We start from the raw sequence: 52,980 nt of genomic DNA, 5'->3' as shown, positions 1-52,980 counted from the left end.
CATGGAATCTACGCTTCTTGTTTTCCTTGGCCGCATGACCTAGTTTCTCTTGGAGTTGTTGAACGTTTTCCTTTGGTGTTGTTAGCCTCTCGGCATTCACTGACTCGTACCTCCTTAAGAAGCATGAACAAAGCAGGACCCCTTCCCTCCCGCAGGTTGTGTTGTCCTGCGTTCCTCGGTAGTATGAGCCCCTCGGACTCCCTTCCTGCAGACCGTTCATTTCACCTGCTGAGCTTATAGAACGTCTCGTTACGAAAAAAAAAAATTTCGTGCAGGGGAGGGTCTCCCCAGTTCACTGCATCTTCTTTCATACCATACCGATCCCCATACGCCGGAGGATTCTTCGCTGCCGCTCCAAGTTCCCAGCAGCTTCCTTGGTCTTCACCCATATTCACGAGGTTCGACTTCCTCTCTCCCCTCTTGCGAGGCCTTTTTGACGACGCGGCAGGATTCACTTCATGTTACGGCCTGGTATCTTGCTCGCCCTATCTCTGACAGGTACTTTCGTCGACGCGCTTCTACGCACAGATTTCGCCGTACGCAGGCATCCTAGCTACGCGGGGGCTTGGCCCCTCCCGCGACCGGATTTTCACCGGCTAGAAGATGCGTGCCTCTGGGCACGCTGAACGACAAAAAAACGTCCGGCATAAAACACCGGACGGCTGAGTTTATTCGAATGCTATTTCCCCAGTTTCGATATGACTCCCGAAATTTCCAGAATGAGCGCCACCTTGCCGTCGCCCAAGATCGTTGCCCCAGCAATGCAGTCCATTTTCCCTACATAAGAGCCCATAGACTTGATGACGACCTCTTGATTGCCGATCAACTCGTCGACCGCCAAAGCAAGCCGCTTGTCCGCTGATCCGACTATGACTAACGGAATATGCTTCTTCCCGTTATGCTTAATCGGTATCTGGAAGTGATCGTGCAGCCAAGCGACCGGTATGACCTGGTTGCGCAAGGAGATGACCGATTGCCCGCGAACGGTTGTAATATCGTCAGGCGTCACCCTAATGATTTCCGTTATGTTGCTCATCGGAATAATGAAGGTTTGCTCATGCAGCCGGATGAGCAATCCGGTAATAATCGCCAGCGTGAGCGGCAGCTTAATGATAAACCGCGTCCCGACGCCCAGCTTCGTCTCGATATCGATCAAGCCGTTCAGCTTCTCGATATGGCTGCGCACGATATCCATCCCGACCCCGCGTCCCGATATATCGCTTACGGTCTGCGCCGTCGAGAAGCCCGGACGGAATATGAGCCCGATTGCCTCCCGATCGGAGAGCAGTTCCGCTTCCGCCTGCGAAAGCATGCCTTTTTGGATCGCCGACTTTTTCATTTTACCCGGATCGATCCCGGCGCCGTCGTCCTCGACATAGACAACGACCTGGTTATCCTCGTGTGCGGCGCGAATGCGCAGCGTGCCTTTGGCCGCTTTTCCCGCCTGTCGCCTTGTATCCGGAAGCTCAATACCGTGATCTAAAGCGTTTCGAATCAAATGGATGAGGGGATCGGCGATTTCTTCAATCAAGGTCCGGTCCAGCTCGGTATCTTTGCCTTCGATGATCAACTCAATTTCTTTACCCAAATCGCGGGAAACATCGCGGATCATGCGTGGAAAGCGGTTGAACAACTGCTCGATGGGAAGCATTCGGGCCTTCATCACGCTTTCCTGCAAATCACCGATGATCCGCGTCAAATGGTCCGCCACTTGCCCGAGCTCGCTCACTGCTTCAGCCGAATACCGGCGGGCGATCATTCGCTTCACTTGATGAATCCGAGTCTGGTCGATCACGAGTTCGCCCACCAGATTCATCAAGTGCTCCAATCGCTCTACACTAACCCGAATCGTTTGGGATTGCGGCTTGGACATGCTCCGATGATCAAGAGGCGATTCGGATGACGGCTGTTCCGTCGGCTCATGATTGGATGCGGCCGGCTTGCCGGATATATTCGGTTCGATATTCACTTGAACTTCTTCACGTACGGAAGCCGGATCGATCTGCACTTCGGTCACATCGGTCAATCCCATAACGAGACGTTGAAGCTCATCCGCGCTTTGACCTCCTGCATACAAGAAAGCGAGCGGGAGCGGCCCCTGGCATTGCTCGTCCACTGCATCCAGCTCCGGGTCGCTGAACAGCACTTCTCCCCATTCGCTCAGATTGGAATGAACAACATACATTCTTGCCCCTTTAATAATACAATCCGCAGCGATCTTCAGGCGTACCCAGTACACGGCAGCCCCCTTAGCCAGCGCTTCTTCGATCTTCAGCCCGGTATGCAAAGCCATAGCGGATTCGACACCCGAAGCTGCCTCCGGAGGGGTCTGGCTTGGCGGCATCACGGTAAACGATTGGAGCTCTCGTATCGTTCCCGAAATATCCGTCGCCCCATAGCTGCCCCCCTCAAATTCGGATTTCAACCGCTTCAAACAATCCAGCGCTTTGAACAGCATGTCGATGAGCGGGCCGCTTACGCCCAGCTTCTTGTTTCGAACCTGGTCGAGCAAATGCTCCATCTCATGCGTGACTTGCTTCATTTCCTCAAAGCCCATGGCCGCAGATGAGCCTTTGAGCGTATGCGCCGCCCGAAACAGACTCTGAATGACTTGATCGGAGGCTCCGTGCTGCTCGAGCTTCAATATTTCGTCATCCATCAGCTGAAGCTGATCATGAAGCTCCTCCAAAAAAAGCTCTTTGTATTCGGATAGCACGGACGTCACTCCTGTTCGTGAAGTAAAACTTCATCCAATTGTAAGATGCCGACCAGTCCGCTTTGCGTCAGCCCGATCCCCGTAAACATGTGGCCTTCATTTCCCCCTACGCGTTCAGGCGGGGGTTGAATGTCCGAGAAGGTCGTCACTTTATTGACGCGATCGACAACGATGCCAATCTTTTCATCCTTATGATGGACGACGATAATGCGGGTTTGCTTGGAATACGATTGATCTTCCATTCTGAATAAGCTCCTTAAGCTGATGACCGGCACAATTTTCCCCCGGAGATTGATGACGCCCCGGACATAAGGCAATACATTCGGAATTTCAGTTATATCTTGCAGCTTTATAATTTCGTGTATGTCCTGTATGCGAATCGCATATTGTTCGTTTGCGATGCCAAATTCGATATATTGATCGAAACCCGTTCCCTGCATACGTCCCCCTCCTGCTCCTACATCTTGAACCGTAATACGGAAGCTTGCAGTTTATCCGCCATTTGCGCGAGCGACTGGGACGTATTCGCTGTTTCCTCCGACGCCGCCGCCGCTTCTTCGCTTGCTGCCGCAATCGACTCCACCGATTGCATGACTTCAGAGGCTTGAGCGGTTTCTTCTTCGCAGGCTGCGGCGATCTCCCCTACTTTGCCTGTGGAGTTGCTGACCATTTGAATGATGCCGTTAAACGCTTCCCCGGTCTGGGTCGATTGCTTCATGCTCTCCATAACGGCTGCCACGCTTTGTTTCGTGTTCTCTTGCATGACTTTAATGATTGACGTAATTTCTTTCGTCGCCTCGCTGCTGCGCTCGGCAAGCTTCCTCACTTCATCGGCAACGACGGCGAATCCTCTGCCTTGTTCTCCTGCACGAGCCGCCTCAATCGCCGCATTTAATGCCAGCAAATTCGTTTGCTCGGCAATATCGTCAATCACCTCAATAATATCGCCGATCTTGTTCGAATCTTCCTCGAGACGGGACATCGTATGATTCACGCCCTGCATCGCTTCGATGGATGCTTTAACGACTTTATCGCCTTGGCTGGCGGTTTTCATCGTATCATTCGCAAGCTCCGCCGCCTCTTCTGCACTTATGGCAACGGTATTAATAGCAACGGATAACTCCTTGAACAGCTCGGCGATCATGGAAGCCGACTGAGCCTGACTGGTGCTGCCGCTTGCGATCTCCTCTGTACTGGCAGATATTTGTTCGGAGGCGGCGGCTACGCTTTGAGCGGATTCTGCGATATCGCCAACCACGACACGCAGCTGGTCGACCATCCGGTTAATCGATTCGGAAAGAATGCCGACCTCGTCCTTCGTATCGATATCCGATTTTTCCCGCAAATCGCCTTCCGCCACTTTCGCTACAACAGCGACCAGTTTACCGAGCGGGCGAGCGATCGATTGGGCAATCGCATACCCTAGCAAAATGCTGAACAGTACCGCAATGATAACGATGGTAATAGTCGTTGAGCGAGCCGATTTATATGTATTGAAAGAGTGTTCGTTTTGTTCTCCAGCAAGCTTTACATTGATCTGTATCAGTTTGACGAGGCTGTCCTTGTATTTGTTCTCCGTTTCCGTCAGCGGCCCTTCCTCGAACTTGACGAACTCGCTTGAATTCGTTTGGTAAGAGTAAGCAAGCTGTACAGCCGTGTCGTAGAGTTTCTGATACGCAGGCCATTCCATATCGTAAACTTTAAGCTGATCCTGCTCCTCTTTCGATATGGTCGTATTACGGTACGTATTCATCTTGTCCGCCATCTCTTGACGCAATGCCGGAATTTCTTTGGCAATCGCGTCCTTTTCCTCTTTGTTAGGAACAATAGCCATATCCCGCAGCCGCACCTTCAGTTTTTCGTAATTGATTTGAACGGCCGACAAGTCCCTGACGGATATAAGATTATTGTTATACATTTCTTTGGAATTGTCGTTGATGGCATTCAGATTCTGCAGTGCATAAATCCCGACTCCCGCCAATATAAGCGAGACGAGTAAGAAAGCGGAGATCAATTTAGCAGAAGTTTTCAGGTTCAAAAACCATTTCATCTTGGTAATCCTCCCTTGGAGATACATAGTGGAAATTCATAAATTGTGCCGCTATTGTTCGGTCTTTGATTGTACGCCTTCGAGCAAATTCTCCAGTTCCAAGGAACATACCCCTGCAAAAAAATCTCTCGGCTGCTTTCCTACCCCCTTTACTTTTGAAACCGCGCCGCTAAACATGCTCAGGACAGTTCAGCATCTATATATTTCTCCATGAAGCAAGCCGCCAATCTATCTCCAAGGTAGAGAAGCGGATGCCAGCTTCAGGAGATCGGTGCCATCTTCAACAGCTTCAAATATTGATCCGTTTTCTCGGGGTGCTTGATGACGACGAACGCGACAAGCGTGTAAATGCTTAAAAATTTCATCGTTATGTACGGTTCGATTTCCGTATTCGCCCATCCGCACGAACGGAGATACGGCGAGTACCTAGTCGTAAAAAAGCGCAGCAATCCTTCGTTCTCGAGCACGGGCACGTGGAACTCCCGCGACCGCGCGATAAGCTTAAGCAGCTCTGTCTTGTCTTTAAAATACGAAAAAGCGGTTTCCGCGATGAAAGCGATTTCGGATTCGGGGTCGGGCATAACGGCCGAAGGATCCATCTGCCTTGCGATTTCGTCCAGTACGTCCGTTATCGTTCTTGAAAGAATTCGATTCAGCAAATCATCCTTGTTATCAAAGTACAAATAGAACGTTCCTCTGGCGATGCCGCATGCCTGGTTAATATCCTGAATACTGATCTGCTCATAACCATGCCTTGTAAACAGACGCGTTGCGGCATCCAATATTTGTTTCCGCCGACCCATCCAATAACCGCCTTCCATCCATACTGACCTTTGATATCGTTAATTTCGACATTATTCGATATTTTTCAACATCATTCTACCATGACACTTTGTCATATGTAAAGAATAATAAATGCCATAAGAACTATGATTTTAGGTATATAGTCTTACTCTTTTTTAGAGCCGAGAATAAGAAAAACGGCCCGCCGCATGGTGCGTGGACCGCCTTCACTTTCGCTTTCTTCGATTTTACATTCGACTTATTCCCGCGCTGCCGCAGCGCCAATCGCTGTTACGGCCGCTTTCCTCCGATCGTTACGATCTCCGCAGGACGTACCGGAATCGGTTCGCCGAGCCGGACGCCGCCCCCCTCCTCTTCCAAGACGTTGCTTCGATAGAGCATCCTCTCTATCCCGTGTATCTGCTCCACTCGAAGCTCCGCCGGCCGCTTCGTCATGTTAAACCAGCGCAGCATCAAGTCTTCGGACGATCCGCACCGTTTAACGGCGGACAATGCCAGCCCGTCGCCCGACCAGCGCACGAATTGATGGTCGGGCGGCAAGCTTCCCGGCTGCACCTGCCCCTGTACCGCCGTCCACGGGATTTGCGCCTGATAGGCGGCGACATACGATTGTTCCGTATCTTGATCCGGGCCGTGGGGAATCAGCACATATTCGAGCGTATGGTCACCCGGACACTGCGCCTCCGGCGTATGGAACACCCCCCAGTCGCCGAGCTCCCGCACCGCCCGCAGCAGCGTCACGGCAATCGTCCCTTGTCCGTCTCGCAATAGTTCGTACTCGTTCAGCCCGAGCGTTCCGACGGTCAGTCCGCGGGCCGTGTCCCTCACATTGACGAAAGCTTGCATATGCTGACAGTGGCTCGGATTCGTCCACGTCGGCGCAGGAACCGTCTCCCGCTCCGCCGCTTCGAAGACGGAATCCGCATAATGAACCTTCGCATCAATCTGCGTCGGAAACAATACACGCAGCCGGTGATCTTTCGCCTCGTTTCTAAAGCTCGTTTGCACGTGAAGCTGCGGAACGCCCTGCTCCAAGGTGAGGCGCGTCGTGATCGCAAGCGGAACGGTCCGCTCGCTCCGCTGCGCTTTCCTTTCAAGAAACGGCACGAATTCGGCGACTTCCCGGTCCAACACGTCATCGGCGCTCGCCGGAACGTTCCAGCGATGAACGATCGCGATAACGGTGCGAAACGAAGTTTGTTCCTCGACGCAAATGTCCGCGGGCAGCCCGCGCGTCGTCAGCGACACATCGCTGTCAGGCGCCCGGAATATATACTCGTTGCCCACATCGCCGACATTCTCATATGCGCCTAAGCCGGTAAATACGCTGCCGTTTCGTTTATCCTCGATCCCGTACGTCCCGTCCTCCGCGACCGTAACCGTCAAAAACTCGTTTTCCATTCGGCGTCCTTCCGCCTGCCGAATCGCGGGCACGGCGCTTCCGCTTTCGTCCCGGCATAGGGCGAATGTCCGATAGCCTAGTCCCGGTACGTGCTGCGCCAGAAATCGCACACGGACGGAACGCGCCATGTACGGCTGGCGGAACCGGTCCTTGGGCAGCTCATATCCGAAGGTTACGCCTAAATCTTCCACAGCGGCGTCAAGCCGGTTGCCGCTTGCATCCTTGACCACGAAGCGATTCAGAGACAGTTCCTTTAGCTCGCTGATGATCCGTTCCCGCTTCCCGCCGGCAAACGGCAAGCGCTTGATTTCGAGATCGACGCTGACGACGCCGGTCCGCACCCATCCCGACGTATTAAATACAGTGAAAGGGATCGATGACTCGGCAAATACCGCTTCCGTCCCGATTTGAGAAACGATCGCTTGCAAACTGTCCGAAGCCACCTGCTCGGCAACTTGAAAGCTTTTATCGAACCGGACCTGCATTTCGCGATGCACTTCGTCCACGCTGCAGCCGCAAATGCTGTCGTGCGGATGATTCTGCATCAACGTCTTCCATGCATAGGCAAGCAGATGCTGGGGATATGCATGGCCTGCCAGCATCGCGAACACGGCGAGCGGCTCGGCCACCTTCTCCAGCTGCGTCTGAACCCGCTGATTCGCCTGCTTCAAATACACCCGGGCGGAGGCGGTATTGGCCAGCGTCCACCAGCCGTTCGTCCGCTGGCTCCGCAGTTCGCCGTGAATCGTCGAAAGATTCGAAGGCAGAGCCGCCTTCACGTTCGCAACGTAATCGTCGAAGCTAGAATGAACGAACCGCACGTCCGGGTACAGGCTTCTCGCTGTACGAAGCGCCTCCGATAAATTCGTCTGGACCGGCTGATGGTCGCATCCGTTCATAAACAGAAGATGCGGCGTGGACGCATATTTCTCTGCATCCGTCATTTTCCGAGCCCAGTAAGCTGCCGCTTCATCCGCATTGTCCGGAATTTCCATGCCGTTGTGGTACCAGTTCGCGAACAATATGCCGAGCACCGAGGAACCGTCGGGGGACTGCCAGTTCATTTCCGAGAACGCAGACTCGTACGCTCCTTTCACCTCGTTGTTCAGTCCGACGGGCTTCACTCCCCTGCCGAACACCGCCGTATCGATGCCCGCCTGCATTAAAATTTGCGGGGCCTGCCCCATATTGCCGAACGAATCGGGAAAATATCCGATTTTGCTGACGGCGCCGAACTTTCGCGCGTCGGCATGACCGGCCAGCAGGTTGCGGATGTTCGCTTCGCTGCTCGTCAAAAATTCATCCTGCAATATGTACCACGGTCCGATGTGGAGCTTGCCCTCGCGAACCATCCGCGCGACGATCTCTTGCTTGTCGGGCCTGATCTGCAAATAATCTTCCAGCACGATCGTCTGGCCGTCGAGATGGAAGCTTCGAAAGTCTGGGTCGCTCTCGAACAATTCGATGAGCGCATCCATCAATTCAACGAGCCGTATTCGATGCTTCTCAAAAGGTAAATACCATTCCCGATCCCAATGCGAATGCGATATGACATGCGCTGTTTTTTGTACCGTCATGATTACCACTCCTTTTGTGTGCCGTACTTTACGAAAACGAGTTTAAGTTGTATATTTGTTATAAATCAAAATACAAGGAGAAAACGACCATGTCCCAAGCCCCAAAAAGGGTTCCCATGTACATCCAATTAAAAAACTACATATTGGACCAGATGAACAAGGGAATTTGGAAACCGGGAGATAAGCTTCCTTCGGAGAACGAACTCGCGGAGCAGTTCCAGGTGAGCCGCATTACGGTCAAAAACGCGATGGCCGATATCGTGGAGCAAGGTCTGATCTACCGAATTCAGGGCCGGGGTTCGTTTATTGCCGACGATGCGTCGGAGCAGCGGATCGCATACGAGCAGCCGGAGACCGGCCGTTCTTTTGTCGCCTTCCTGATGCCGCGCCTGAACAACTTGTTCACCGCCAACCTGGCGTCCGGTATTGAGGAGGAGCTGGCCCACCACGGCTATCACCTTGTATTCCGGCTTACCCATGACTCGCAGCCGCTCGAGAATAAAATATTGAAGGAGCTTACCCGGCTCGGCGTCAAAGGCATTATTATTTACCCGGTAGAAGGCGAGACGTTCAACGACGAAATATTGAAGCTGACATTGGGTCATTTCCCGCTTGTCATTGTGGACCGGTATTTGCGCGGACTCGATACGAACTGCGTAAGCTCGGACAATTACACCGGAGCGTATGAAGCAACGAAGCATTTGACCGGTCTCGGCCATACGAAAATCAGCTTTATCAGCACGGCCGTTACCGGCACGACGAGCATCGAGGACCGCTTGCACGGATACGAACGGGCGCTCAGCGATGCCGGGCTGTACATCGACTACCGGCTGCGCCTCAGCTTGAATACAGACAACCCGGTGGAACAGGTCAAAGCGTATTTGGCCGACAATCCGGATGTGCAAGCGATCGTCGCGACGAACGCAACGATCGGCCAGATCGCAAAAAAAGCGGCCGATTGCTTGAAGATCCGCGTTCCGGATCAGCTGTCTATCGTCTGCTTTGACAATTACGAGCAATCCGACTTGTTTGATGTTCCGCTTACGTACGTAAACCAGAACGAAAAAGCGATGGGCAAAGAGGCGGCCAAGCTCGTGCTGTCGCTCATTCAGGACCCGGCGCAGGACCGCCGCAACGTCGTGCTTCCCACCAAGCTCGTTATCCGAAGCTCGACGGTGAGCGCGAGCAGCGCTGACCCCTTAACGTCCTCTGCCGCATCCGGCACACAAGCGCAATAACCCGGCCGACAGCAGCTGTTTGCGCGCTGCCGGCCTTTGCTCTCATACAGGATGGAGCGCCGTTGTGACGAGAACATGGACAAGCAGCTCTCCGCAGAAGCTTATTTTTTCTTCTTGGCCAGTTCCTGCTCGATCGCCTTATCCGCTTCCTCCTGCGTTTCCCGGAGAACCGTATTGATATCCTTGGCCCCTGTGGCGAACGTTTCGGCCGCCGCATTGACTTTGCCCGCCACAATGACGTGGTACGGATTCGGCGGCGCCATTTTGGCCGATTTCACTTTTAACGCGCCTTGAATGTTCTTCCCCTTGGTCACTTCCACATCGGCCAAAAATTGCTTTGTGAGGGATTCATCGGCCAGCACGGTCAAGCGGCTTTTTCGGTTCATTATATTTTGCACCGCCGGCGATGCAAACAGCTGAATGGCCTGAAACGCTTCTTCCTTATGTTGGGACGACTTCGAAACGACCATCATCTGGGCGCCATGATCGATCGTGAGCCCCGGTTTGTCCTTGAACGCCGGCGCGCCGACAAGATCGAAATTCATCGAGGAGGCCGACTGCTGAATGAAGCCGACGGTATCCGGTATCCAGTTCAAATACATCGCCATTTGTAAATCTTTTACGAAATGATTGCTCCCCGCAGGCAGCTTTTGGCCGTCCTGCACCATCCCGGGGATTTGATAAAAGGCCTGCACGAGATCCATCACGTTTCTGAACGCGTCATTGTTGACCAGCGCTTTATTCGTTTTCGCATCCACCAGCGACATCGATTTCATCCGGGAGATGAACTCCGGATTCGGCGGAAGGCTGCCGCGATACTGCACGCCCCCATCGTTGTAGGTCAGCTTCTTGGTCAGCTCGAAGTATTCGTCCCAGGTGATGCCGTCTTTCGGATACGCGACTCCCCGCTTGTCGAACAAATCTTTGTTGTAGAACAAGGCCATTTGATTGAGGCCGAACGGAACTCCGTATATTTCGCCTTTCGTGCCGAGCTCCTTGATCCAATCGATGTTCGGGCTGGAAAATTGGTTTAAATCCATGTTGTACGTTTTCACAAAGGCGCTCAAATCATACGGAATGTCCAGCTCTTGCAGCACGGAAAATCTGGAGTTGGCGGAGTATACGATATCGGGAGTCTGACCTGCCGAAACCAGCTTCGTAATATCGTCGCGAACGACTTTCAGGCTGATGTGAGGGTACTTTGCCTGCAACGGCTTGATCAGAACCTCTTCAAATTCCGCATCGGTCATGTTGAGAAAGTACGGTGCAAGGGTAAGCTCGATAGGTTCTTTAGGCTTCATGTCCGGCAGCGCTGCAGCCGGTTTGTCCGGTTCGCCGCAGCCCGCAAGCGCACCGGCACAAAGAGAACCGATCATCAGTACGAAGGATGCCTTCCGAATCGATAAAAAATAATTACATTTCATCATCGATATACGCCCCTTATTCGCATTTTTTCCACGCCATTACCCGCCAAGCACCATCATGAGCCGGCTTCGCGCCGCCCAAAACTGGCTGCTCCCGGTTCCCCTTCTTCCCGCAGCGGATCATTCGGATTTGCCTTGCACGATTGCTGCGTCGGAACAGGTTCGTTCGCCACGTTCACCTGCCTCTCATTAAAAGCCATAAGATAGAGCGCTTACATTTCCAGTTATCACCTTTGACAGAACAAATCATATCATCGAACCTCAACCTTGTAAATATGTTGTATGTTCATTTATAACAAATATATAATTTTATAACCAACTTCAGATCATGAGGCGCCTCGCTCCGTCGCGAACGCTGTCGCCTTATCCGCAGCCGTATATGTGTTCGAATCGGATCTGGCGCTATTTTGTTAAATTTGCGGGTTGTAAAATGACGGTAAAATCTTTAGGATAAAGGATATACGATTTCCCGATATCAAGTATGAAGGAGAAGAACAACCTTGAGCATGAACAAAGCATTGACTATCGCCGGCTCGGATACGAGCGGCGGCGCCGGCATACAAGCCGATCTGAAAACGTTCCAGGAGCGGGACGTCTACGGCATGACGGTGCTTACGACAATCGTGACGATGGACCCGGACAACGGCTGGTCGCACGGCGTGCATCCGGTACCGTTATCTACAATAGAGACGCAGCTTAAGACCGTTCTCGACGGTATCGGCATCGACGCGCTCAAAACCGGCATGCTCGGTTCGGTGGAAGTCATCGAGCTGGTGGCGCAAACGATCCGTTCCAGGTCGCTGAGCCGCATCGTCATCGATCCGGTCATGGTGTGCAAAGGCAACGACGAAGCGCTCCATCCGGAATCGACGGTCGCCTTGCGCGAGCTGCTTGTCCCGCTGGCCGATGTCGTCACGCCGAATTTGTTCGAAGCGGCTCAGTTGGCGGATCGCCCGCCGATCAAGACGCTCGATGATATGAAGGAAGCGGCGCAAATCATCCACGCCTCCGGCGCGAAATACGTCCTGATCAAGGGCGGCGCCAAGCTGGATCATCCGCAGGCGGTTGACCTGCTTTTCGACGGAACGAGCTTCGAGCTGTTCGAATCGGAGAAACTCGGGACGAGCTACACGCACGGCGCCGGCTGCACCTACTCTGCAGCTGTAACGGCCGAGCTCGCCAAAGGCAGCGGCATTCGCGAAGCGGTCACGACCGCCAAAGCGTTCATCTCCGAAGCGATCCGTCACGGCTTCCCGATCAACTCGTACGTCGGTCCGACGATGCACTCCGCTTACCGCAAATACCACGCGTAACCGGTTTGCGCAAGCAGCCCGAAAACGCGCATGAAAAAAGCTTATTCGCCCCCTAGGGAACCGAATAAGCTTTTTTTTACTTTCGCACCGCACCGGACTTGTCTTGTGTGTACCTGCGAATTCAGCCGAAGACCGGCAGCACGGTACGCAGAGGCTAGTATTTCAGCACCCGGTCCGATATTTTCGCAGTCACCACATGACCGCCGCAAAAGTTCCGATGCCCGCATTCCACAGGGGACGGGCCGACGAAACTCGACGTTCTGCCCGTTAACGTCAGCTGACCTTCCTCGAGCGTTACCTTCGTGTACAACGGCTCCATGTATGGAGCGGAACGGGTCAGTATCGGATATCGGGCCGATACTTGCTCATCGTACCTGACTTTTTCGTAATCTTTGCCCATATAGAAATAGGACATGCTGTTGATATGAATAAAGTATATATCGTCGATCACTTTCACGCCGTCCAAATGGTTGTGGCCGTTCATGCAGGCGATTACCTTGCGGAATCCGGCGGACCGGTTCGCTTCTCTCAGCACGGCAAGCAAATCGTCGCTGTTCTTGATGCCATAGTTGAAATCGTTGTACGGCGATTCCAGGTTATGATGGCTGAAGATGATCGTCGTCTTGTCCGTTGCGGCCAAATCGTCGCGCAGCCACACAAGCTGCTCCGGCGTCAAATTGCTGATAGCGGCCGGATGCTTATGATAATTGCCGAATTCGTAATCGACGTATTGTCCGTCAAGCAGCAAATGATTCGCGTCCAATACAACGAAATGATAATCCCCTTGATCGAAAGAATAATAATTGCGCTCCATCCCGATGTAATCCATGATCGTCTTCTTATTGCATTTGTCCATGTCATGATTGCCAAGCACGTGATACTTCGGGCCTTGAAATCGCTCCCACACATTCACGAACGAACGGTTTTCCGGCAGCGGAAAACAGAAATCTCCGAGCTGAACAATAAAATCAACCTGCTCCCGGTTCATCTCGTCAATGAACTGTGAGAGCCGCTCCTCCGCTTGATACATAAAATCGTGATGAATGTCGGCCGCAATGCCGAACGTCAGCTTAGACTTTCCCATCCTCTTCTCCCTCTCCATGATCATTTCTGCCCAGGCATGTCTTTTTCCAGGGTGACCTGCAGCTGCTTATCATCCGATGCGATCAAAATATTATTATTAATGCCAGTATTATAAGCTTTCGTTCCGCTTCTTTCCAGTCTTTCCAGGAGGGCATGTTCACCCATATATTGCTGCTCAGCACAGCGGACCGAACAGCCCTACTTTGACGTCGTTCCCCAGCATAAAGTCGGCGCCTTCCTCCAAATATTCGTACGGAATCTTTTTCTGTCTTGTCCAGCAGTCCCCCCCGTTAACGATGAGAATCACTTCATTAGCAAAACATGACGTCATAATTACAAAACGACAAATGCAACCCATTACATTAAATGTGTCAAAAAATCCAACAAAACTATAAAATCAATCTAATATATGCCGACTTTATAAAAACAAATACAAGCCTTAATGTAACCCATTACACGAGTCATTATATACCATTGCTTATTTTTCAACAATACGGTTCCATTGCATCTGCCAAATATATACCACGACTCGTGCCCCGTCTTGATTAGCATACTTTTACTATATTCGATCACAGGCTGCCGCAAATCGCGGCAATTGAAAACAAATCGGCCGTACGATATAATCGAATGTAATGGGTTTCTTAATATTGCATCGTCGTCATATCATTAAATCGATGAAGGGAATTTTCTAGTGAGCAAAAAAAACGCAAGCATATACGATATCGCCAAAGAAGCCGGCGTGTCAACTGCTACCGTATCCCGAACGATCAACACCCCCGATAAAGTAAGCAGCGAAACCCGGAGGAAAATCCATTCCATTATGGAACGTTTGAATTACTCGCCTAACGCGCTGGCTCAAAGTCTTGTATCCAGGTCTACGAGGACGATCGGCGTATTTATCGCAACGGTGAACAATCCTTACTATGCGGAAATGGTGCATGTGATCGAAAAGCATGCCTTTCACAACAACTATTCAATTTTGCTCGGAAACACGGGGAATTGGATTGAAAAAGAGGAAAAATACGTCGAAATTTTCGTGAAGAAGCAGGTGGACGGGATTATATTCGTCGGCGGGCGCAACGTGACCGACCCCCACAGCCATCATATTATGAAGACGTCCGAACGCATACCGGTCGTACTCACGAATCATGCGCTGGTCGGGAAAAACATTTATTGCGTGCTTTCCGACGAAGCCGAAGGGGCTTGCATGGCCGTTCAACATCTCATCGATACCGGGCGCGACCGGATCGCTTACATTAATGGCTTCAACTTCTCCTACCCCAGCGTCGTGAAGAAAGACAGCTATATTAAAACATTGAGCCGCAACCAAATCTCGGTAAATGAGGATTTGATCGTCAACGCTCCCAAAGACAACATGGAGGGCGGATATGCTGCTTGCGAAGCGCTGCTTGAGAAAGGGAGCGAGTTTAACGGCATTTTTGTCGCGAACGATATGATGGCGGTCGGCGTCATGAAAAAACTGACCGAGGCGGGATACGCTATCCCCGGGGACGTCTCCGTAGTCGGCTACGACGATATTCAATTATGCCATTACTTGACGCCCAGCTTGAGCAGCGTAACCCAAAACATATCCAAGCTCGGCAGTATGGCCGTGCAGCTCGTAAACGACGTCCTCGAGGGAAAAGAAGTGGGTAAAATCACTTACTTGCATCCGGAACTGAAGATCAGAGAATCCAGCCTGCCGCACTAGCTGCGCACCGGCCGGACCAGCCATACAAAAGAAGCAGCCGGCCGCTTATCCGTGCGGCCGGCTGCTTCGCTCAGGTCAAACTGTTATTCGTTTCATTTCATCATGGAAATTAAGCCTTCGAACCCGTAACCCTTGTATGCCCTCCGCAGCTCCGTAACCGACTGGCCAAGCACCCACGCGCCTGCCGTGATCGAAACCAGAAAGCTGACGATTGCGACGACCTGTAGCGCCGACCATTCCAGAACGGAATGACCGTTCCACGTCAATACGCCGATCGCGATAAGTCCAAGCACATATGCAATACCCGTAATATGAACCATGGTCCTGCGAACCGTGCTCTTAAGCGAGGTATACTCCGTTAACCAGGCGACGATCGGTACGGCTTGAAGCGCATGGAACCCGAGACCGTGCAGCCATATGATGTTTCCTTCCAAGCCGGTGAACCGACCTTGATTGACCGAAATCCACACGCCTGCCGCGAACGAAATGACGGTGGCCGCCATGGCGTAACGAATCCCTACCACGATTTCCGGGCGCCGCACGTATGCTTTTCGGCGAAAATAATGTACTGCCAGGAATAGATAACTCAATACGAGCATCAACGCGACAAAAGCGAAGATGTTGCCGACCGTCTTATCAAAGATCGTACCGTTATGTACGAATCTCGGGTTGACGCCGCGGAAATTTTGCACCGTTTCTGCACCGTAAGAATAAAGCACGAGGATGATGTACGTTATGCGAAAAAAAACTTTGCTCCTCTTCCCCATTGCGGCAAACGGCATAATGGCAGCCGTCGAGAGCAAAAATATGCCGAGTGCCGCATTGAAGGAGATCGCTTTCGAGACATCGCCTCGGGGAGCAACCTCCCCTCCGAACAACAACACCCAAACCGCGCATATTCCGGCTAGCAGAAAACCGAATAATCCTGTGAGATAAAGCCATCTCTCCTCCTCGAAGTGGTGGACCCATGATTTCTTTCCTGCAATCGCTCGACTTCTCATCTTATTCCCGCCTGTTCTGCAATTTGTTACTTTAACTATACAGAAAGGAAAAGATACCCAAATCAGTCGCAGGACCAGAACTCCTCCGGTCCCCGGGCGGGAATTGGAACTCGACTTAAGTCTGGCACGGTTCCGATTTGCACCGCTTGCAGCCGGTTACTGTGCTCCAAAATCCGAGCAACTCAACCTAATCGGTAAAAAATGGATTGACATTGACAGGGGGCATAGCCTCGGGACCAATTTTTTCAGGTAGATCAGCCGCAATTCAATTTCGTCTATTACTTCACACCCGTAAATCCAGACAAAACCAAAAGCCGCACATATGAACCCCATGTCCGGCTTTTGTTCCTGCAGCATTACGCTTTAGGAGACTCAGAATCGCTTTGCCGGTCAGCTTTTCCATATAGTTGTTGTAAATCTTGTGATCGTTGCCGTAAATCCGGATGCCGTCTTGCGCCAAAAATGTAAACATCGTATGTAAATTCGCAACTTGCCGCGTTTGGATGAGAACATGACTTCTGTTTATGGCTCAGATCGCACCGGTCCGGGAACGAAAAGCGGCCAAACAGTATAAGTCTCTGCCTGGCCGTCTTCTCTCTAACTTATTTCTTCGCTGCGGCTTCGATTTCTTTGGCCGCTTGCTCCTCGCCTTTACGGAACGCAGTGTTGGCATCGCTCACGCCTTGCGCCAATTCACGGAACGCCGTGACCGCCTGCTTCTCCACCAAATCGTCGTATGCGGATTTCGGACTGATGGCTGCGGGCTTCGCCGGATAGAACGCCTTGATGTTTTTCCCTTTCAGCTGCGGTATGTCCTCGCCGAACGCTTCCATCAGCTTCGGATTGTTGACGACCGGTAGGCCGGTTCCTTCTTTGGCGAACTTGAGCTGCATTTCATCGGAGGTCAAATACGCCAAGATTTCGAAGGCCACCTCCTTATTCTTGCTCGTGCTCGACACGCTGGCGAACGTCGGGTACATCTGCGAGCCCGTACCCGGCGCTTCCTTGAACGATGGCAGCGAGACGGCGTCTACGTTCATGCCCGCAGTGGCCGCGCCGACCACGGCACTGTTCAGGTAGCCGTACATCGCAAGCGTGCGGTCCTTCAGGAACAGATCGCCTTCCTTCCCCTGCTTTTCCTTCGGCAGCTCGGCTCCCGGTATGCGGTAAAAGCGCGTAAAGTTTTCCGCCATTTGCTTGAACTTTTCCGTCCCGATCGCCGGCTGGTTCGCCTTCGCATCAACGAACGGCAGCGACAGCTGGTTCATCCGCAGCATATGCGAGACCGACGTCAGGAACCCGTAATAGGGAACGCCGCCATCCGTGCGGCTCAGCTTCTTCGCCGTGTCGTACAATTCGTCCCAGGTCATGCCTTCCTTCGGGTAAGGTACGCCGAACTTATCGAACAAATCTTTGTTGTATGCCAGCACCTGCGCTGTCGTAAAGATCGGAAGCGAGTAGATTTTACCGCCGCCGTATTGCTTGATGAAATCAAAGGTCGTCGATTCGAGACGCTTCGTATCGTACGTAAATTTCTTGATGTAATCGCTCAAATCGGTTTGCAAATTATAGTTTTGCGTTTGCGGCACGAAGCCGATGGAGAAGATGATGATGTCCAGGTCGACGCCGGAGGTGACGACTTCATTGACATTCGTGCCTTGGCCGTACGGAATGAACTTCGGCGTGACGAACGGGAATTTTTCCTTGATTCGCTTGCCCATCAGATCCATGAACTGTTCTTCGGTTGTGGCCGTATTCGGCCGGTAAAACGTAATTTCTACGGGCTTACGGTCCGCATCCTTCGTTACCGCAGCTTCTCCCGGCTTGCTGCCGGCTCCGCTGCCGCCGCATGCGGACATGATCAATAATACGCCGATGGCAGAAGACAGCAGCGCTCGGTTTGGTTTTATCATATCGGTTGGCCCCTTTATAGCTGAATGAATGATCGTTTCTCGTCTCTAACCTTTGATCGCGCCGATCAGCGCGCCTTTTACGAAATATTTTTGCAGGAACGGATACACGAGCAGGATCGGCACAGTCGCGACAATGATCGTCGCATATTTCAACGTAACCGACAGCAGCACCGCATCCGTATCGGAAGCGCCGACAGCCATCGAGCTCGCTTCGCCCTGCAGCAATATTTCCCGCAGGACAAGCTGAAGCGGGTACATCGACCGGTCCTGCAAAAAGATCAGCGCGTGAAACCACGAATTCCAGTGGCTGACGCCGTAGTACAGCAGCATGACGGCCACGACGGGCATCGATAGCGGCAGGACAATCCGGTACAGGATGACCAAATCGTTCGCGCCGTCCATCTTGGCTGATTCCTCCAGCGCATCCGGAATCGATTCGAAGGCCGTCTTCATCAGAATCAAATTAAACGTATTGATCGCCTGCGGTATGATGAGCGCCCACAGCGTGTTCGCCAGGCCGACGCCCTTGACGACCAAATAAAACGGGATCAAGCCGCCGCTAAAAAACATCGTGAATACGATCAGCAGCATGATGGGTTTGCGGTATTTCAGCCCTTTGCGCGAAAGCGCGTACGCCCCGAGCGACGTCAGACCGATGTTGAACACCAACCCCACAGTCACGACGAAGAACGTATTGGCATATCCTTTCAAAATCATCGGATTGGCGAAGACGCCGGCGTACGCATCGAGCGAAAATCCCAGCGGCTTCCACAGCAGTCCGCTGAACGCCATCAACTGGCCGGCATCGCTCACAGAAGCGAACGCGACATAAATAAGCGGATAGATCGTTACGATCATGAGCAGCGTCAGTACAAGCAGGTTGCCGAAGTCAAAGCATCGTTCCGATACCGTCGGACGGTTCATTTTGCAGGCTCTCCTTTCCTACCATAAGCTTGTGTCATTCCATTTGCGGCTCAGCCAATTGGACAATACAAGCAGCGTGAAATTGACGGCTGAGTTGAACAAGCCGACGGCGGAACTGAAGCTGTAATTAAAGTCCTGCAAGCCGACCCGGTATACGTAGGACGAGACGACATCGGCCGTTTCATACGTGCCCGGATTGTACAGCAAAATGATTTTTTCAAAGCCTACGTTCATCATTCGCCCGATATCAAGAATGAGCAGGATGACAATCGTCGGCATAATCCCGGGGATCGTCACGTTCACCATCTGCTTCCATCTTCCGGCTCCGTCGATGCGGGCCGCCTCGTACTGCTCCGGATCGATGCCCGTCAGCGCCGCCAAATAAATGATCGTCCCCCAGCCGATATGCTGCCAAATGCCGGACGAAACGTATACGGAGCGGAATAGCTCCGGCTCCAGCAAAAAGGTGGTCCGCTGCCCGCCGAAAAACGCAATCACATCGTTAATGACGCCTTCGCTCGACGTAAAATCTTTCACGATCCCGCAGATGACGACAAGCGAGATGAAGTGCGGCATGTACGTAACCGTTTGCACCGTCCGTTTGAAGGCGGCGTTCTTCACCTCATTGAGCAATAAAGCCAGCATAATCGGCGCGGGAAACCCGAATATCAGTTCGTATAAGCTGATCAGGATCGTATTTTTGATCGTCCGCCAAAAATAAGCGCCCGTGAAAAACGTCTCGAAATGCTCGAAGCCGACCCACTCGCTGCCCCAAATGCCAAGTCGCGGAGAAAAATCCTTGAAGGCGATCATCGCGCCATACATCGGGGCATAATGAAATACGGCGTAATACAGCAGTACCGGCAGCAGCATCGCATACAGCAGCTTGTTCCTGCGGATGTCCAGCAGGATCCCCCCTGCTGTCCGCTTCGCTTCCGTGCTTGCGGCAATTCGTCGTTGATTGATCTCGGCCATCGCCGTTCCCACTCCATCCTCCCGCCGCTCTCCGGCAGGAAGCGCCCCCGGACATGTCGGGCTCGCCCCCTGCTAACGAACGCGGGCAGTATCTCATTATCTCTTGTTATAACGGTCGTACGCGTCCTGATAAATTTTCGTCACCTTGTCGCTGCCCATCTCTTTGATCCGCTTCACGTAATCGTCGAATTTGTCGATCGGCTCCTTGCCCATGACGAATTTCACGAACATTTCTTCCTTGTAGCTGGCGATGGCCGTATTGATCTTCGCCACTTCCTTGCTCTCTTCGACCGTCGGCGTAATGAATAACGGCAGGACATGCTTCGCGGCATCGGTTTGCTCCCAAATCTTGATCGCCTCGTCCTGCTCCGGGAACGTGTTGAAGTTTTTCCGCGGATCGCCGGGGAACGGTCCGTTCGGCTTCGTGTACTGGGTAACCATCTGCTGCAGATTGTACTTCGGATCCTTGGTGATCTTATCCGTAAAGGCCGGGGTTCCGTTTGAGATCGTGTAGCTTTCCCCTTCAATGCCGAAGTTGAACAGCATTTTTCCTTTTTCGCTGTACGCGAAGTCAAGCCACTTCACGGCGAGCTCCGGATTTTTGGCGGCGGCGGTCACCGCTTTGCTGGCGGCCGGGTTGTACTTGAAATCGCGCTGCCCGATAAAAGCGCGCTCTCCTTTTTTCAACGTCGGATACGGCGCGGCGACCAGCCGGTATTTGGGGTCTTTCTTCTTACCCGCTTCCATCCAGCGACCCATCCCGCCGCTCAGGAGGCCGACCGTCGCGCCCGAAGCGTCACTCACCATCTTGTTATCGAGCCCCTTCGAATCGGTGTTCAGCGCAAAGTCCTTATCGATCAGCCCTTCCGCATACCATTTGCGGAGCAGGGCGAGCGCGTCCTTGAACTGCGGATCGATCGGGCCGTATTTAACCTTGCCCTGATCGTCGATATAGTAGCGGTTTGCGGTGCGGAACGCGCCGATAAACGCGTCCTGAATGTTCAATTCATTACTGTATTGCGCCGTGAACGGGGCGGTCGCCCCCTTCTTCTCCTTGAACGCCTTGAGCACCGTGTACCATTCGTCGATCGTCGTCGGTAGGGGCAGATTCAACTCGTCGAGCCAGTCTTTGCGGATCATCGGGCCGCGAAACACAAGGCCGTTGTCCGGACGAATCATCGGAAACACATAATATTTCCCGCTGTCCGTTTTCAGCATTTTGTCCAGCTCTTTGTCCTGCTGCAATATTTTTTTCAAATTCGGCGCCTGCTTGTCGATCAAATCGTTGAGCGGCACAATGACCTTATCGGCCATCGCCTTCTCCGGGCCGCCGGGATAGGCGTTGTTCCAGTCGTATTCGATCACGTCCGGCAAGTTGTTCGAGCCGATCAGCAGATTGAACTGCTCCTTCGATTGCCCGTCGGCTGGGTGCGCGTATTTCACCTTCACGCCCGTTTCTTTCTCAAGCTGCTTGCCGAACGGCGAATCGGCCAAATTCGTGACGAACGTCGTCAAATTATTATTGATTTGCTCCCACGATGTGATCGTCTCCTGCGTGTTGACGGGATATTTTCCCGCCTCGGATAACGGCGTAGCCGACGACTTCGCCGCGTTGCCCGCCGTATTGTCTTTGGAGCATGCGGCCAGCAAGCTGGCAGAAGCCAGCGCGACGGACACCGCGATGCCGATCGTCCTGTTCCTGGAATGGTTCCCCATGGATTCGAATCCCCCTCTATTGATTGGCATTGATTGGCACTGATTGGCACACCTTTCCGTCCGTGCACCTTACCGTTATTATGCAGCGAATCGAGGCCGGCCCGATATCATCAAAACCGGAAATCGATCTGTAAAATCGAAAGCGCACCTACGCAAATTCGGCACTGGGCCTGCAAAAACGGGAAAAGCCGCTCATGGCGGCTTTCTTCGGCTGCTGACTGCAGACGACGACTATGGATCGCGGACGACTGGTCACGGATTACCGGCTACGGACTGGCGATTTCTTTGAATTTGCCCGGCGTAATACCTTCGTATTTTTTGAAAACGCGGTTAAACGTATTGATGTCCGCATATCCTACGCTCCTGGCAATCTCGGCAATCGCCATCGGCTGGCCGGCCAGCAGCTTCTTGGCTTCCTCCAGCCGCATCTTGTTGATAAATTCCAGTAGTGCTTCGCCGGTATGCGCTTTGAATTGCTTGGACACATACGATGGCGTCAGCCCGAACGCTTCGCCGATCATCGTAATGTTCAAATTCTCCGAGCTGTAATGCCGCTTCACGTAATCGATCACCTGCTGGCCCAGTTGGTTCTGGCCCTGATTGCGGTCTTCGAGAATCGAGCGGCATACTTGCTCCAGTACGTCGCCGAGCTGGATCTTCATCTCCTTGATCGTTTTGCAGCCAATCAGCCGGTCCGCCGGATTCACCCGGTTGACGAACTCGCGCTTGTTGCTCATGCCGAGCTCATCCATCGTTTTCAGCATCGTGCTGATCAGATCGAACATGAGGCACTTGGCGAGCGGGACGGATACGGAAGCGGACGTCACATTCACCTCGATAATTTCGTCAATCATCGCTTTGGATTTGGCGTAATCGCCCGTTTTCACAAAATTAACCAGCTGCTGCTCTACATGCAGCGGATAATAATAACCCGCAGAGCCGCCGTCCGGCGCCGCGCTCGGCAGCTCCGCATACCGGATAATTTCCCCGCTCCCCATGACCAGACGGTACTCGAGTGCCGCCATCGCCTCCTGGTAAGCGCGAGAGATCCCTTCGACTTCCCGGTGTATGCCGCTGATGGCCACAGTCAGGCGAATGTGGAAATGATCGAGCAAAAACCGTCTCGCTTCTTCGGCGATCCAATCCAGTTCGGACGCTTCGGGCCGAGCTTCATCCAAGTTGACGATACAGGCCAGCACCCCTTCCAGCTCGGTGGCAAACGCTTGATGGCGCTGCCCCGCCACTTCTTCCGCCACGTTCATCAGGATGAAATGCGCCAGCTTCTCTTTTTGCGGCTGCGCGTCATCGGTCGAGGCGAATTTGCCGTAATGATCGACATGCAGCAGCAGCACTGCAAAGTGGGGCGACATAAGCCGGATGTTATGGGCTGCAAGCGATTCGTGCACGGGCACGTTGGGCTCCAGCCGTCCCTTCAGCAAGCCCTGCAGCATATGCGACCGGATCGCGTTGCGGTGCCGCTCAAGCCGCTGCCCGATCTTCTCCTTCTCGGCGAACGTATTGTTCAGCGCTTCATGCAAATAGCCGTATTCATTGGACCCTTCCTCAAAGGAGATGCCCGACTGGGACGAGAGACGGCGGATCAGCGCGCTGATCGGGTTGTAGTTTTTTTTCAGAAACAAATACGTCACAAGCCCGCCGATCGCCAAACTTAGCCCGATGCTCCAATAAATAAGGTTTTTGACATATTTCATTTTCTCGTCGAACAGCTCGGCCGGAATCATCGATACGTACTTCCATCCGGTACTGTCGGACGTGATATAGGAGACGGCTGTTTGCTCCCCGGCAACGTCGCCGTACAACAGCCCGTTCTTGCCCGGCAGCCTGCTGTGAGCCAAGAGCGAGGGCCGCATATCGAAGCCGGTTGAAGCGACCATGCGGTCATGCTGATCCAATACGGCTACGGCGGCGTTATTCGGCGTGCGAATGTTTTCGAGCAGCTTCGCGTCTTTGATAATGAACAAAATGACGGCGCCCGGGAGATCGGGATTGTCGAGAATGACCGATTTGGCGTACATGACCGCTTTGGCCGGAGGCCCGTCCTCCAACGAAGTAACCGGCACATATTCCTGAATGTACCGTTTGCCGAAGAAGGACTTCCATTCCTCCAAGCCTCGGTCGTCCTTGGCGCCAAGCCTCTCGAATAAAGCGCGGCTGTCGATATGCTCGCGCGTCGACAAGACCGTATCGCTGTTCTTGTAATAAACGTATATTTGCTCGATGTAGTCGTTGGCCATCTTGTAGACACGCAAATCGCTCGCAATGCTGAACAGCTCATAATAATCGTTGTCCGTGAGCGGCTTGTTCACATTCATGAAAGCGCCAAGACGCTTGCTCAACGCCATCTCCATACTTAACCGCTCGATTCCTCCGAGGTTGCTGTCGATCGCCTGCTCCATCTTCTGAAGCACCGATTCGTTGGCCCGGTTCACTTCCGATTCAACCACATGCCACGTCGCGGCATAGATCATGCCGCTGATCATAATCGGAACGAGCAACACGGAGAGATACGAGATGAGCCAGTTGACGATGACGCTGCGCTTGTAGAACCGGATCCGTTGAAGCCTCACATCCGTTACCTCCGTATCCGTGCGTTGTAAGTGCTTTCTTTCTATTATACACGAAAGGGATATAACGCAAAGCGCTTTCCTCCGCCGCGGATAAGCGCAGACGCTGCCACGAAAAAAAGTCCCGATCCGCCGTTCGCGGTGATCGGGACTTGCAGCTGCGAGAGCTATGCCAGTGCTTGCTCCAACAAGGAACGATGCCGCAGCATCCAGCCCGCGGCTCGAATGCGCCATGCCATTCCCCATTGCGGGCCGATGCTATCGGAAGTAATACGCGCTTCGATCGCTTCTTCGGCCGCTTCGCGCACAGCGACCTCTATGATAAGGTCCAGAAGCTGCCGCCGCTCCTTGGCCGGCAGCCCGTATGCGTCGACGAGCAGCCTTAGCTGCCTCGCGCGGACATCCGCCGGAGGCAGTCCGACCTTCGCCGCCACATCGTCATCATGCAGCTGAGGGAAGAGCCAGCATACCCTCGCCAGCTCGGCCATCGGATCAACCGGGCCGGCGAACTCCCAGTCGATGAGCGCGATCGGCATCCCGCCTTGCGTCACCATGTTCCACGGCGCAATATCGCCGTGGCTGACGATGCGATGCGGCCCGCCTACGCCGCGCAAAAACCAGGGCTGCCATGCCGCGTCCCCGTCCGGCGCATGCGACGCCGCAGCGTCGTGCAGCCGCCGCAGCATGCGGCCGACTTCTGCAAGCGCCTCGTCGCTCCACGGTCCGGGATGGACGAACTCCCCTTCCACGTACCCGAGCATTTCGCGCCCGTCCTCGCTTAGGCCGGACCCGACGATATCCGGAACACCCGTTACGCCGTCCCGCTTCAGATGCCTCAGCAGCTGATGAATGTGCGGCGTCCATGGACCGGCGGGACGAAGCACGACATTCCCTTCGCGGCTGACGGACTTTTCGGCGGAAAGCACCTGCGGCTGGGACCGCCTCGGTTCTTCTCCTTGACGCGAATCATGCAATTCATTTGTACTCATATTTTCCGCAAACCCCTTTCATGGCAGGGGAATCACGCAGTTCTCCGGGTTACGTATGCGCTACCCCTGATAGGATTAACCCAAGCATGTATACATCGCTTGTCATAGACAACGCCTCCTAACTGATAGATGAAGTGTAGCATTCAGCGGCACATGTTCCCAGGGAAAAAATGATTGTAACGATTTGGCAGTGGTGCCGCCGCGGGCTGGGGCTGGGCGGCTTTTCCAATAAAATTCGGCTTGTACATTCGCTTCCGGTTATGTCAATATGGAGGGTATCAAGTGTCAGAAAGGGCTAGGACGCATGTATTTCCAACAGCTTGCCGCCATCATTCCCGTCTTCGAATCCATCGAAACAATCCGCTCCTCCTTAACCGTTGCCAGCCTGCCGCACACCCACATTCTTATCGTCGTGCTCCGCGGCCACGTGGTCATCTCCTCCCGCGGACAGGAGCCTGTCGTCTTCACGCAAGGCTATGCCTGCCATCCGGCGCGCGGCCCTTATGCCGTGCAGGTGCCCAAGACCAAAGAAGCGGAATATGCCGTCATTACGTATCGCGTGCATCCGGAAGACAATGAATGGACGCTGCACGGTCCGCTGCGCACCGTCAGCGAAGTGAAAATTAAATATATGCTGGACGAGCTGCTCCGCACGATCCGGGACATCGAAGTCCGTTCGCCCCAGGAGGAAGCCGCCCAATCGGTTCGCAAACGGCTCATTATGGAACGCATTTTGTTCATTTATTTATACGAAACATATTTGAAGCAATCGGAGAAGTCCTCCGCCTTGACCATGGAAGAATCGCTCTCTTATTTAAACGAGCATTACATGCTGAAGCTGACGCTGCCCATGCTGGCCCAGCGCGCGGGAATGAGCGTCGGCCATTATACCGTGCTGTTCAAAAAACATACCGGGGTCACGATGACCCACTACTTGCGCCGGGTCCGGATCGAAAAAGCGAAGCAAATGTTCGAGCAGACACATTTGCCGGCCAAAGAAATTGCGCAACGGGTCGGATTCGTCGATTATTTCCATTTCAGCCGCATTTTCAAGCAGGAGGTCGGCTGTTCGCCTACGGCGTTCCAAAAAAAACTACAGTCTAACATCTAAAAATATAACATGTCCAATCTCCATATTAGATATGGTCTGGATCGTAATCTCAGGCTAAAATCAATTGAGAATAATTATTATTATCAATCAGGAGGAACGGACATGCATCTTTGGATTCGACGTGCGCTTTGGACCACGTTACTGCTTGTATTCACCCTTAGCTTAGCCGCTTGCGGCAAAAGCGCCGCAACAACGCAAACTTCCGACAACAACGCTGGCAGCCGGCCAGCCGCTTCGGCAGGAAGTCAAATTACCGTCGAGGACGCGCAAGGAACCGTCACGCTCCCCAAGAAGCCGGAACGCATCGTGACGATGGATTTCAGCTTCACGGATATGCTGGTCACCCTGGGCGTACAGCCTGTGGGCATTGCCGACGACGGCAGCCCGGACTTGTTCATGGATTCGGTCAAAAGCCAGCTGAAAAGCTATACGTCCGTTGGTTCCCGCTACGAGCCGAATATCGAGCTGATCAGCTCCTTGAAGCCGGATTTGATTATCGTCGATATCAATAAGCATAAAAACGCGCTGCCTCAGATCAAAGCCATCGCCCCGATCCTGGTTCTGAACGACTACCAGGCGGATTACGACCAAATGCTCAAAAACTACATCATCGTCGCCAAAGCCGTCGGCAAGGATGCGGAAGGCAAGAAGCGGCTGGAGGAGCATCAAGCCAAAATCAGCGAGGCCAAGAAAAAAATTAAAAGCGCCGGCTTGAACGTGCTTCCGGCCGTTGTGAACCCGACCGGCTTCTTCGGCCACTCGGACCATTCCTACTCCGGGTCGATGCTCAAAGTTCTCGGCTTCACCGATCCTGTCAAAAATGAAAATGCGTATCCGCAGTTGTCGCTGGAGCAGCTGGTCGAAACGAATCCGCAGGCGCTGTTCCTGATGCCGACGGATAAAGTGACAATCGTCAATGAATGGCAGAAAAATCCGCTATGGAAAAAAATCGATGCGGTAGCGAATAACCGCGTGTATACCGTAGAGCGGCGCGACTGGTCATTATCCCGCGGCATGCTCGGGTCGGAAAAAATCGCCGATGATCTCGTGAAACAATTAGGAGTCAAATAACGATGGCTAATATGCCGCTGGAAAAGCAGAATCGCACTTGGTTTCTGCTCTTCTTGTTTTCTGCCTCAACCCTCGCGCTGGCCGCAGGGATGCTGCTCAGCTTGAAGTGGGGGCCGGCCAAAGTCAGCTGGACCGCCCTGTTCGAAGCTTTGTCGTACCGGAATCAAGGCAACATCGACTTATATATTCAGACGCTGCGCCTGCCTCGCACCTTAGCGGCCTGCATTGTCGGCATTCAGCTCGCGCTCGCCGGCCTGCTCACGCAGCTCGCGACCAAAAATCCGCTCGCCTCGCCGCATGTGTTCGGCATTAATGCCGGGGCTTCGCTGGCTGTCGTATTCGGCTTGGTCACCTTTACCGGCATGCCGCTGCTCGGCTCCATGGCGCTCGCCTTTTGCGGAGCTGCAGGCGGAGCCTTGCTCGTCTGGCTGCTCAGCGGATCGGAGCATAAGCAGTACATTCGGCTCGCACTGGGCGGCATTGCGGTGCATTTTCTACTGTCGTCCTTCACGGAATGCATGATCATATTCAACCAATATTCGACGGACAGCATGATGTTCTGGCTCGTTGGCTCCGTCAGTCAGGCAGGTTGGTCGCAAGTACAGGCCGTGCTCCCCTTCTTCCTCGGCGGGCTGCTCCTGCTGCTGATCATGCTGCCCGCCTTCCGCCTGCTGCTGCTCGAAGACGATGTCGCGGCGGGGCTGGGCCAGCGCATCGGCATGGTCAGAGCGGCGGGACTGATCTTCGTGATCGTGATGGCCGGCTCGGCTGTCGCCATCTGCGGGCCGATCGGCTTCGTATGCCTGATCGTGCCGCATATCGCCCGGGCACTCGTCGGCAGCAGGCTGACGCTGCTTGTTCCGCTGACCGGATTGCTCGGCGGCGCCCTGCTGGTTTACGCCGATGTCCTCAGCCGAATGATCGCCTTTCCGTTCGAGTCTCCCGTCGGAATCGTCACCTCCGCGATCGGCGGCCCGTTCTTCATCTACTTGGCCCGCAAGAAAGGAGGAGCCGGCCGATGAGCAAAGGACTTGTGCTGATCACCGCGCTGTTCACACTGCTCGTGCTGTCCGTCGTATCCGTCAGCGCAGGCACCGTGCCTATCCCGCTTCGCAGTATGGGAGAAAGCTTGTGGAACCCGGACAGCCCGACCTATTATATCGTTCACGAAGTCCGCTTGCCTCGGGTTGTCGTCGGCATCCTCGCCGGATTCGGACTGGCGGCCGGAGGCGTTATTCTGCAAAGCCTCATCCGCAATCCGCTGGCCAGCCCCGACGTCATCGGCATTACGAAAGGGGCGGGGCTCGTGGCCGCCGCCGTCATCTTCCTGTTCCCGAAGGCGCCGGGCTACATGCTTCCCGCCGCCGCCTTGGCCGGAGCCTTAGCGGCGTTTGCGCTGCTGCTTCTGCTCAGCAAGCGATTGACCTTGTCGCCCGCTGCCCTGGCGCTCGTCGGCGTCGCGATCGGCGCCGTACTCCAGGCGGGAACGCAGTATTTGATCGTCACGCATCCGACGAACATCAACACGGTGCTGCTCTGGCTGTCAGGCAGCTTATGGGGCCGGGGATGGAGGGAAGCTCTCTCCCTCCTGCCCTGGATCGCCCTGCTGCTTCCGGCTGCATGGCTAAGCTCGGGCAAGCTGAACGTGTTCCTGCTGGGCGACGAAACGAGTATCTCCCTGGGTCTGGATACGATTCGCCAGCGATTCTGGCTTCTATTGCTGGCCGTCGCGCTGGCCGGGATCTCCGTTGCCGCAGTAGGCGCGATCGGCTTCGTCGGACTGATCGCCCCGCATATGGCCCGAAGCTTAATAGGCTCAAGAAACCAATGGCTCATCCCGCTCTCTGCGCTGATCGGCGCGAATCTGATGCTGCTCGGAGACTGCATCGGGCGCATCGTGATCACCCCAAGGGAAGTTCCCGTCGGGATCATGACCGCGATCATCGGCGCTCCTTATTTCGTCTACTTGCTGCGGCGGGAGCGGCTACGACGCATAAAGTAGGCCGTCGATGATGTTCTCCATCGAGCAACGCGCTCACATGAAAAAGACTCATGTTTCCTTCTCATCTGAGGGGTGACATGAGTCTTTGGGCTTTCATCTGTATCCTTGCCGCGTCCTACTGCTGTTGATTGGAATCCGAGTTCGAATCCGAACCCGGCTCTGCATTCGAATTTGGATTTGAATTCTGATTTGAATTCGAACCCGAATCCGATTGCTGGAGCTCTTGTTGAAGCTGCTGCAGTTGCTGGGAGTTTTGCTCTACCTGCTGTTGGATTTGTTCCAGCTTCATGGCACTCACATCTTGCGCCAGCTGCTCCGTTTGCTCCGAGACTTGCTGGGCTTGCTTCGCAGCCTGCTCTATTTTTTCTTCTAGCTGCTGCTGGCCATTGTCTTGTTGCTGGTTATTGTCTTGTTGTTGGTTATTGTCTTGTTGCTGCATAGGTCACAACCTCCTATCCTAACTTTTTCTTAATCTTTTGCGAATAAATGTAAAATTATACACGCGATATTAACGACTTTCGGCTAATGCATTGATTTCAGGATGGTTTTTGGAGACAATCAGGAAGCTTACATAAGACGAAAAGACCGCTCGCTGTCGGCTAACGAGACAACCGCCTGGCGAACATGACCCGCTGGCCTCCACGCCCGTCATAGTTTAAGCATACGGGAACGCCTTCCAGCTCCTGCTGCTGCGGTTCGATACGGAACCCTAGCTTCGTGTGAAATGCGATGGAATCTTTCTTCCAGGGAGCCGTGACGCATCGTACGGTCGTCCGGCCCGATGCGATCGCCTGTTCAAACAGCTTCTCGTACAGCGCTCGTCCGATCCCTTGTCCCCGAGCCGCCGGATCGACCATCACGATGCGGATATACGCCTCGTCCGGCAACGTCTGCGACCAGAACCCCATCAGAAATCCGACCATACGCCCTTCCTCTTCAGCCACAAGGCACGTGTCCCGAAAATGACGAATATACCAGCTCGAAAACATATCGCTCGTATAGCTGCTCCCCCACCAGTGAGCCGCCACCGCTATAATCGCTCCGCAGTCCTCCGGTTCCATGTGCCGTATTATCATTTGATTTCCTCCTTCGCCATCCCTCGATATTTCATCAAATCATCCTTAACTTTTCTTACCAATTATCATAATTCACGCATATACATGTAGGGAAGCTAAATAAAGTTTGGAGGTGCCGTATGAAAACAAGATGCCTCTTAACAGCTCTATTCGGTCTCTGGTTTCTGGCTGCTCCCTGGGTGATCGGCTTCGCCGACCATCCCGTCGCGCTCTGGATATGCGTAGGGCTCGGTGCGGTGCAAATCGTGTGCTCGCTATGGGCATATACCCAAAGCAAAGGAGACGCACTGCCGAATCTATTGACCTTGCTTGCAGGCCTTGTGTTTGCCATTATGCCGTTTACTTTTCTGCCTGTGTCCAGAGGATTATATATTACCGTGTTCGGTATGCTGACCATCGTATTCAGCTTTCAAAATCTCGGATCGAAATAAGATGAACAACGGACTTGCCCCCTAAAGGACAAGTCCGTTGTTGTTGTTATCCCCTGTTCGAACGTCAGCGCTTACCGGTTGGAAGCAGTCTTATTTCTTGTACAAGATCGGCTCGGTGACGACCCGGTTCTTCACATACCGGTCCATGAACGCCCACGCTTCCTCCGTTGACAAGGCGGCGGCATCCCCTTTAAAGCCGTGCCCCTGGCCGGGAACGATCTTAAAATCAACGACCGGCACCCCCGCTTCCTTCAACTGCTTGGCAAATTTCTCGCTATTGGCGTGCGGAATCGTCGTGTCCGCATCCCCGTGCCGTATCCAGAACGGAGGCGTGCTCGCAGAAGCATACGTCCCCGGCATCGCCAGCCTTGCCAGATCGGGGACGGAAAGCGCGCTCTTCTTGCCAAGCAGCGCGGTGAGCGACTTATATTTGTCCGCTTCCGGCGTTGTGAAATCCGCCGGTCCGTACCAATCGGCCACCGCCTGAACCTGATCGGAATATGGCTGCCAGCCGCCGGTCCCCCCGAGATCGAGACTCTTCACTTGGTGGCCGTTGTCCAGCGTTACTTCTTGATTCGGCGGTAAGTCGCCCGTCGTTCCGAGCAGGGAAGCAAGGTGCCCTCCGGCCGAAACGCCCCACACGCCAATGCGGCTCGGATCGAGATGGTACTGCTCGGCATGCGCCCTCAGGAAGCGGATAGCCAGCTTCACGTCTTGAATCTGTGCCGGAAACGGCGCTTCAGGCGTAAGCCGATATTCCACCGATACGCCGACATACCCTCGCTTGGTCACGTATCCGCTGATCGAACGGAGCGCGTCCTTCCTGTTGCCGTGATTCCAGCCGCCGCCGTGAATATAGACCATGACGGGGAGCGGGCTCTCGGGCGGCGTATCCGGAATGGCGATCGATGTGTGCAGCTTGCGGTTTCCGGCGGTCCCGATCTCCACATCCTCGAACAATTTTACTCCCTTCGGGGCGACAAACGATGCCGGCTGTGCCGAAGCAGGCGCCTCGCCGGACACGTCACCTTCCTCCGAGGGCACCGGCGCAGACTGAACATTCGGCTGCGCTTTCTCACCGGAACTGCAGCCCGTCACGTTCACTACGGCCGCAAGCAGCATAAGCATACCCATCGATGCGACGACTCCTTTTTTTCGAAATAAATGGCGCACATTCATCCCACCATCCATTGACTCGTATCTGACTCACACAATAACTATAAATGACGGAAAATATGCTGTCAATCGTTTTATTAAAGCGCTTGCAGCTGGCTTTTATTGGGTAACGCCGTCTAGCTTTTCTCCGATTTGCGGAATGGCGCAGACAAGTGACATGCCTCCATCGACTGTTTCCGGTTGTCGAAAATGATGAGAATGACAAGATTAACGATCGCGTCGCTTTTACAGAGGAACCATCTACGCGTGCTGCCAACCATGCGAAAAGCCGGCCGTCCGGGCACCATCGCCCGTACAGCCGGCTTTCTTAACAAGATCAGACTATGATGATTCGATTGCGGCCAGCAGCAAGATGACGGAGACGACCGCCAGCAGCCAAGTCGTCCGGCGCTGCAGCGGCCGGTTGCGGGGACTTCGGTACCATCCTCCGAACTGCAGCTTGTTGCGGTACATCACGAACACGATGAGCAGATTGGCTGCCAGCGCGAGGCCGGCACGCTCGTCGTTCCATTGGGCGTCAACCAGCGAAAGCAGCAGCAGCTCCGCCATATTCATCAGCGGCAAGCCTATGACGAGAATAAGCAGGATGCGAAGCCATTCCGCCGTCATCCATCCGAGTTGTTTCATTCGCCCCTCCTCTGATGCCGCATCGCCGCCACCGCCCGTGCGGGCGCGCATCACGACGACGGCCGGTCGAACGTATGCGCCTGGGTCCAATGGCGACCACCATCGAATGTGGTGTACATCACCGGCGGCTGATCATGATCGTTGCTGATGAGCCATCCGTGCTCGGCATCGCTGATCGCAAGCAGCGCGCCGCCGTAGCCTGGTAGTTCTTCGCTGCCGTTGTTCCATGTCTTGCCTCCGTCCGTCGTCCATCCGACTGTGTTCGGACGATCGCAAGCAGGACAGAACCCTCCCATGAAGGCCACCTTCGGGCTGACGACATAGAGCGCTCCCGGCTTGGAGCCGTTGTTCTTGTGGCCGCTGTTGTCGTTTGGCGGGAAACCCGGCGCCGGTCCTGCCCCTGCCGTCGCATTGGCGATAACCGTCGTCCAGCTCGTTCCCCCGTCAGACGTATGGAATAACGAATACGACGTTTGCGACATGCCTGAGCCGCCGATCAACTCTACCCACGCATCGTCCGTTCCTGCGGAGCGAATCACCGCGCCGGTCAGCGAATCGGTCAAATCCCGCGACATGACCGGTTTCCATGTCGTGCCGCCATCGACGGTGCGCTGCACCGCGACTTTTTTGTTGTCCGTGGTCACAGCCCAGCCATTGTTACGATCGTGAAAGTAAGCGTCGCCGACCATACGGTCCGGCACCTTCAGCGTGCTCCAGCTTTTCCCTCCGTTGGACGAGTACGCATTCCCGGCAAACGCCTCCTGCGGCGAGACAAAATGAAGAAACGCGCCGCTCGGCAGCGTACCGTCTTCGGACCACCGCGCTCCGCCGTCACTTGTATGCAGCAGACGGCGTTCCTTCGAATCGGCGGAATTCGGACTCAACACGGCCCACGCCTGCTCGCCGTTCAAGGCAAACAACTGCTCCACCGCCTGTTTCCCCTCATACTGGACCTTCCACTGCTTCCCGCTGTCATCCGTGCGTGCGATCCAGCCGCTGCCGCCAATCCAGCCGGATTGCGGATTAATGAGCCGAACCGCGGTAATATGGTCCATCGACACTTGCTGCTCGGACGGCTTCGACGGGTTCGCGGTTCCGCCCGCCTGATTATTTTGCGCTGGCGTTGGTGTCGTCGCAGCCCCGCTGCCCGGCGGAGCGGGAGTTTCGACATGCGAATCCGGCGCTCCTCCGCCCGTACCTGTATTGGCATTCGCGTCTCCCGCTTGGCCCGGGGCAGCTTGGCTCCCACAGCCTGCAGCCGCGGTCAAGGCCAAAGTTAGGAGAACGACTCCGGTCATCTTATTCAGCTTCTTCATCCGCCCTCACTCCTCTTGTTGTTATATATACAAGACGGTGCCGGGTGCCAATAAGTTGCAAACTACTGCCGGATTACGGAAACTCGTCAGCCGTTTGGTTCACAGCCCGACCCATCCGTGCGTTGTTTGTTTTCACGCGGGAGGGCGATATCCGGATGCTTTTGCAGCAAGGTGTGAAGCATCCGAACTTGCGGGAAAGGTTCAAGCGGGAGATGCATCGGAATGTCTTGTTTGATGAGAGCTTTTCCTCCCGACGCGATAAATTGCTCAAGCGTCTGCGGTCGGTCGATCAGAGCCGCGATATCGGCAGGACTCAACAGCAGCAGTGCTTTGGCCTCCGCAGACGGAACGGGCGTATCTTCCGTATAGGCCAAATAGATCGGAGCGAGCAGACGGCTCGACTCGCGAATGCCGACCAGGATCGGCACAGCGTCGTCAACCAGCAGCCAGTCGCGCGGCGCTAGTTCCGGCTCAGCGGACGCATCATACCAATACGTCGCCGGCGGCGTGACCGGCAGCGCCTGTACGGCCGCTTCCTCCAGCGCTTCGCGCGCGGCGCATTGCCAGCCGGTTTCCCCGTCTTCCCTGTGCCCTCCGATGCGGACAACGCCTAGCGTAGTTCCTTGTTTCGTCGGACCAACCTGAAACGGGAAAAGACCGCGGCAGTTCAGGAACACCCCCGCGGTTACGATCGAATCGCTTGCAATCATGACACCGCCCCCTTTGTATTGCCCGCTTCCTTGCCGGAACCGTCCCGGTCCGCCCTCATGCTAATGAAGACGATGCACGCTGAGCACAACACCGCAATCCAGCCGTTGTAGTAAAACACGGTGCGCATGCCGAACGCTTCGCTGGCGAATCCGCCGGCAAAGCTGCCAATAATGCGCGCGACGCCCAGACTGAGAAGCCCGTTCAACGTTTGTCCGCTCGCTTTCAGCTCCTTCGGCACTTCCCGGTTGATGTACATTGCCATCGTGACGGAGAGCACGATGAAGATCAGCCCGTGAAGCACCTGCGCCGGAAGCATCCACGCCGGTTGATCGGTGAACGAGAACAGAAACCAGCGCAGCGCGGCAGCAACGCTCGAAACGAGCAATATATGCGTCATCCGAACGCGTTGGAACAGCCGGTTGGCGAACAGCAAAAACGGAATTTCGCTCAGCGACGAGATGACCATGGACCAGCCCAGCAGCACATTGTCTCCGCCCATGTCCCGAAAGTAAACGGGAAAGAACGAGTAATAGTAGCCAAGCGTAATTTGCAAAAGCAGATTGATTCCCATATAGGTCATCAGCTTGCGATTTTTGAATAAAACCGACATCTGCATCTTGCTGCCTCCCGACTGATAACCGGCAATCCGCGGGAAGCGGGAAAGCAGCACGAGGGACGCCAGCATCACCGCCGCGTAGACGGGAAACAAGTAATTGATGTCAGACTTGGCCAGAAAGCCGAAGGTGATGGACATCGCGGCGAATCCGAACGTGCCGCCCATGCGAATCGAGCCGAACGACCATGTTTTATGCTTTTCCAGCTCCTCCAGCGTTATCGCATCGCTGATGGCGAAGATGGATGTCTGGAAAAAAGTGAACAAGCACACCATCAACAGCAAGTAGTAAAACATATGGGATAAAGGAAACAGCAAAATGGCTGCCCCGCTGCCGATCAGCAGGATGGCCAGTATGGCATTTTTCGTCTTCGCCCGGTCCGAGACGGTTCCCCATATCGGCTGCGCCAGCACGGCGACCAGCGGCCCCAGGCTCAACAGCGTTCCGATTTGCGATGGAGTCGCGCCAATGGATTGAAAATAAACGGGAATATACGTGCCGTAAACGGCGTTTCCCATATATACGATGGCGTAAAACAGCAGAAAATAGATCATAGCCCGTACCCGCTCTCTCCCGTGTGGTATCGTCCGTCCGAATACGAAGCCTATTATCTCACCGGGCGTCCGGAAAGACAATCCATTTTCCAATCGCCGCCAAAAAGAAAAACATCCTTCGGAGTTTTCTAAAGCAGGGCGAACTACGGGATTGCGTGGCAGACCTGCTTTGTAAGCAGGTGATTTTCTGGCGTTAAGATCAGCTTTGGGCCAGAGTCAACCTTATGCCCCTGATCCTATAAGACAAGCCGGCTGCCACGTAGGCAACCGGCTTGTTCATTGGATATACGACCGAACGTCACTCTCCGGGGTCGGCCGGTTCATTCGGCTCGTTCGGTTCGCCGGCGCCGCCGGACGAAGCCGGAACGGTGAACCGGACATTGTACCTGACCGAATGGGCCGGATGTTTTTTCTCGCGAATGATGAGCACTGACGTTCCGTACACAGTAGACGCATCGATGATTTCGGCGTCGTGACGCATATCATGCGGCCTGATGGATGGCACGCTCGTAGAGCCGGCCGGCAGCTGTACGGTGTAATCGAACACTTCCGGCGTGAATCCGTCCAATTGTTTGTTGTTTATTTTGATTCCTTTGAGCAGCGGCAAATTTTGCGGCAGCTGAGGCACGTTCCACGCTCCGCCGCCAAGCGGGGTTTGCGCGATGTTTTGCACCGCCTGCGTTCCAAGCCGGTCCTGCAGCTGCTGCAAGTAGAGGCTTCTCGGGCTCACATGGCTGCCCAGATGCTCCCAATAAGCGTCGTTGCGCGGCCGTTTGTCATCGGCATTGGGCAAATACGGCTTTTTCTTGGCGCCGACATGACCGATCGCATAGTTTTGCGCAGTGATCGGCTGCTGGGACACCAAGCCTCCTTCGGTATTCCAAGTAACGTAATTGGCGCCGGACCAGCCGTGGCCGCTGCCGAGCAATCCGCGATCCTGAATGGCGATTTCGGCGGAAATGTTGTCGTACAAGCCGCCGACGGACCAGCGGTGATGCGGTTCGCTCGTCGCGTATTCGTTCACCGACTGGCTGTCGAGGAATACGTTCGGCCCCTGTACGCGGCTGTCGACGACAAACGCGTGTCTCGCCGTTTCGGCGTAGTTCCGCTGCATAAGCGTGAGCTCGCCGCTCATCTTGTACGGGTACCGGTTGCCGCCGGTAATGACGCTCACCATATCGAGCGACTTGTTATCCTGCACCGTGACCCACTTGGAGCCGCGGCTGACATGCGCCAGCGCATGGTTCAAATGCAGTCCGGTTACTTCGCGCATCCATGCGTTTTTCACGTTGGTGAAAATGGCGAAGCTGACAGCGTGATTTTCGTCGGAATAATACGTTTTCCCGCTCTGGGTCGCCGTAACGCTCGGATCGAATGCCGAATCGACACGCAGATTTTCCACGCCGATCTGCTCAATGCGGTCCGGGTCTTCATATTGGATCACTTCACCTCCGCCCCAGCGGCGCTCAATCGAGTTGGCCAGCGGCGCATCGATCGCGATCCGGTTCCGGGTCAGATCGACAGCCGTAATGACACGGTCGAAGTCCAGGTTGAACGGGGTCCATTGCACCGTACCGTCTCTTTCAAAAATCGTATCCATATGAATTTCATGAATCCACCGGGAATTGCCGTACCGGCGTACTTTTACTTTGTCGCCAACCTTGAATTTCGCTGCATCTTCCACGTTAAACGATTTCGCTCCCGAAGGGACGAACAGGTCCGATATTTTCGTGGCATGATCCGTCAGCAGCTTCGGCGCTTTTCCTTGAATCTCGAGAATGTTTCGCTTCGCCGTACCTGTCGCGTACAGGATCGTGCCGTCTTCGCCTTGACCTTCACCGCGAAGCACGACGCCGCTGGCGCGAATATATAGCGTCCCGCCGACACGATACGTTCCTTTTTTCAACAAGACAGCCCCGCGGAACCCTTCCGCCGACTGCGGCATTTGCGACACTTGATCGATTGCGGCCTGAATCCGCGCCGTATCGTCGGCGTCTCCAGCCACCGGCTCGAGCGCGATTCTTGCCTGCACATCGGGAAGCTTCACGCCGCCGCCCATATATCCGACGTTGGAGAAATCGATGATGCGGTTGCCGCGGTAATCCGGAACGTACATCATCTTCCCGTCCGCTCCGGTGTATGCGATAGAGCTTTCGTCCGGACCGACGTCAGTCGGATTTTGCGCGGTGAAGTACAGCGTGTCGTACACTGGCTTTTTGCCAGGGAACTGGAACTGCAGCCGAATTTCATACGATCCGAATTTCGGTACCGTTCCAGAGAAGGACAACGTCTTGCCCGTTCCCGCGGACAAAGCCGCTGCCGGCAGCGACTGAATGACTTGCCCGTCCGGGGTTGACACGAGGGAAGCCAGCGCCGTGCCGCCGGCATAAGGCAGAAGACGTACCGAAGGATACGCATCCCCGATATTCAGCAGCGCCGGCTGGCCGATCTCGCGGACCATCGAAGGATGGTCGAGCCCGACATCCACGAGCAGCGTACCGGGATCGTATACGTCGACCCAGACGCTCGCTTCCTTCGATAAGTTACTCAACGTCGCCTGGCCGGTAATTTTGACCGCGCCCTCATTGACAGCGATTACATTGCCGCTCGCGTCAACCGTCGCGACATCCGCCTTGGCGCTAGTCCAGCTTACGGTTGCAGCGGACAAATCCGCAGTTGTTCCATCGGTCATCGTTCCGCCGATCGTGAACGCATGGGACGCTCCTCTGCTCAACGTCGTCGTATCGTATTCGCCAAGCTTCTGGCCCTGCCCGTTCATAATGTATACGCTGTCAATTACAGCCGGAGGCGGGGTCCAGTTCGTGCTGTATATTCCGATTTCGTTTAATTGAAAATTGGTGTTGGATAGCGTGACGAGCAATCGGGCATAACGGGTGTTCACGGCCGGAAAGTTGACCGTCACCACTTTACCGGAAATCGACCCGGTCACGTTCTTCACAATCGCATCATGCCAATCGGATTGATCCGTTGACGTTTGAATCGCATAGCTGCTGACGCTGCCCGTTCGAAAATCAAGCTTCACCTCGTCCACATCGTAGGAAGCGCCCAAGTCTACGGCAATCCATACCGTACCGTCCGCCCGGTCGGCGGCCAGCGGCTGCCAGAAGGTCGCCTGATCGCCGTCGACGGCTTCCGTCGCGCGTCCGCAGGAGCAATCCGAGCTTTTCGTTACTTTCTGATTCAACGCCAAGTTTGCGAGTTCATTCGCCGCGTGCGAGGGCAGGACCCCTCCCGGCAGCGCAGGCAGCAGCACTGACAGCAGCAGGAAGCAGGCCATCCAGCGGCTGATCGATTTTTTCCATGAAATCAATCCGTTTTCCACCTTTCCTTATTCCATATTTTTATGTAATTTACGCTTCAGTCTCTTCCCCCTTCCTTGCTACGAACTAAAATCCAATTCAAGTATATAATTTCCATCGCTTGTCTTACATAGCGAATCTTCTCATCTATTTGGCGAAAGCTCATCCCGTGTGTCGAGAACCAGACCTCGAGACGAGCTGGATTCATCCGGCCTCGTCCGCTGGACGAGTTCCAACAGACAAAAAAACCAACCGCTATGTCGCAAGCGATTGGTGATGGGTGCATTCGGATTACAGCGCGTTGAACGTATCGGTCAGCACAGGAACGATTTGCGACTTGCGCGAGACGACGCCTTTCAACACGGCTTTATTATTTTCCAGCTTCACGTTGTATGCTTTCTCGACGGCATGCGCGCCACGGCCCAAGGCCAATCCGATGGAGTCGTTGTTCAAAATGTCCGTTACAACGAAAAGGAATAAGTCCAGACCTTTTTCGGAAATGATGCCGTTCAGCGCATCTTCCAATTCCGCTTGACGCGCAAGGACGTCGTTCGTATCGACCGCGTTAACCTGCGCGATTTCTACTTTGGCGCTGCCCATCTGGAATTCTTTGGCGTCGAGGCTGATCAGTTGGGTGATCGTTTTGTCGCTCAGGTCGGCGCCTGCTTTGAGCATCTCAAGACCGTATGTTTCTGCGTTCACGCCGGCGATTTCCGCAAGCTCGCGAGCCGCAGCCACATCTTCGTCCGTGCAAGTCGGCGATTTGAACAGCAGCGTGTCGGAAATGATCGCGGACAGCATCAGACCTGCGATTTGCTGCGGGATGGCGACGCCCTTTTCCTTGTACAGCTTGTTCAGAATCGTCGCTGTGCAGCCTACAGGCTCGGCGCGGTAATACAGCGGGCCGCTCGTTTCGAAGTTCGCGATGCGGTGGTGGTCGATAACTTCCGCTACGCGCACTTGGTCGATGTCGGATACGCTTTGCTGACGCTCGTTATGGTCGACCAGGATGACGCTTTTCACTTCGCCTGCCACCGATTCGACAAGACGCGGTGCTTCCGCCTTAAACTGATCCAACGCATATTGCGTTTCGCCGTTGACGCTTCCCAGACGCACCGGCTCGGCATCGAAGCCAAGGCTTGTCTTCAGGTGAGCGTAAGCGATCGCAGAACAAATCGTATCCGTGTCCGGATTTTTGTGTCCAAAAATAAGTACTTTTTCCATCATCATGCTCCTATTCGTCTTTTGTGAGAAAATTATAACCCAGTTCGTAAGGTACAATCAAGATTATACCGTAATGGCTAAAATTATTCCTATGCATTTAATAGGAATAACGATGAATCTCCCGCAGCATATACCGGACGAAATCCATCAATTCCGAATCTCCGATATCGCATTGCTCCGTTTGTCCGCTATATTCATCCAGACAAGAGCGAATGATCCTGCTGTACCGCTGCGGCAGCTCGCCGAGCCCCCACTGGCCACCCTCCCGTTTGGACGATATAGCCCCTTCTTTCATAAAATAAAGAACGCGGCATAGGTTAAGCACAACGTAGACGGGCGTTAAACCCGGCGGTAGTCCGCCATTCATGATTTGCCCGAACCCCTCCACATCGTGAAGAATGGAGGCGGCGTACAAGCGCTTGTCGATCGGCGGACACAGCTCACGTAGCGGCTGCCCATACAGCGTCAGCCCTCTCTCGTACGCAACCGTGAGCTGCGAAGCCAGATCGGCGTCCGCGAATCCGCCGCATACATAATTCGCGTCCGCCCGGTACTTCTCTCTGTGATGCGCCGAATAGTGGTATTCGAAGGGCGTCGGATATACGAACGGGTCCAGATGCTCCGCCAGGATGATGCTGAATTCCAGCCCTCGGGCAGCGGGCAGCGCTTCTTCCAGCCGGAGCGCCATCCTGGTCACGCGCTTCATCGTCTGTGACGACAGCTTATTCTTGACGATAACCATCAGATCGATATCGCTTTTGTCCGGGTGAAAGCATCCCATCGCTAGCGACCCGTGTACATAGAGCCCCAGCAGGTTGCCCTTGAGCGTTTCCGCAAAATGGACCGCAATCTTATTCAAGGCGCTGCTCATGTGCAAAATAAATCCTTCCTTTACAGAGGGTCGATACAATATAAATACCGTTTCGCGCTAAACGCTGCATATTCCTTAATCATCGGTGACAATTCCAGAACATCCGCGATACTCCCTGCCACGACCGTGCAGATCCCTCCCTTGTAGCATCCATACTTGTCATCTTGCCAAACGATATCGGTCGTAAATCGATCCAACTCTCTCTCGACCGTGTCTGCGGTGACGTCGTACCAGCGAATGGAATGCTCGATACCGGACAAGTATCGGGTGCACAGCTTCGACAGCACCGCATCATCATGCTCCGCCCATATGCCCATGAGTCGATGCATGACCTCATCGTTTAATTGCATGTATTGCTCCACGGTCCATGTCATCCCGCCAAACCATGCGACAAGCCATTCCGGGAGATGTGGCAGTTCTCCGTTCCCGAACAAGTATTTTGCCCTCCGGAACGCAAGCTTGAACAGCACGTCTTTGCCAATCACGTCCGGATGAGAAAACCGCCGTTCGAACAACGCTCTCTTGATGGCCGCATATTGTTCGATTTCCTGCAAAGCATCGGGAGCAATGACCAGTCTGTCATTATGTATGCGAAGTGCGTCAATAAGGTTATTCAAATTAAACATTTTCACTTCGGTTAACGCGGAGTAGTGCAGATCCCTTAACTGATAGTCCAGCTTATCCGCGCCGATCTGCGAGAATAACAGCTCTTCGATCAGCCCGTGCTCTCCGGTGCGCTCCATAACAGCCAGTACCGCTTCGGTCAAACCCGGCGTTCGCGCAAGAATACTGCGTATTTCCTCGCATTCCTTGACAATCCTTGTCGTCCATCGCTCGTGATGCATACCGGTGACGGTCTCGAAGCAATGCGAAAACGGGCCATGGCCGATATCGTGCAGCAAAGCCGATACCAGAGCGATTTTTCGTTGCCTTTTTATGAACGCAGCGCCTTGATTCCCCATCAGCCGATCCGTCATTTTGCGCATATTTTCATACACGCCAAGCGAGTGCGAGTAACGGTTATGCGTAGAGCCCGGGGACAAGAAATACGTATTCCCTTGCTGCTTCATCCCCTGTAATCTTTGAAATGCTGCCGTACGCGTCAAATCGTAAATATCGTGGTCGGTAATCTTGATCTGCTTATGAATCGGGTCGGTAAAAATCATGCAGGCTCCTTGAAGGGGAATTTTCACATCATAATCCAAATATTTCATGCCGGCCGTCTTTTCTCTTTCCTTTCGGACAAACCACGAGGCTTCTAAGCGGTCTGCTCCACGCCGGGCTCGCTTTCTCCGGCCTCCTTGCTGACCTGGACGAACAGCATGCCGTTCTCGTGAAAATACGTTTGCGCGAAGCGCTTCACCTCGTCCGCCCCAACCTCAAGAATGCGTTCCACAAATTCGACGGGTTCCAGCGACGCGCCGAATATATGCTCCGATGCCAGCCTTGCGTTGACCGACTCGCGCTGGTCTTCCGCGATCAGATGCCTGCCGGTTATCGACTTCTTTGCCCGAAACAGCTCATCTTCCGGCACGATTTCGTTTTTTAACCGAAGGCATTCGTCAATAATGATGCGCTTGACTTCATCGATGCGATCGAGGGCAGCTGCCGCATAGCCCGCAATCGTTCCTTCGCTGTACAAGGTGCTTATTTCGGCCGCGACGGCATAGGCGAGTCCCCGCTCGATACGAATTTCTTTGGTGAGCCGGGATTGAAGCAGCCGCACTGCCACGTATCCGGCAAACCGGTCGTCAGATTCCCTGTCCGGCCCGTACATCCCCCAGTGCAGCTGCGCTTGACGAATGTCGCGTTCGATATAGACGGTTCGTCCGTCCAGCTTGCTGTGCTTCAGTTTTTCCAGTGGGGACGGCCTCAAGGAATGTTCGGCGGGCGGGACGAGCGCTTCCAAATAAGCGGTAAGCTTGTCGTGGCCGATATGCCCTGTGACTACAAGGACGATATTGTGGGGCTGGTAATATTCACGGTTAAATCGGATCAGGTCCTCCCGCGTAATCGAGGTAACGGAAGACTCGGTCCCGAGATTTCCCGCGCGTTCGGGATGCATTCCGCGAAGCATGCGCAGCAGCTCCCTGCTTCCGTACATTTGGGGATGATCTTCGGCTCGTTTGATCTCTTCGATCACGACCGATTTCTCAATCGTAATTTCCTGCTCCGGGAACATCGAGCCAAATACGATATCCGTCAAAAATTCCGCTCCGTGCTGCCATTCATCGTATGGGGTATACAGGTAATAACGCGTCCACTCCGAGGAAGTCGAAGCATTCAGGCGGCCGCCGATCTCCGACACTTCTTCCATGATTCGTTCTTTGGAACGCAAACCCGTACCCTTGAACTTCATGTGCTCCAGGAAATGGGCAATGCCGTGCGGATAATTCGATTCGTAGTGCCCGCCTGCTTTCACCCAGTAGCAGATCATCGTGGATACCGCTTTTTCCTGATGCTCGGTAATAACGGTTAAACCATTGCTTAAAACCGTTTTGTTCACATGCAGTCCCCCATTCGAATGGTTTCGTATCCATACAACAACTTTACCATTTTTATGTATACTGGGAGAAACATTTTTTTAGTGCATCGAAATGGCGGTCTGCACGGAATGACCCAAGCTATAACACCTCGAACTCTACCGGCCATAACACGGAACCGGGCGTTAGCGCCCCGGACTCTACTTCATCGCAATATGTATGTATGGCTGGATGATCGGATAAAATTTTGATCATGCACGCGTCCCCGGCATGGCTCTCGCATTCGTGCGGAAGCGCGATCAGCTCTCTGATCGCCCTGGCTTGCGGATGCAGGGGCAGCAGGAGCTCACGCACGTCCTGCTTCAATCGGAGCTTCATCTCATTCAAGATGGCAATAGCGCTATCATTACCGTCGGCCAGCAAAAACATCATCTTCTCCGGCGCATCCACCGCATATCGGATATATCCGGACAATTTGCCGTCTATCGTCATCGCCGATGCTCTCACGCCGCTTCCGTAGCTGATCCAGTCCGTTATCGAACTTCCCGGGACTAGCGCAAGACAGCTGTCTGCATGCATTTGCTCCCACATCGAGCATAGCGAAGCAATATCCCCCCGCTCCACTCTCCGCTCTGAAACGGAAAGCGCGGAAGCAGGGATATCTTCAACTTGTACTCGGATATGCGACGCCCCGAACGTACGCGTTCGATAGCCGAACCGCGGGTAATACGAGGAATGCCCGATCAGCATGGCAAAATGAAATCCTCGCTGCGCAGCACGTTGGTGGCCCTCCTCCATCAACATTGATCCGACGCCGAGCCTTTGAAATTCCGGATGCACGGCAATGGGAGCCAATATGACCGCTTGTAGCGTTTCGCCTTTCACCCGAACCGATTGTGGCGTAAACATGGCATGCCCGATCACTTCTCCCCGGTATTCGGCTACCAATGATAGATCCGGATCGAACGTTATCCGGTTTCGGAGCACGCTGATTAACGGCACTTCGCCCATGCCGAAACTGTAGTTGAACGTAGCGGCGTTAACGACGGCAATCGAATGATAATCACCAGGCCGTTCCGAACGAATGATTACATCGTTCATAAGATAACCTCCTCCTCTTCATTCCGTTTCGTCTTGTTTCGTACTCCCCTCTCTCACTGTCAACGCTTCTAGCTGAAATCGCTAATTTATTGCATTTGTAAACTGCCTTTCAATGATTTCAATGGCAGTAGAACCTACTATCCGGTTCATTTCCTTACCATGCTTATTCAGGAAAATTAATGTCGGAAAGCCAGGTGCCCTATACTTACGATATAGATTTCCCCCGTCGTCCAGCAGTACAGGATAATCAATATTATATTTTTTAATGTACTCCCTTACATCGTCTGGATCGTTTTCTCTATTTATAAGATTAATTCCATAAATATTAATATCAGATTTATATTTTTGATACATTGAAACTATCTTCGGGGCATCTTCATTGCAATACGGGCACCAAGAGGTGAAAAATAGCAATACGGAGGGCTTGTCGTTTAAAGCAATGGTTTGCATATTCCCCTCTAAATCCTTCAATTCAATCTCCTGAGGATTGTTGGCATTTTTTAAGTTAGTTTGGGTTACTGCAGCTAATAAGCATACAAGTAGCACTATAATCGCAACAGTCGTTATTTTTGCTGATTTTTTCATGTTTCTCCCCTTTTCTGCAGAACTCGCGCAGCCGGAACAACACTTCTACACCGTAATAGGGTCATCGCGAACCTCCTCAATCCTATACAGCCTCTCGCCATTGGCTGACGCAGATGGGACAAGGGTTTCCTTGAACCATTAATCTTGCTTCACTCCTACTTTTATGGATGGATTTTTATTTCCACCCTATCTCGAAATGGAAAAACCCTCCCCCCATTTTGGTCAAAAAGAACTACTGCGACAGCTCTTTTATCTTCGGATGTAATGGAAATTCACGCTTTGAATGGATATGACAGCAAAAAGACACTGATCTGCAAAGTCAGTGCCTTCATACTGCATGTGGAATTTACTATGTACCTGCGACCGTCCGGAACCGCTTCTTGAACTTGCTGCAATAGTCTTCCAGTTCGCGAAAAAGAACCTGATGACACGCCAGACCATTCACGAGAAACCGTTTTGAACCCGGTAAGCCGATAAATTTAGAGAAGAGCTTATCCTCCTCCGATTGGCCCTCTGTTACCCAAAACTGAACGATCTCAACCTCCGGACCACCCGATTGTATCTCGCCTAGAAGCTTCAGCAGACCTTGCATAAATAAGGTCGTACGTCGATATTCCGGACGCAGATACGCAACCTCCACTTGACAGATATGCCGGTCCTCATAGCCGTTAGGACCGGTTCCATAGACGAAACCGGCAGCTCCAACTACATCGTAATCCTCTTCCGAAAGAATTAACATGGCCTTACCGAAAAGGAGTGGACTGCTAATGAAGCTAAGCTTTACGGCAAAATCATAGGGCAGGTTCAGATCGGTGTAGTGCCGGAGCAGAAATTTCACATAACCCTCGGAGTCCAGTTCCGTAGTACAAGGTCTACATAAATACAACATTACTTCGCGGGTTGCGGCTGTGTTTGCGGGATTGCTCTCAAGGTGTCATTGAGAATAGTGAATCTCCCCAATTTACCTCCCGTTTTCTTGTCAATGTTCGGTGGTGGCAAAAACATGTGATTTCCTCCATTTCGAATTAAGAATATGACTACATTTCCTAATTATACCTTGATATATCGAGTTAAGGAAGCCCTTAATTGGTGAATTTTTGCACAAAATACGGTTTCTTCTCCTAGGTTGCTCTCCTGAGTATAACGGGCGATTGCAAATTTGGAATAAAGTCTGCATAAGTATGTATTTTCCGATAAAGCGTTGAATCTGAGCTCCTGTACATCCGGATGTGCTTCGATGATCAGCTCAACCATATAATACAGCCCTTTAACAAAGAGCCGTGTCCCACGGTATGCCCTGGCCATAATGGCAAAGTTGACGAAGGCGATATCCTTATCCTCAAATTGTTTTTCGGGTGTACCATGATAGTAAGTCATCATCCCGAGCACCCGATTGTCACTATTCGTGATATAAATCAGATGGCCTTCCGTAATATGAGAACATAACAGGGAGACCATGTCCAAGGTGCCAAAAGAAGGATGCAATTCGCGTCTGTTCTCAATGGCGAACAGACTAACAGCAGCCAATGCCTCGTCGCTAACGCAACGTTTGCAATAGGTTGTCATCGGGAAGCCCCTTTCTCCAATTCGACTTTCACATGCAGCTCGCTATTTCGAATGCTATGCAGCGGCAATTTCAATTCATGAGACTTGTTTGCCATCATACAGCAAGAGCGCAAGAGCATAACCATATCTTATCATAGCTGTCTACCAAATGCCTGACAATAGCCTCACGGCATTCGCCGAGGTAAAATGGACATGAATGCTTTGACGACCGCCGGCGATGGAGCACGTATCGCAGCGGCCGCCTATCCCCGAAGCATTCGCTTATATAGCTCCCAATTCCGAGAGTCTATCTAATTATAGCGGAGAGTACACCGCATCGTGTTTTGTCGTACCGCCGTCTTCCTCCGGTCCGCGGTACCATGCCGCTTGCGCACGGAACATGGCGGCATACGCGCCGTCTGCTGCCAGCAGCGTCTCGTGCGTGCCTTCCTCGGCAATCCGGCCGCCCTGCAGCACGACGATCCGGTCGGCAAAGCGCGCCCAGCCGAGGCGATGCGAGACGAACAGCGCCGTCCTGCCTTGCGCGAGCGCGCGGAACGACCGGTACAGCTCCGTCTCGTGCTGCGGGTCCAGCGCCGCCGTCGGCTCGTCGAGCACGAGAAGCTGCGCGTCGCGCAGCGCCGCTCTTGCGATCGCGAGCCGCTGCCACTGGCCGCCGCTCAGCTCGCGGCCGCCCTCCGAGACGAGCCCAAGCCGGGCGTCGAGTCCTCCGGCGGCCGCTTCCATCCCGGCCGCGCCGCTTCGCTCCAACGCACGGCGGATCGCCTGATCCGCTGCGCGTGCCTCCGGACGGCCGAATCCGACGTTGTCGCGCAGCGTTGTCTCGAACCGGACGAAATCCTGGAACGCCGCCGATATGCAATCGCGCAGCCGTGCCGGGTCGAGTTCCGCGTAGTCCACGCCGTCCCACGTCACTCGGCCGGCCGACGGCCGATACAAGCCGAGCAAAATATTGACGAGCGTCGACTTGCCGGCTCCGTTCTCACCGACCAGCGCCACCGTTTCACCGGGCTCGAGCGTCAGCCGGATATCCCGCAGCACCGGTTCGCTGGCCCCGCCATAAGTATACGAAACGCCTTCAAGCCCGATCCGTCCAGCCGTTCCCGGCTGTTGCCGCACAAGGGCCGATTCGGCGGGAGATATCGACGTCCCGGCAGGATGCCGTCTCTCTCCGGCTCTGGCCCCCACCTCAACTTCGGTTTCGGATTCAACCCCATCCAAAGGCTCTTGTAAAAATTCGACCAAGTCGTGGATTTTGGCGCTTTGAATATACATTTTGCCGACCGGCCATGCCATCCGGCCGGATATGCTGTGCGCCCGGCGCATCGCCTGAAACACGACGACCATCGTTCCGGCCGTCATGCCGCCGGACTGGAGCTGCAGCGCCATCCACATCATCGCCGCCAGCAGCCCGGCGATTTGCACCGCCGATACGATCATGCCGTGACGAATTTCCCTGCGGTTCGCATTCATCCTCAGCGACAGCGAGCGGCCCATCACTTCGCTCCATTTGCCGATCAAATAATCGGTTGAGCCGGAAAGACGCATATCCCGAACCGTTCTCGGCTCCAGTACCGTATCGCGCAAATAATCGGATTGCCGTCCCGATGCGGTCAAATCCCGGTTCAACCGCCGTTTCACCAGATCCGACTCCAGCCGAATAGCGAACGACACGGCAAACACGACGGCCAGTATGGCGCCGATCGCCGGATGGGCGAAGGTGACGACCGCCACAAGTCCGCCCAGCTCGCACAGCAGCCGCACGCAGGCAATCGCATTTTGCAGCACGCCGAGCAATTCCTCCCCGGCCACACTTTCGGCCCGCTGCAGCCGGTCGTAGTACGCCGGATCGTCCATCCGTGCCAGCGGTACGCTGACCGCTCTTTGATGCACCTCGGTCTGGATATGAATGGACGCCCGGTCGCGAAGCTTCGTATCCCATATATTTTGCCATGCGGCGAGCGCAGCGCGCAGCAGGGCGACGCCCGTAAACATGGCAAGCGCAGGAAGCGCGAGGCCGGCCAGCTCCCCCCATGCGCGACCGGCCGCTCCTTCCACAAACAAGTCGACCAATTGTTTTTGCGCGCCGTATGCGGGGATGACCAGCGCTCCGAGCAGCAGCGGTATACCCAGCCAGCCCGTTGTCAGCATCGGCATCGCTTGCCATATGCGGAATATCAATCTTGCGACATGCTTCAATTTGCTCAAGGAATGATTGCTCATCCTTCACCTCGTTCCCATCATAACAAACGCATAGAACCTTTGTCCGTTTCTTCCGCTGCTACGCATACCACGATGCCTGCAATCGGAACATCCGGCTGTACTCGCCGCCGCAATGCAGCAATTCCTGATGCGTTCCCTGCTCTATGAGCCGCCCCTGCTTCAGCACATAAATCACATCAGCCAGCTTGGCGGCTCCGAGCCGGTGGGTGACCAGCAGCGCTGAACGGCCTTCGGTCACCTGCAAGAACATGTCGAAGGCGTCTTTCTCCGCTTGCGGATCGAGCGCAGCCGTCGGCTCGTCGAAGAAGACGAATCTTGCATCGCGCAGCAGCGTCCGCGCGGTCACGATCTTCTGCCACTCGCCGCCCGACGGCTCCATTCCGCCGAACGCGGCGCCGAGCTGCGTATCCAGCTCGAGCAGCCTGCTGCCCGACGACTGCAGCTTCTGGCGGAGAATCGCGTCTTCGCCCCGCAGCGCCATATTGCCGAGCGCGACGTTATCCCGAAGCGTCAAGTACAGCCGCATAAAATCCTGAAACACCGCAGACTGCTTCATCCGTACCGCTTCGGCGGACAACCGCTCCCCTTGGCCGTCGCTCCATTCGATCACGCCGCCTGTCGGCTCGTACAGCCCGGCCAGCAGCTTGACAAGCGTCGATTTCCCCGAGCCGTTCTCACCGACGAGCGCGACCCGGCAGCCGGGGGGAATCGCCAGATCGAGCCCGTTCAGCGTATCGCAAGCCGCTCCCGGATAGCGGAACCGCAAGCCGCTCACTTGCAGCCGCATGCTGCCAAGCGCTCCGTTGACAGCGTTTCCCGTTTCAGAGACAGCGCCCCGTACACCGCCGTCTTCCGCAGAAGCGCCGATGCGTCCGCTCAGGATTTGCGCGCGCGGGAAACCCGCGCTCCCCCGATCCTCTGACCCGGTAAAAGGCCTTTCCTCGCGGAGAGCAGCTTCTCCACCTTGCTTCTCTGCAGCCACAGATGCACGGAGACGCTGGCGATCCGTCTCTTCTTCCAGCTTCATATAAGCGCGAAAGTCTCCCCAGCGCATATAATGCCGTCGCAGCGACACTGCTTGACCGGACCAGCCGTTTAATTCGGATAACAGCATCGTGATCGTCAAGAACAGCAATGTAAAGTCCCCGGCGGACCATGCGCTTGCCCCGGGCAGCAGCACGAGCAGCGACAGCAGCAAGCCGCCCAGCAGCGCGAACAGCAGCTCCGGGCCGAGCTTGCGCAGCTCGGCGGCGCGCACGGCATCCTCCGTTTCCAGCGCTTGCCGCGCGGACAAGTCGCTCCACCGCTCCGACAATAGACGTCCCAGACCGAACAGCCGTATTTCCTTGGCGGCCGTTCGCTTCGTCAGCAGATCGGCGTAATGCCGCAGAAGCCGGCGGTTCGGCGCCTGCTTGCGCGACAGTCCTTCCAGCTTCCCTGCCGTTTGGCCGGAAACAACCGTCAGCAGCAGCGCAGAGATGTACACAGCGATTAACGGTATCCACTGTCCATAGGCCAGCAATACCGCGCTTAACACCACAAGCTGGATGGTCGACCGCAGCAGACCCACACCGGTATGGCATATCTCATACAGCGATATTTGCATTGCCCGTACACGCATGTCTTTGACGCCTGGCGCTTCCACATCTTTCAGTGGGAGGCGGGAAGTCTTGCCGATGATCAGCCGCTGCTCCTCCAATGTGCCGATCTCCATCAGCCGCGTCTGCGCCATCGGAATCGGCACGCCGAACACGATGTTGTTCATTACCATAAGCAGCGCCAGCCCGACAGCTACCTTCATCATCGGCCCCAGCGGCATGAGCGGCGTCCACGCCTGAATGCGGTCGATTAGCGATTTGACGAGCCATAGCTCCACCGGGGTGAACGGAACGGACAGCAGCATGAAGGCTGCCATGACGATGACCGGCCTTCGCTCCAGCCGGAGCAAGATGCCCGTGGCTTCGCGGAAACAACGTACGTATTTCGTAATGCGATATCATCCTCCATTTTTTGGAATCGGATTTATAATTATAGCTTTGCTGGATGGCATCCGCTACGGAAAGAACCGTTATCAAACGATCTTTCCGCCGGCTACGCTTTGTGCTTGTATTTTTCCCGGTTCAGCGCTTCTTTCAAATGCATGCATGTTTCCAGATCGATGTCGTACACGTTCGCAAGCGCCGCTACATAATAAAGCACGTCATACAGCTCCTCCTCAACCGTCCCTTTGATAGCGCTGCCCTGCATACGGCTGTCCTTGCGAAGCGCTTCGGACAGCTCACCGACTTCCTCGATCAATTTTTGAAAATACACATGCTTGCGCTCCGGATTGTGATCCTTGTCTTTGATATATTGCTGCAGCCCTTGAAGCGTTATGTTATGGTCCATGTCGTCGGTTCTCCCTTTCGTAAACAATGCGGATAGGTACAATGCTCTCATCTATATACTGCTTCGGATCGAAGCGGCCGGCGGCGAAGACGGAACAAAAATAGCATGCCAAGTTGTTCTTCTTTGGCATGCCATTCGATTACTATATACGATAATCTCCGTTTAGCTGTGCACGACCGTCAACGTTAAATCCGCGTCCTCGCCGAGCGCTCCTGCCTTCGGCTTGAAATGCTTCATATTTTGACCGATATGGGCTGCAAGCTCGAGAAGCTTCGGATCCTCGATATGTATCGTTTCGACCGATACTTGGCCCTCGCTGACCTCGATCAAGCGAAAGGCAGGAATATCGAGGCAGGCCGCCGTTTGCACGAGATGCCAGTGATCCTTTTGCACGATGGAGTTCATATGATTATGTCCGCAGAAGTAATAGCCGCGTCCGCTTTTCTTCGCCATTAACGGCCAAATGTCATATTCCGGGTGAATATGAAGCATCGGCTTATCGGAAAGCTTCGTCGTGTTCGGAATCGGATGGTGGGCAAACAGGAGAACAGGCTTGTCCGCCGACTGCCGCAGTACTTCGTCCAGCCACGCCGCTTGCTCCGGATCGACTTCGCCGCCGTAATCTTTGCGGTCCATCTCTTTGGTCGTGTCGATAAAGACAAGCACGGCTTCCTCTGTCTCGATTCGATGGTAGCGCTGCTGGCCCGAGATCGCCAATATCTCGGTTTTCGGAATCGAATACGCGTCATGATTGCCGAGCACGTGGATAAACGTCCGCCCGGTTCCGTTCGCTTTGATGCGATCGAATACATATTCCAATTCCTCGTTCATGCCTTCGTTCGTAAAATCTCCCAGAGACACGTGATAATCCGCGTCAATGTCCAAAAACGCTTTCAGCATTCCGCCGAAAAATTGCTCCCGCGCTTCGCGCAGCTCCTCCGATGCATCTACCATTCTCGGATAATGAAAATCTCCCATAACGACCAGCTTCATGTTTATACCCATTCCTTTCGCTTCGCTCAAGGCACAAAACGACATGAAATCATTGTGCTTTGAGCTCATTTTTATTTATCCTAGACTTGCAGGGATACCAGTAAACTACAAATCAC

General features: G+C 54.1%; 42 protein-coding genes. 8 read left to right on the top strand and 34 right to left on the bottom strand.

Translation table 11 applies throughout. The features are described from left to right. Positions 1–679: 679 nt before the first annotated feature. The 5 genes from KXG62_RS28180 to KXG62_RS28160 form a co-directional block, all read right to left on the bottom strand. Complete coding sequence (locus KXG62_RS28180) at positions 680–2,716, bottom strand: chemotaxis protein CheA (RefSeq protein WP_218095364.1); 2,037 nt, start codon at positions 2,714–2,716, stop codon at positions 680–682. Positions 2,717–2,721: 5 nt separating this feature from the next. Further along, positions 2,722–3,156 (bottom strand): chemotaxis protein CheW, encoded by a 435-nt coding sequence (locus KXG62_RS28175; protein WP_218095363.1) that lies wholly within the window; start codon positions 3,154–3,156, stop codon positions 2,722–2,724. A 17-nt stretch (positions 3,157–3,173) separates the two neighbouring features. Continuing rightward, on the bottom strand, positions 3,174–4,766 hold the full coding sequence (locus KXG62_RS28170) for a methyl-accepting chemotaxis protein (protein WP_218095362.1): 1,593 nt from the start codon (positions 4,764–4,766) through the stop codon (positions 3,174–3,176). Between the two features lie 260 nt (positions 4,767–5,026). Further along, positions 5,027–5,569 (bottom strand): TetR/AcrR family transcriptional regulator, encoded by a 543-nt coding sequence (locus KXG62_RS28165; RefSeq protein ID WP_218095361.1) that lies wholly within the window; start codon positions 5,567–5,569, stop codon positions 5,027–5,029. A 271-nt stretch (positions 5,570–5,840) separates the two neighbouring features. Then, positions 5,841–8,549, bottom strand: coding sequence for an alpha-mannosidase (locus KXG62_RS28160; RefSeq protein WP_218095360.1), 2,709 nt, complete (start codon positions 8,547–8,549; stop codon positions 5,841–5,843). An 89-nt stretch (positions 8,550–8,638) separates the two neighbouring features. On the opposite strand from KXG62_RS28160, the gene KXG62_RS28155 reads away from it, so the two are divergent. Beyond that, positions 8,639–9,787 carry a GntR family transcriptional regulator gene (locus tag KXG62_RS28155; protein ID WP_218095359.1) on the top strand — a complete coding sequence of 383 codons (1,149 nt, stop codon included), beginning with the start codon at positions 8,639–8,641 and terminating at the stop codon, positions 9,785–9,787. A 101-nt stretch (positions 9,788–9,888) separates the two neighbouring features. Here KXG62_RS28155 and KXG62_RS28150 read toward each other — a convergent pair whose 3' ends face one another. Next, positions 9,889–11,214: an ABC transporter substrate-binding protein gene (locus tag KXG62_RS28150; protein WP_218095358.1), complete on the bottom strand. Its 1,326-nt coding sequence runs from the start codon at positions 11,212–11,214 to the stop codon at positions 9,889–9,891. Between the two features lie 497 nt (positions 11,215–11,711). Here KXG62_RS28150 and pdxK point away from each other — a divergent pair, with 497 nt between their 5' ends. Further along, positions 11,712–12,524, top strand: coding sequence for a pyridoxine/pyridoxal/pyridoxamine kinase (pdxK, locus tag KXG62_RS28145; RefSeq protein WP_218095357.1), 813 nt, complete (start codon positions 11,712–11,714; stop codon positions 12,522–12,524). Positions 12,525–12,678: 154 nt separating this feature from the next. Here the strand turns inward: pdxK and KXG62_RS28140 are convergent, their stop codons facing one another. Beyond that, complete coding sequence (locus KXG62_RS28140) at positions 12,679–13,608, bottom strand: metallophosphoesterase family protein (protein WP_218095356.1); 930 nt, start codon at positions 13,606–13,608, stop codon at positions 12,679–12,681. Positions 13,609–14,298: 690 nt separating this feature from the next. Here KXG62_RS28140 and KXG62_RS28135 point away from each other — a divergent pair. Then, a complete protein-coding gene (locus tag KXG62_RS28135) occupies positions 14,299–15,318 on the top strand; it encodes a LacI family DNA-binding transcriptional regulator (RefSeq protein WP_218095355.1) in 1,020 nt (339 codons plus the stop codon). 92 nt (positions 15,319–15,410) lie between these two features. On the opposite strand, the gene KXG62_RS28130 is transcribed toward KXG62_RS28135, so the two are convergent. From KXG62_RS28130 to KXG62_RS28100, 7 genes are all read right to left on the bottom strand, one after another. Continuing rightward, the gene (locus tag KXG62_RS28130) at positions 15,411–16,319 is read right to left on the bottom strand and encodes a hypothetical protein (RefSeq protein WP_218095354.1); all 909 of its coding nucleotides are present in this window, start codon (positions 16,317–16,319) and stop codon (positions 15,411–15,413) included. Between the two features lie 602 nt (positions 16,320–16,921). Further along, entirely contained in the window at positions 16,922–18,232 is a 1,311-nt protein-coding gene (locus KXG62_RS28125) for an ABC transporter substrate-binding protein (RefSeq protein WP_218095353.1), read from the bottom strand. Positions 18,233–18,277: 45 nt separating this feature from the next. Then, positions 18,278–19,156: a carbohydrate ABC transporter permease gene (locus tag KXG62_RS28120; protein ID WP_218095352.1), complete on the bottom strand. Its 879-nt coding sequence runs from the start codon at positions 19,154–19,156 to the stop codon at positions 18,278–18,280. A gap of 18 nt (positions 19,157–19,174) precedes the next feature. Next, positions 19,175–20,131 (bottom strand): ABC transporter permease, encoded by a 957-nt coding sequence (locus KXG62_RS28115; protein ID WP_218095368.1) that lies wholly within the window; start codon positions 20,129–20,131, stop codon positions 19,175–19,177. Positions 20,132–20,227: 96 nt separating this feature from the next. Continuing rightward, positions 20,228–21,847: an extracellular solute-binding protein gene (locus tag KXG62_RS28110; RefSeq protein ID WP_218095351.1), complete on the bottom strand. Its 1,620-nt coding sequence runs from the start codon at positions 21,845–21,847 to the stop codon at positions 20,228–20,230. 266 nt (positions 21,848–22,113) lie between these two features. Further along, a complete protein-coding gene (locus tag KXG62_RS28105; RefSeq protein ID WP_218095350.1) occupies positions 22,114–24,435 on the bottom strand; it encodes a helix-turn-helix domain-containing protein in 2,322 nt (773 codons plus the stop codon). A 164-nt stretch (positions 24,436–24,599) separates the two neighbouring features. Further along, the gene (locus tag KXG62_RS28100; RefSeq protein ID WP_218095349.1) at positions 24,600–25,421 is read right to left on the bottom strand and encodes an aminoglycoside phosphotransferase family protein; all 822 of its coding nucleotides are present in this window, start codon (positions 25,419–25,421) and stop codon (positions 24,600–24,602) included. 304 nt (positions 25,422–25,725) lie between these two features. On the opposite strand from KXG62_RS28100, the gene KXG62_RS28095 reads away from it, so the two are divergent. From KXG62_RS28095 to KXG62_RS28080, 4 genes are all read left to right on the top strand, one after another. Further along, the gene (locus KXG62_RS28095) at positions 25,726–26,532 is read left to right on the top strand and encodes an AraC family transcriptional regulator (RefSeq protein WP_218095348.1); all 807 of its coding nucleotides are present in this window, start codon (positions 25,726–25,728) and stop codon (positions 26,530–26,532) included. Between the two features lie 102 nt (positions 26,533–26,634). Beyond that, a complete protein-coding gene (locus KXG62_RS28090) occupies positions 26,635–27,603 on the top strand; it encodes an ABC transporter substrate-binding protein (protein ID WP_218095347.1) in 969 nt (322 codons plus the stop codon). Positions 27,604–27,605: 2 nt separating this feature from the next. After that, positions 27,606–28,625 (top strand): FecCD family ABC transporter permease, encoded by a 1,020-nt coding sequence (locus tag KXG62_RS28085; RefSeq protein ID WP_218095346.1) that lies wholly within the window; start codon positions 27,606–27,608, stop codon positions 28,623–28,625. Beyond that, positions 28,622–29,605, top strand: coding sequence for a FecCD family ABC transporter permease (locus tag KXG62_RS28080; protein ID WP_218095345.1), 984 nt, complete (start codon positions 28,622–28,624; stop codon positions 29,603–29,605). Before KXG62_RS28085 ends, KXG62_RS28080 begins: the two co-directional genes overlap by 4 nt. A gap of 115 nt (positions 29,606–29,720) precedes the next feature. Here the strand turns inward: KXG62_RS28080 and KXG62_RS28075 are convergent, their stop codons facing one another. After that, on the bottom strand, positions 29,721–30,044 hold the full coding sequence (locus KXG62_RS28075; protein WP_218095344.1) for a hypothetical protein: 324 nt from the start codon (positions 30,042–30,044) through the stop codon (positions 29,721–29,723). A 160-nt stretch (positions 30,045–30,204) separates the two neighbouring features. Then, positions 30,205–30,681: a GNAT family N-acetyltransferase gene (locus KXG62_RS28070; protein ID WP_218095343.1), complete on the bottom strand. Its 477-nt coding sequence runs from the start codon at positions 30,679–30,681 to the stop codon at positions 30,205–30,207. Between the two features lie 119 nt (positions 30,682–30,800). On the opposite strand from KXG62_RS28070, the gene KXG62_RS28065 reads away from it, so the two are divergent. Beyond that, positions 30,801–31,112 (top strand): SPW repeat protein, encoded by a 312-nt coding sequence (locus KXG62_RS28065; RefSeq protein WP_218095342.1) that lies wholly within the window; start codon positions 30,801–30,803, stop codon positions 31,110–31,112. Positions 31,113–31,202: 90 nt separating this feature from the next. Here the strand turns inward: KXG62_RS28065 and KXG62_RS28060 are convergent, their stop codons facing one another. The 18 genes from KXG62_RS28060 to KXG62_RS27975 form a co-directional block, all read right to left on the bottom strand. Continuing rightward, positions 31,203–32,246 carry an alpha/beta hydrolase gene (locus KXG62_RS28060; RefSeq protein ID WP_246627677.1) on the bottom strand — a complete coding sequence of 348 codons (1,044 nt, stop codon included), beginning with the start codon at positions 32,244–32,246 and terminating at the stop codon, positions 31,203–31,205. A 363-nt stretch (positions 32,247–32,609) separates the two neighbouring features. Further along, on the bottom strand, positions 32,610–32,915 hold the full coding sequence (locus KXG62_RS28055) for a hypothetical protein (protein ID WP_218095340.1): 306 nt from the start codon (positions 32,913–32,915) through the stop codon (positions 32,610–32,612). A 50-nt stretch (positions 32,916–32,965) separates the two neighbouring features. Beyond that, positions 32,966–34,231, bottom strand: coding sequence for a WD40/YVTN/BNR-like repeat-containing protein (locus tag KXG62_RS28050; RefSeq protein ID WP_246627676.1), 1,266 nt, complete (start codon positions 34,229–34,231; stop codon positions 32,966–32,968). An 86-nt stretch (positions 34,232–34,317) separates the two neighbouring features. After that, a complete protein-coding gene (locus KXG62_RS28045; protein ID WP_218095339.1) occupies positions 34,318–34,941 on the bottom strand; it encodes an NUDIX domain-containing protein in 624 nt (207 codons plus the stop codon). Next, positions 34,938–36,110 carry an MFS transporter gene (locus KXG62_RS28040; RefSeq protein WP_218095338.1) on the bottom strand — a complete coding sequence of 391 codons (1,173 nt, stop codon included), beginning with the start codon at positions 36,108–36,110 and terminating at the stop codon, positions 34,938–34,940. Before KXG62_RS28040 ends, KXG62_RS28045 begins: the two co-directional genes overlap by 4 nt. A gap of 298 nt (positions 36,111–36,408) precedes the next feature. Further along, complete coding sequence (locus tag KXG62_RS28035; protein WP_218095337.1) at positions 36,409–39,441, bottom strand: discoidin domain-containing protein; 3,033 nt, start codon at positions 39,439–39,441, stop codon at positions 36,409–36,411. A 280-nt stretch (positions 39,442–39,721) separates the two neighbouring features. After that, a complete protein-coding gene (locus KXG62_RS28030) occupies positions 39,722–40,654 on the bottom strand; it encodes a manganese-dependent inorganic pyrophosphatase (protein ID WP_218095366.1) in 933 nt (310 codons plus the stop codon). 97 nt (positions 40,655–40,751) lie between these two features. Beyond that, entirely contained in the window at positions 40,752–41,525 is a 774-nt protein-coding gene (locus KXG62_RS28025) for an aminoglycoside adenylyltransferase domain-containing protein (RefSeq protein ID WP_218095336.1), read from the bottom strand. Between the two features lie 20 nt (positions 41,526–41,545). Continuing rightward, positions 41,546–42,691 (bottom strand): HD domain-containing protein, encoded by a 1,146-nt coding sequence (locus tag KXG62_RS28020; RefSeq protein WP_218095335.1) that lies wholly within the window; start codon positions 42,689–42,691, stop codon positions 41,546–41,548. A 92-nt stretch (positions 42,692–42,783) separates the two neighbouring features. Further along, positions 42,784–44,031, bottom strand: coding sequence for a M16 family metallopeptidase (locus tag KXG62_RS28015; RefSeq protein ID WP_218095334.1), 1,248 nt, complete (start codon positions 44,029–44,031; stop codon positions 42,784–42,786). Positions 44,032–44,149: 118 nt separating this feature from the next. Beyond that, positions 44,150–45,109 (bottom strand): GNAT family N-acetyltransferase, encoded by a 960-nt coding sequence (locus KXG62_RS28010; RefSeq protein WP_218095333.1) that lies wholly within the window; start codon positions 45,107–45,109, stop codon positions 44,150–44,152. A gap of 81 nt (positions 45,110–45,190) precedes the next feature. Next, entirely contained in the window at positions 45,191–45,694 is a 504-nt protein-coding gene (locus KXG62_RS28005; RefSeq protein ID WP_218095332.1) for a TlpA family protein disulfide reductase, read from the bottom strand. 349 nt (positions 45,695–46,043) lie between these two features. Then, on the bottom strand, positions 46,044–46,532 hold the full coding sequence (locus tag KXG62_RS28000) for a hypothetical protein (RefSeq protein ID WP_218095331.1): 489 nt from the start codon (positions 46,530–46,532) through the stop codon (positions 46,044–46,046). Positions 46,533–46,744: 212 nt separating this feature from the next. Next, positions 46,745–47,260, bottom strand: coding sequence for a hypothetical protein (locus KXG62_RS27995; RefSeq protein ID WP_218095330.1), 516 nt, complete (start codon positions 47,258–47,260; stop codon positions 46,745–46,747). Positions 47,261–47,554: 294 nt separating this feature from the next. Beyond that, positions 47,555–49,483 carry an ABC transporter ATP-binding protein gene (locus KXG62_RS27990; RefSeq protein WP_218095329.1) on the bottom strand — a complete coding sequence of 643 codons (1,929 nt, stop codon included), beginning with the start codon at positions 49,481–49,483 and terminating at the stop codon, positions 47,555–47,557. A 58-nt stretch (positions 49,484–49,541) separates the two neighbouring features. After that, positions 49,542–51,431, bottom strand: coding sequence for an ATP-binding cassette domain-containing protein (locus KXG62_RS27985; protein ID WP_246627675.1), 1,890 nt, complete (start codon positions 51,429–51,431; stop codon positions 49,542–49,544). Between the two features lie 143 nt (positions 51,432–51,574). Further along, positions 51,575–51,871 carry a MazG nucleotide pyrophosphohydrolase domain-containing protein gene (locus KXG62_RS27980; protein ID WP_218095328.1) on the bottom strand — a complete coding sequence of 99 codons (297 nt, stop codon included), beginning with the start codon at positions 51,869–51,871 and terminating at the stop codon, positions 51,575–51,577. Between the two features lie 162 nt (positions 51,872–52,033). Next, complete coding sequence (locus tag KXG62_RS27975; protein ID WP_218095327.1) at positions 52,034–52,864, bottom strand: metallophosphoesterase family protein; 831 nt, start codon at positions 52,862–52,864, stop codon at positions 52,034–52,036. Positions 52,865–52,980: the final 116 nt, after the last annotated feature.

The sequence above is a fragment of the Paenibacillus solanacearum genome (assembly GCF_910593845.1).
Taxonomy (GTDB): domain Bacteria; phylum Bacillota; class Bacilli; order Paenibacillales; family NBRC-103111; genus Paenibacillus_G; species Paenibacillus_G solanacearum.
Note: the sequence above shows the minus strand (reverse complement) of the source record. Positions and strands in the feature narration are given on the sequence as shown.

Coding starts and splice junctions, on each gene's coding strand:
- KXG62_RS28040 (WP_218095338.1), bottom strand. CDS start 36,110: ATGATCTATTTTCTGCTGTTTTACGCCATCGTATATATGGGAAACGCC.
- KXG62_RS28010 (WP_218095333.1), bottom strand. CDS start 45,109: ATGAACGATGTAATCATTCGTTCGGAACGGCCTGGTGATTATCATTCG.
- KXG62_RS27975 (WP_218095327.1), bottom strand. CDS start 52,864: ATGAAGCTGGTCGTTATGGGAGATTTTCATTATCCGAGAATGGTAGAT.
- KXG62_RS28160 (WP_218095360.1), bottom strand. CDS start 8,549: ATGACGGTACAAAAAACAGCGCATGTCATATCGCATTCGCATTGGGAT.
- KXG62_RS28045 (WP_218095339.1), bottom strand. CDS start 34,941: ATGATTGCAAGCGATTCGATCGTAACCGCGGGGGTGTTCCTGAACTGC.
- KXG62_RS28165 (WP_218095361.1), bottom strand. CDS start 5,569: ATGGGTCGGCGGAAACAAATATTGGATGCCGCAACGCGTCTGTTTACA.
- KXG62_RS28030 (WP_218095366.1), bottom strand. CDS start 40,654: ATGGAAAAAGTACTTATTTTTGGACACAAAAATCCGGACACGGATACG.
- KXG62_RS28050 (WP_246627676.1), bottom strand. CDS start 34,231: ATGAAGAAGCTGAATAAGATGACCGGAGTCGTTCTCCTAACTTTGGCC.
- KXG62_RS28055 (WP_218095340.1), bottom strand. CDS start 32,915: ATGAAACAACTCGGATGGATGACGGCGGAATGGCTTCGCATCCTGCTT.
- KXG62_RS28020 (WP_218095335.1), bottom strand. CDS start 42,691: ATGATTTTTACCGACCCGATTCATAAGCAGATCAAGATTACCGACCAC.
- KXG62_RS28070 (WP_218095343.1), bottom strand. CDS start 30,681: ATGATAATACGGCACATGGAACCGGAGGACTGCGGAGCGATTATAGCG.
- KXG62_RS28175 (WP_218095363.1), bottom strand. CDS start 3,156: ATGCAGGGAACGGGTTTCGATCAATATATCGAATTTGGCATCGCAAAC.
- KXG62_RS28130 (WP_218095354.1), bottom strand. CDS start 16,319: ATGAGAAGTCGAGCGATTGCAGGAAAGAAATCATGGGTCCACCACTTC.
- KXG62_RS28065 (WP_218095342.1), top strand. CDS start 30,801: ATGAAAACAAGATGCCTCTTAACAGCTCTATTCGGTCTCTGGTTTCTG.
- KXG62_RS28100 (WP_218095349.1), bottom strand. CDS start 25,421: ATGAGTACAAATGAATTGCATGATTCGCGTCAAGGAGAAGAACCGAGG.
- KXG62_RS28125 (WP_218095353.1), bottom strand. CDS start 18,232: ATGATAAAACCAAACCGAGCGCTGCTGTCTTCTGCCATCGGCGTATTA.
- KXG62_RS28005 (WP_218095332.1), bottom strand. CDS start 45,694: ATGAAAAAATCAGCAAAAATAACGACTGTTGCGATTATAGTGCTACTT.
- KXG62_RS28150 (WP_218095358.1), bottom strand. CDS start 11,214: ATGATGAAATGTAATTATTTTTTATCGATTCGGAAGGCATCCTTCGTA.
- KXG62_RS28095 (WP_218095348.1), top strand. CDS start 25,726: ATGTATTTCCAACAGCTTGCCGCCATCATTCCCGTCTTCGAATCCATC.
- KXG62_RS28085 (WP_218095346.1), top strand. CDS start 27,606: ATGGCTAATATGCCGCTGGAAAAGCAGAATCGCACTTGGTTTCTGCTC.
- KXG62_RS28120 (WP_218095352.1), bottom strand. CDS start 19,156: ATGAACCGTCCGACGGTATCGGAACGATGCTTTGACTTCGGCAACCTG.
- KXG62_RS28080 (WP_218095345.1), top strand. CDS start 28,622: ATGAGCAAAGGACTTGTGCTGATCACCGCGCTGTTCACACTGCTCGTG.
- KXG62_RS28110 (WP_218095351.1), bottom strand. CDS start 21,847: ATGGGGAACCATTCCAGGAACAGGACGATCGGCATCGCGGTGTCCGTC.
- KXG62_RS28140 (WP_218095356.1), bottom strand. CDS start 13,608: ATGGGAAAGTCTAAGCTGACGTTCGGCATTGCGGCCGACATTCATCAC.
- KXG62_RS28170 (WP_218095362.1), bottom strand. CDS start 4,766: ATGAAATGGTTTTTGAACCTGAAAACTTCTGCTAAATTGATCTCCGCT.
- KXG62_RS28115 (WP_218095368.1), bottom strand. CDS start 20,131: ATGGCCGAGATCAATCAACGACGAATTGCCGCAAGCACGGAAGCGAAG.
- KXG62_RS27980 (WP_218095328.1), bottom strand. CDS start 51,871: ATGGACCATAACATAACGCTTCAAGGGCTGCAGCAATATATCAAAGAC.
- KXG62_RS27990 (WP_218095329.1), bottom strand. CDS start 49,483: ATGAGCAATCATTCCTTGAGCAAATTGAAGCATGTCGCAAGATTGATA.
- KXG62_RS28155 (WP_218095359.1), top strand. CDS start 8,639: ATGTCCCAAGCCCCAAAAAGGGTTCCCATGTACATCCAATTAAAAAAC.
- KXG62_RS28060 (WP_246627677.1), bottom strand. CDS start 32,246: ATGGGTATGCTTATGCTGCTTGCGGCCGTAGTGAACGTGACGGGCTGC.
- KXG62_RS28075 (WP_218095344.1), bottom strand. CDS start 30,044: ATGCAGCAACAAGACAATAACCAACAACAAGACAATAACCAGCAACAA.
- KXG62_RS28025 (WP_218095336.1), bottom strand. CDS start 41,525: ATGAGCAGCGCCTTGAATAAGATTGCGGTCCATTTTGCGGAAACGCTC.
- KXG62_RS27995 (WP_218095330.1), bottom strand. CDS start 47,260: ATGACAACCTATTGCAAACGTTGCGTTAGCGACGAGGCATTGGCTGCT.
- KXG62_RS28090 (WP_218095347.1), top strand. CDS start 26,635: ATGCATCTTTGGATTCGACGTGCGCTTTGGACCACGTTACTGCTTGTA.